Source organism: Vibrio sp. CJQ_6, from assembly GCF_043106745.1.
Taxonomy (GTDB): domain Bacteria; phylum Pseudomonadota; class Gammaproteobacteria; order Enterobacterales; family Vibrionaceae; genus Vibrio; species Vibrio furnissii.
The window spans coordinates 287437-345107 of record NZ_JBICMV010000035.1 but is presented as its reverse complement, the minus strand read 5'-3'; the positions used below and the strand labels follow the sequence as shown (position 1 = coordinate 345107).

At 51.5% G+C, this 57671-nt stretch carries 55 protein-coding genes (2 of these 55 only partly in view); 38 read left to right on the top strand and 17 right to left on the bottom strand.

Translation table 11 applies throughout. The annotated features are described in order from the left end of the window. Window positions 1-1048 carry the 3' portion of an exodeoxyribonuclease V subunit alpha gene (gene recD, locus ACF8PK_RS19570; RefSeq protein WP_392443159.1) on the top strand. It extends 1109 nt beyond the left edge of the window, so the window shows 1048 of its 2157 coding nt (coding positions 1110-2157); its start codon lies beyond the left edge, outside the window; its stop codon occupies window positions 1046-1048. Window positions 1049-1190: 142 nt separating this feature from the next. Here recD and ACF8PK_RS19565 read toward each other — a convergent pair whose 3' ends face one another. Beyond that, window positions 1191-1370: a hypothetical protein gene (locus tag ACF8PK_RS19565; RefSeq protein ID WP_004729500.1), complete on the bottom strand. Its 180-nt coding sequence runs from the start codon at window positions 1368-1370 to the stop codon at window positions 1191-1193. 264 nt (window positions 1371-1634) lie between these two features. Further along, window positions 1635-2972 carry an amino-acid N-acetyltransferase gene (gene argA, locus ACF8PK_RS19560; RefSeq protein WP_038152805.1) on the bottom strand — a complete coding sequence of 446 codons (1338 nt, stop codon included), beginning with the start codon at window positions 2970-2972 and terminating at the stop codon, window positions 1635-1637. 115 nt (window positions 2973-3087) lie between these two features. Here argA and ACF8PK_RS19555 point away from each other — a divergent pair, with 115 nt between their 5' ends. The 4 genes from ACF8PK_RS19555 (at window position 3088) to csdE (ending at window position 6152) form a co-directional block, all read left to right on the top strand. After that, window positions 3088-3603 (top strand): DUF2850 domain-containing protein, encoded by a 516-nt coding sequence (locus ACF8PK_RS19555; protein WP_232658481.1) that lies wholly within the window; start codon window positions 3088-3090, stop codon window positions 3601-3603. Between the two features lie 70 nt (window positions 3604-3673). Further along, window positions 3674-4789: a murein transglycosylase A gene (gene mltA / locus ACF8PK_RS19550; RefSeq protein WP_014205679.1), complete on the top strand. Its 1116-nt coding sequence runs from the start codon at window positions 3674-3676 to the stop codon at window positions 4787-4789. A 106-nt stretch (window positions 4790-4895) separates the two neighbouring features. After that, on the top strand, window positions 4896-5705 hold the full coding sequence (tcdA, locus tag ACF8PK_RS19545; RefSeq protein WP_038152825.1) for a tRNA cyclic N6-threonylcarbamoyladenosine(37) synthase TcdA: 810 nt from the start codon (window positions 4896-4898) through the stop codon (window positions 5703-5705). Between the two features lie 15 nt (window positions 5706-5720). Further along, window positions 5721-6152 (top strand): cysteine desulfurase sulfur acceptor subunit CsdE, encoded by a 432-nt coding sequence (gene csdE, locus ACF8PK_RS19540; RefSeq protein ID WP_004729490.1) that lies wholly within the window; start codon window positions 5721-5723, stop codon window positions 6150-6152. 142 nt (window positions 6153-6294) lie between these two features. On the opposite strand, the gene csdA is transcribed toward csdE, so the two are convergent. From csdA to ACF8PK_RS19520, 4 genes are all read right to left on the bottom strand, one after another. Beyond that, entirely contained in the window at window positions 6295-7506 is a 1212-nt protein-coding gene (gene csdA / locus ACF8PK_RS19535) for a cysteine desulfurase CsdA (RefSeq protein WP_392443155.1), read from the bottom strand. Between the two features lies 1 nt (window position 7507). Beyond that, complete coding sequence (locus ACF8PK_RS19530; protein WP_014205675.1) at window positions 7508-8107, bottom strand: DJ-1 family glyoxalase III; 600 nt, start codon at window positions 8105-8107, stop codon at window positions 7508-7510. Further along, window positions 8104-8994, bottom strand: a complete 891-nt coding sequence (panE, locus tag ACF8PK_RS19525; protein ID WP_392443151.1) for a 2-dehydropantoate 2-reductase — start codon at window positions 8992-8994, stop codon at window positions 8104-8106. Before panE ends, ACF8PK_RS19530 begins: the two co-directional genes overlap by 4 nt. Window positions 8995-9100: 106 nt before the next feature. Continuing rightward, window positions 9101-9916 carry an outer membrane protein OmpK gene (locus ACF8PK_RS19520; RefSeq protein ID WP_158141079.1) on the bottom strand — a complete coding sequence of 272 codons (816 nt, stop codon included), beginning with the start codon at window positions 9914-9916 and terminating at the stop codon, window positions 9101-9103. Between the two features lie 328 nt (window positions 9917-10244). On the opposite strand from ACF8PK_RS19520, the gene ACF8PK_RS19515 reads away from it, so the two are divergent. The 4 genes from ACF8PK_RS19515 to ACF8PK_RS19500 all read left to right on the top strand — a co-directional run bounded on the left by ACF8PK_RS19515 (window position 10245) and on the right by ACF8PK_RS19500 (window position 13815). After that, a complete protein-coding gene (locus ACF8PK_RS19515; RefSeq protein ID WP_038152803.1) occupies window positions 10245-10823 on the top strand; it encodes an LON peptidase substrate-binding domain-containing protein in 579 nt (192 codons plus the stop codon). A gap of 176 nt (window positions 10824-10999) precedes the next feature. Beyond that, window positions 11000-11584 carry an RNA polymerase sigma factor gene (locus tag ACF8PK_RS19510; protein WP_041942619.1) on the top strand — a complete coding sequence of 195 codons (585 nt, stop codon included), beginning with the start codon at window positions 11000-11002 and terminating at the stop codon, window positions 11582-11584. Next, window positions 11581-12249 carry a ChrR family anti-sigma-E factor gene (locus tag ACF8PK_RS19505; protein ID WP_208549419.1) on the top strand — a complete coding sequence of 223 codons (669 nt, stop codon included), beginning with the start codon at window positions 11581-11583 and terminating at the stop codon, window positions 12247-12249. The genes ACF8PK_RS19510 and ACF8PK_RS19505 overlap by 4 nt, the downstream gene beginning before the upstream one ends. Window positions 12250-12393: 144 nt before the next feature. Then, window positions 12394-13815: an MDR family MFS transporter gene (locus tag ACF8PK_RS19500; protein WP_392443146.1), complete on the top strand. Its 1422-nt coding sequence runs from the start codon at window positions 12394-12396 to the stop codon at window positions 13813-13815. Window positions 13816-13980: 165 nt separating this feature from the next. Here the strand turns inward: ACF8PK_RS19500 and ACF8PK_RS19495 are convergent, their stop codons facing one another. The 3 genes from ACF8PK_RS19495 to rdgC all read right to left on the bottom strand — a co-directional run bounded on the left by ACF8PK_RS19495 (window position 13981) and on the right by rdgC (window position 16709). Further along, complete coding sequence (locus tag ACF8PK_RS19495; RefSeq protein ID WP_014205669.1) at window positions 13981-14235, bottom strand: YfhL family 4Fe-4S dicluster ferredoxin; 255 nt, start codon at window positions 14233-14235, stop codon at window positions 13981-13983. A gap of 2 nt (window positions 14236-14237) precedes the next feature. Then, complete coding sequence (gene yegQ, locus ACF8PK_RS19490; RefSeq protein WP_004729469.1) at window positions 14238-15638, bottom strand: tRNA 5-hydroxyuridine modification protein YegQ; 1401 nt, start codon at window positions 15636-15638, stop codon at window positions 14238-14240. A gap of 156 nt (window positions 15639-15794) precedes the next feature. Beyond that, window positions 15795-16709, bottom strand: coding sequence for a recombination-associated protein RdgC (gene rdgC, locus ACF8PK_RS19485; RefSeq protein WP_014205668.1), 915 nt, complete (start codon window positions 16707-16709; stop codon window positions 15795-15797). 215 nt (window positions 16710-16924) lie between these two features. Between rdgC and phoB the strand changes: the two genes are divergently transcribed. The 3 genes from phoB to ACF8PK_RS19470 are packed head-to-tail and all read left to right on the top strand — an operon-like array spanning window position 16925 to window position 19884. Further along, window positions 16925-17614 carry a phosphate regulon transcriptional regulator PhoB gene (gene phoB / locus ACF8PK_RS19480; RefSeq protein WP_004729465.1) on the top strand — a complete coding sequence of 230 codons (690 nt, stop codon included), beginning with the start codon at window positions 16925-16927 and terminating at the stop codon, window positions 17612-17614. Window positions 17615-17635: 21 nt separating this feature from the next. Then, on the top strand, window positions 17636-18934 hold the full coding sequence (phoR, locus tag ACF8PK_RS19475; RefSeq protein ID WP_014205666.1) for a phosphate regulon sensor histidine kinase PhoR: 1299 nt from the start codon (window positions 17636-17638) through the stop codon (window positions 18932-18934). Further along, window positions 18931-19884 (top strand): PstS family phosphate ABC transporter substrate-binding protein, encoded by a 954-nt coding sequence (locus ACF8PK_RS19470; RefSeq protein WP_392443141.1) that lies wholly within the window; start codon window positions 18931-18933, stop codon window positions 19882-19884. Before phoR ends, ACF8PK_RS19470 begins: the two co-directional genes overlap by 4 nt. Window positions 19885-19951: 67 nt before the next feature. Here the strand turns inward: ACF8PK_RS19470 and ppx are convergent, their stop codons facing one another. Both ppx and ppk1 read right to left on the bottom strand, forming a co-directional pair. Beyond that, window positions 19952-21466, bottom strand: coding sequence for an exopolyphosphatase (gene ppx, locus ACF8PK_RS19465; protein WP_014205664.1), 1515 nt, complete (start codon window positions 21464-21466; stop codon window positions 19952-19954). After that, window positions 21441-23555 carry a polyphosphate kinase 1 gene (gene ppk1 / locus ACF8PK_RS19460; RefSeq protein ID WP_014205663.1) on the bottom strand — a complete coding sequence of 705 codons (2115 nt, stop codon included), beginning with the start codon at window positions 23553-23555 and terminating at the stop codon, window positions 21441-21443. Before ppk1 ends, ppx begins: the two co-directional genes overlap by 26 nt. 191 nt (window positions 23556-23746) lie before the next feature. On the opposite strand from ppk1, the gene ACF8PK_RS19455 reads away from it, so the two are divergent. Genes ACF8PK_RS19455 through phoU form a run of 4 tightly spaced genes read left to right on the top strand, consistent with a single transcriptional unit; the run spans window position 23747 to window position 29157 of the window. Further along, entirely contained in the window at window positions 23747-25948 is a 2202-nt protein-coding gene (locus tag ACF8PK_RS19455; protein ID WP_392443139.1) for an ABC transporter permease subunit, read from the top strand. Between the two features lie 13 nt (window positions 25949-25961). Then, window positions 25962-27614, top strand: coding sequence for a phosphate ABC transporter permease PstA (gene pstA / locus ACF8PK_RS19450; protein ID WP_392443137.1), 1653 nt, complete (start codon window positions 25962-25964; stop codon window positions 27612-27614). 2 nt (window positions 27615-27616) lie between these two features. Then, window positions 27617-28435: a phosphate ABC transporter ATP-binding protein PstB gene (gene pstB / locus ACF8PK_RS19445; protein WP_004729454.1), complete on the top strand. Its 819-nt coding sequence runs from the start codon at window positions 27617-27619 to the stop codon at window positions 28433-28435. A 23-nt stretch (window positions 28436-28458) separates the two neighbouring features. Further along, entirely contained in the window at window positions 28459-29157 is a 699-nt protein-coding gene (phoU, locus tag ACF8PK_RS19440) for a phosphate signaling complex protein PhoU (RefSeq protein WP_004729452.1), read from the top strand. 16 nt (window positions 29158-29173) lie between these two features. Here phoU and ppk2 read toward each other — a convergent pair whose 3' ends face one another. From ppk2 to ACF8PK_RS19425, 3 genes are all read right to left on the bottom strand, one after another. Further along, window positions 29174-29950: a polyphosphate kinase 2 gene (gene ppk2 / locus ACF8PK_RS19435; protein WP_004729450.1), complete on the bottom strand. Its 777-nt coding sequence runs from the start codon at window positions 29948-29950 to the stop codon at window positions 29174-29176. 53 nt (window positions 29951-30003) lie between these two features. Beyond that, entirely contained in the window at window positions 30004-30756 is a 753-nt protein-coding gene (locus ACF8PK_RS19430) for a copper homeostasis protein CutC (protein ID WP_143680143.1), read from the bottom strand. A 254-nt stretch (window positions 30757-31010) separates the two neighbouring features. Further along, window positions 31011-31622, bottom strand: a complete 612-nt coding sequence (locus tag ACF8PK_RS19425; RefSeq protein ID WP_055465959.1) for a peroxiredoxin C — start codon at window positions 31620-31622, stop codon at window positions 31011-31013. 195 nt (window positions 31623-31817) lie between these two features. Here ACF8PK_RS19425 and ACF8PK_RS19420 point away from each other — a divergent pair, with 195 nt between their 5' ends. The 3 genes from ACF8PK_RS19420 (at window position 31818) to aceA (ending at window position 36387) form a co-directional block, all read left to right on the top strand. Further along, on the top strand, window positions 31818-32723 hold the full coding sequence (locus ACF8PK_RS19420; protein WP_392443133.1) for a hydrogen peroxide-inducible genes activator: 906 nt from the start codon (window positions 31818-31820) through the stop codon (window positions 32721-32723). 595 nt (window positions 32724-33318) lie between these two features. Continuing rightward, window positions 33319-34956, top strand: a complete 1638-nt coding sequence (gene aceB / locus ACF8PK_RS19415) for a malate synthase A (RefSeq protein ID WP_158164991.1) — start codon at window positions 33319-33321, stop codon at window positions 34954-34956. A 120-nt stretch (window positions 34957-35076) separates the two neighbouring features. Then, window positions 35077-36387, top strand: coding sequence for an isocitrate lyase (gene aceA, locus ACF8PK_RS19410; RefSeq protein WP_004729438.1), 1311 nt, complete (start codon window positions 35077-35079; stop codon window positions 36385-36387). 177 nt (window positions 36388-36564) lie between these two features. Here the strand turns inward: aceA and ACF8PK_RS19405 are convergent, their stop codons facing one another. Beyond that, on the bottom strand, window positions 36565-38427 hold the full coding sequence (locus tag ACF8PK_RS19405; RefSeq protein WP_014205656.1) for a methyl-accepting chemotaxis protein: 1863 nt from the start codon (window positions 38425-38427) through the stop codon (window positions 36565-36567). Between the two features lie 254 nt (window positions 38428-38681). Then, window positions 38682-39152 carry a CBS domain-containing protein gene (locus ACF8PK_RS19400; RefSeq protein WP_014205655.1) on the bottom strand — a complete coding sequence of 157 codons (471 nt, stop codon included), beginning with the start codon at window positions 39150-39152 and terminating at the stop codon, window positions 38682-38684. A 336-nt stretch (window positions 39153-39488) separates the two neighbouring features. Here ACF8PK_RS19400 and queA point away from each other — a divergent pair, with 336 nt between their 5' ends. From queA to ACF8PK_RS19370, 6 genes are all read left to right on the top strand, one after another. Then, window positions 39489-40547, top strand: coding sequence for a tRNA preQ1(34) S-adenosylmethionine ribosyltransferase-isomerase QueA (gene queA, locus ACF8PK_RS19395; RefSeq protein ID WP_055465961.1), 1059 nt, complete (start codon window positions 39489-39491; stop codon window positions 40545-40547). A 139-nt stretch (window positions 40548-40686) separates the two neighbouring features. Further along, entirely contained in the window at window positions 40687-41826 is a 1140-nt protein-coding gene (gene tgt / locus ACF8PK_RS19390; protein ID WP_392443129.1) for a tRNA guanosine(34) transglycosylase Tgt, read from the top strand. 105 nt (window positions 41827-41931) lie between these two features. Continuing rightward, complete coding sequence (yajC, locus tag ACF8PK_RS19385) at window positions 41932-42264, top strand: preprotein translocase subunit YajC (protein ID WP_004729429.1); 333 nt, start codon at window positions 41932-41934, stop codon at window positions 42262-42264. 22 nt (window positions 42265-42286) lie between these two features. After that, window positions 42287-44140: a protein translocase subunit SecD gene (gene secD, locus ACF8PK_RS19380; protein WP_004729427.1), complete on the top strand. Its 1854-nt coding sequence runs from the start codon at window positions 42287-42289 to the stop codon at window positions 44138-44140. Between the two features lie 14 nt (window positions 44141-44154). Next, a complete protein-coding gene (gene secF, locus ACF8PK_RS19375; protein ID WP_004729425.1) occupies window positions 44155-45102 on the top strand; it encodes a protein translocase subunit SecF in 948 nt (315 codons plus the stop codon). 82 nt (window positions 45103-45184) lie between these two features. Next, window positions 45185-45742 carry an isochorismatase family protein gene (locus ACF8PK_RS19370; protein WP_392443125.1) on the top strand — a complete coding sequence of 186 codons (558 nt, stop codon included), beginning with the start codon at window positions 45185-45187 and terminating at the stop codon, window positions 45740-45742. An 83-nt stretch (window positions 45743-45825) separates the two neighbouring features. Here the strand turns inward: ACF8PK_RS19370 and suhB are convergent, their stop codons facing one another. Beyond that, the gene (gene suhB / locus ACF8PK_RS19365; RefSeq protein WP_004729422.1) at window positions 45826-46629 is read right to left on the bottom strand and encodes an inositol-1-monophosphatase; all 804 of its coding nucleotides are present in this window, start codon (window positions 46627-46629) and stop codon (window positions 45826-45828) included. A 178-nt stretch (window positions 46630-46807) separates the two neighbouring features. Here suhB and trmJ point away from each other — a divergent pair, with 178 nt between their 5' ends. The 13 genes from trmJ to ACF8PK_RS19300 all read left to right on the top strand — a co-directional run. Continuing rightward, window positions 46808-47539: a tRNA (cytosine(32)/uridine(32)-2'-O)-methyltransferase TrmJ gene (trmJ, locus tag ACF8PK_RS19360; RefSeq protein WP_238795650.1), complete on the top strand. Its 732-nt coding sequence runs from the start codon at window positions 46808-46810 to the stop codon at window positions 47537-47539. Between the two features lie 113 nt (window positions 47540-47652). Then, on the top strand, window positions 47653-48174 hold the full coding sequence (gene iscR / locus ACF8PK_RS19355; RefSeq protein ID WP_081454205.1) for a Fe-S cluster assembly transcriptional regulator IscR: 522 nt from the start codon (window positions 47653-47655) through the stop codon (window positions 48172-48174). A gap of 26 nt (window positions 48175-48200) precedes the next feature. Then, a complete protein-coding gene (locus ACF8PK_RS19350) occupies window positions 48201-49415 on the top strand; it encodes an IscS subfamily cysteine desulfurase (protein WP_004729418.1) in 1215 nt (404 codons plus the stop codon). Between the two features lie 36 nt (window positions 49416-49451). Next, the gene (iscU, locus tag ACF8PK_RS19345) at window positions 49452-49835 is read left to right on the top strand and encodes a Fe-S cluster assembly scaffold IscU (RefSeq protein WP_004729416.1); all 384 of its coding nucleotides are present in this window, start codon (window positions 49452-49454) and stop codon (window positions 49833-49835) included. A gap of 59 nt (window positions 49836-49894) precedes the next feature. After that, a complete protein-coding gene (gene iscA, locus ACF8PK_RS19340; protein WP_004729414.1) occupies window positions 49895-50218 on the top strand; it encodes an iron-sulfur cluster assembly protein IscA in 324 nt (107 codons plus the stop codon). Between the two features lie 66 nt (window positions 50219-50284). Continuing rightward, a complete protein-coding gene (hscB, locus tag ACF8PK_RS19335; RefSeq protein ID WP_014205651.1) occupies window positions 50285-50800 on the top strand; it encodes a co-chaperone HscB in 516 nt (171 codons plus the stop codon). Window positions 50801-50821: 21 nt separating this feature from the next. Further along, window positions 50822-52675 carry a Fe-S protein assembly chaperone HscA gene (gene hscA, locus ACF8PK_RS19330; protein WP_143680138.1) on the top strand — a complete coding sequence of 618 codons (1854 nt, stop codon included), beginning with the start codon at window positions 50822-50824 and terminating at the stop codon, window positions 52673-52675. Between the two features lie 13 nt (window positions 52676-52688). Further along, window positions 52689-53027, top strand: coding sequence for an ISC system 2Fe-2S type ferredoxin (gene fdx, locus ACF8PK_RS19325; RefSeq protein WP_004729409.1), 339 nt, complete (start codon window positions 52689-52691; stop codon window positions 53025-53027). Between the two features lie 55 nt (window positions 53028-53082). Continuing rightward, window positions 53083-53277: a Fe-S cluster assembly protein IscX gene (gene iscX / locus ACF8PK_RS19320; RefSeq protein ID WP_004729407.1), complete on the top strand. Its 195-nt coding sequence runs from the start codon at window positions 53083-53085 to the stop codon at window positions 53275-53277. A gap of 176 nt (window positions 53278-53453) precedes the next feature. Further along, window positions 53454-54746, top strand: coding sequence for an aminopeptidase PepB (gene pepB, locus ACF8PK_RS19315; RefSeq protein ID WP_004729404.1), 1293 nt, complete (start codon window positions 53454-53456; stop codon window positions 54744-54746). Window positions 54747-54812: 66 nt separating this feature from the next. Next, window positions 54813-55244, top strand: coding sequence for a nucleoside-diphosphate kinase (gene ndk / locus ACF8PK_RS19310; RefSeq protein ID WP_004729403.1), 432 nt, complete (start codon window positions 54813-54815; stop codon window positions 55242-55244). A gap of 205 nt (window positions 55245-55449) precedes the next feature. After that, window positions 55450-56571, top strand: a complete 1122-nt coding sequence (locus ACF8PK_RS19305) for a bifunctional tRNA (adenosine(37)-C2)-methyltransferase TrmG/ribosomal RNA large subunit methyltransferase RlmN (protein ID WP_004729401.1) — start codon at window positions 55450-55452, stop codon at window positions 56569-56571. Between the two features lie 317 nt (window positions 56572-56888). After that, window positions 56889-57671: the 5' portion of a RodZ domain-containing protein gene (locus tag ACF8PK_RS19300; RefSeq protein ID WP_004729399.1), read on the top strand. 123 nt of this gene lie beyond the right edge of the window; the window shows 783 of its 906 coding nt (coding positions 1-783); it begins with the start codon at window positions 56889-56891; the stop codon falls past the right edge of the window.

Sequence of the window (57671 nt, the reverse complement as noted above, 5' to 3'; positions counted from 1 at the left end):
TTTGCCCATGATAGTCAAATTGGTCGATGCGCTGCCGGACAGTGCGCGGCTGATTCTACTTGGCGATAAAGATCAGTTGGCGTCGGTGGAAGCGGGCGCCGTGCTGGGCGATATCTGCTCGTTTCTTTATCAAGGGTACAGCAAAGAACAGAGCCGTGTGTTGTCTGAGTTGACTGGCTTTCAGCCTGCGGCGCTCAGCCCGCGTCACGCCGATCATCGCATTGCCGATAGCTTGTGCATGCTGCAAAAGAGTTACCGGTTTGATGCGCGCTCCGGCATTGGTCAGTTGGCGAAAGCGGTCAACAGCGGTCAGGCGGTGTGGGTAGATAAAGTATGGCAGGACGCATTTAGCGACATTCAACACTTTGCGCTCAGCAGCGAGCACTACAATCAGATGTTGCAATCTCTGGTGGGCGCCTATTCGCCGTATTTGGCGTTGATGGCAACGCCGCTCACGCCGTCGCAAAGCATGGCGGAAAAAGCGCGCGATGCGTTGCAGGCCTTTGGCCGCGCGCGTTTATTGTGCGCGGTGCGAGAAGGGGATTTTGGTGTCAGCGGCCTCAACTATCGCATGGAACGGGCGCTGGCGGCGCGCAAGAAAATCAAAGTGCAGGATGAAATCTGGTATGCCGGACGCCCGGTGATGGTGACGCGCAACGATCATGGCCTTGGCTTGTATAACGGCGATATCGGAATTTGTCTGCGCGATGAACAAGATGAGCAGCAGCGACTGAAAGTTTACTTTGAACTGCCCGATGGTAGCGTCAAAGCGGTGTTGCCAAGCCGAGTACCGCAACATGAAACCGCCTATGCGATGACGATTCACAAATCGCAGGGCAGTGAATTTGAGTTCACTGTGATGATTCTGCCGCCAGAATTCAGCCCGATTCTCACCCGAGAGCTGATTTACACTGGCATCACCCGCGCCAAAAACCAACTTGCGCTGTATTGCGATATGGGCGTGCTCAAACGTGGCATTAAGCTCAAAACGCAGCGGGCGAGTGGCTTGGTGGAACGATTGCGTGATGCGGACGAACCGGTTGCGTGATGCTCTGAGTCTGTGATGCTCCGAGTCAGTGATGTGATGGAGTGCGTGATGTGATCAGTTCGTGATGCCATCGGGGCGCGATATGAAGATTGAGTGTGTTGATATTCATCTGGCAGCCAAGAGGCTGCCAGAAGTAATGAGGTCAGATAAACGCTTTCGTGAACGTGATGCGACGAATGCGGTAGCGCTCTTGTGAGCCAAGGATAAACGCCTTGAGATTTTCACTGACGGGAAACACGCAATGTACATCCAATCCTTCAAGAAACTGGTTGTCGGCCATGTCCCAAAAGCTTTGCAGAGAGTTACAAATAACGGTTTTCATAGAGAATTTGCTCTTAAGTACTTGTTTTAGTAATAAAAGCAATCCATGCGATGTCTAAGCCAGCCACAGCTTAGGATGCGTCCTGTTGCCAGTGACTCAAAAAAGCGATCTAAGTCACAAGTGGGCGAATTTTACACAGATCATGGGGTGTTGCAAAGTGGTTATTTTGTAATCATTTTAATGAAAAGGATTGCACAGTTCTGAGTGGCTTAATTTTAGTGATTCATGCTGCTTGTTGGCTAAAAACAAGCAGCATGACAGAACTTAGAGGTTCAAAGTAAGAATTTTTGAGCGGCGTTGGTAGTTGTACAAGCTCTGCTTGGCGATCGGCAGTTTGTCGACGCCCACTTCGGTAAAGCCTTGCTCTCGAAACCAGTGCAAACTGTGGGTGGTGAGCACAAACAGGCGTTGAATCCCCATTTGCTTGGCTTGATGTTTCATGTGATTGAGCAGCAGCAAGCCGCGGTTGCCGTCGCGGTATTCTGGATGAATCGCCACACATGCCATTTCGGCCATGCTTTCATCTTGATACGGGTACAAGGCGGCGCAGCCAATCAGCAAGCCATCTTTGTCAATGATGGTGAACTTGTGGATCTCTTGTTCGAGTTGTTCGCGTGAGCGGCGTACCAGAATGCCTTGCTCTTCCAGCGGGCGAATCAGATCGAAGATGCCGCCGATGTCATCGATTTGGGCTTGGCGCACTTGTTCGGCACTCGCCATGACGATTTGCGTGCCGATGCCGTCAAACGAGAACAGCTCTTGGATCAGCGCGCCATCTTCTTTGTAGCTGACTAAATGGCTACGCGGCACGCCCGCGCGGCAGGCAGCAATCGCGGCGCGTAAAAAGCGCAACGTCCCTGTGGTGTCGTCGGCCGTCGGGCTGCTTTCCGATTCCAAGCGGTGAACGATTTTCTCGACCTCGGCGGGGAAGAGTTCTGCGATGGAGTTGCCGTTTTCATCGATGATGCCTTGTGCGGAACAAAAGCCGATCAGCTTATCGGCTTTTAATCTTATCGCCACTTGGGTCGCCACTTCTTCTGAGAGCAGATTAAAACATTCTCCTGTGACTGAACTTGCGATAGGGCCAAGCACCACAATGGAGCCTTGATCGAGCGTGCGGTTGATGCCATCGATGTCAATGCGGCGAATGCGTCCGCTATGGCAATAATCAATGCCGTCATCTATACCTAGAGGTTGAGAGATAACAAAGTTACCACTGACGACGTTAAGCTGAGTCCCCGCCATGGGCGTGTTATTGAGACTCATCGACAGGCGGGCCGTAATTGCGAGTTGCAACTGGCCGGCGGCCTGCATGACTAAACTTAACGCCTCTTCATCCGTCACGCGAATGCCTTTGTGGTAGGGCGTGGAACGGTTGTGTGTAGCTAGAATCTGATTGATCTGTGGGCGAGCACCGTGAACCAGCACTATTTTGACGCCAAGGCTGTGTAGCAAAGCGAGGTCGCTGATAATGTTTGCGAAATTTTTATCAGCAATTGCCTCACCGCCAACCATCACCACCATGATCTTGCCGCGGTGAGCGTTAACATAGGGCGCTGATTGTCGAAATCCTTTGACGAGGGCGGTACTACGAATTTTCACGGCCTGATATCCAACTTGTTTGTTTAAATATGTCCAAATAATGACTTTTTATTCATCTAGAGACAAGCGGTTTTTTCGGGTTTGATGTAAATTATCGTCCTGACGTTTCAGCGGTATGACCGCGTTGATTTCGATGATGAGTGATGGGATGGCCACGGGGCCACAAACCGACCATTCAGATGAACAGACCATGCAAAAAAGAGGGGCGATCGTGCCTGTGAATGATGAACTTCGTCAGCGTAAACGCAAAGCCGTCGAACGGATTCTGTTAGCCATTGCGGTCATCGGGACGGCACTCGCCATCATGATGTACAGCAATTTATTCAGCCGCATTGCGGATAGGTTACTGCCGCCCAAAAGCGATGTGTACGGGCTTTGGGTGGAGCAGCACGTTGCGCCTTATGCAGCAAAAAAAATTCGTTTGGACGCCAAAGGGGTGGTGATTGAAGGGCGCGTGGTGGCCACGTCGTTTGATTTTAATGGCCGCACGCTTGAATACACCATTGGCACGCGTGAGTTTCAATACAGAATGCTCAACGAAGAGAACACCGAAATGCAGCGCGTGAAACCTGCGTCGCATTACAACCCGACCTTCCAATTGTCAGGAAAACATCAAAAAAACCTCCGTTAACAATTCGACAATTGCGCTTCGCACTGGAGTTTGTCATCCTTTTCGCAAATTAGACAACGGATCAACTCCAGTGATGAAACGCCTTTTCCCCTTCGCCACCGTGGCGCTGCCTTTGACAGTCCTGTTTGGTTGTGCGCAGCCGACTGACCGAGCGCAACAATACCTCGACCATGAATTTCCGCAGACGCTCAATCAAGTGACACAAGTGGCCTCCAACACACCACGCGATTTCACCGCATTTGCCAAGCAGAGTGAGCAAGTGGTCGAGAAGTCGCCATCGATGGCTGCGATTTACGGCCCGCTGTATGAGCAACTCAACGAATGGGTGATGCAAAGTGGAGATCCGGCTGAACTGGCGCAGTTTGGCGTTCAGGCGGCACAGTTGGGCGGCGGTGATAAAAAAGGCAACGTGCTGTTTACCGGTTACTTTTCGCCCGTGATTGAATTGCGCCATACGCCAGACCCAGAATTCCATTTCCCGGTGTATGGTATGCCCGCGTGTGATGTGGATTGCCCGACGCGCGCGCAGATTTATGACGGCGCATTGTATGGTGAAGGACTGGAGCTGGGATATGCGGCCAATCGCATTGACCCATTTATTATGGAAGTGCAGGGCAGTGGCTTTGTTCATTTTGGCGATGATGACACGCTGGAATACTTTGCCTACGCTGGGAAGAACAACAAGGCTTATGTCAGCATCGGCCGCATTCTGATTGAACGCGGGTTGGTGGCACGTGAACAGATGTCGCTGAAAGCGATCAAAGACTGGGTGCTGGCCAACGATGACGAGACAGTGCGAGAGCTGCTGGAACAAAATCCGTCGTACGTGTTTTTCCAACCGCGCGCCGCAGCACCTGTGACGGGCAGCGCCGGTATTCCGCTATTGCCAATGGCTTCGGTCGCTGGCGACCGTTCGCTGTTCCCGATGGGGACGCCGATTCTGGCCGAAGTGCCGCTGCTCAACGCTGATGGCACGTGGTCGGGCGCGCATCAGCTGCGTCTGCTGATTGTGCTCGATACCGGCGGCGCGGTGAAACAGAACCATCTTGATTTGTACCACGGCATGGGGCCGCGTGCGGGCACTGAAGCGGGTCACTACAAGCATTTCGGCCGCGTGTGGAAACTGGGGCTGGAAAACTCTCCGACACAAGCGCCTTGGGCTCTGCCGCCAGAGAAGTTACAATAGCCCGCGGTCAGCTAGACTTTTTCGAAAAGAGTGCGTATAAATCGCACTCTTTCTTTTTGTGAACCTTATCATTGCGGATTAATGATCCCGATTTTGGATGATGAACATGCGTGAACTCGATACTCCAGCCTCAGACAGTTACAACCAGCGTTTTGGTGGTACCCGCCGTTTATACGGCCATTCTGAAGTCGATATTTTGCGAGCGGCGCATGTGTGTGTCATCGGCATCGGCGGGGTCGGGTCTTGGGCGGTGGAAGCACTGGCGCGTACCGGCATTGGCGAACTGACGCTGATTGATATGGACGATGTGTGTGTGACCAACATCAATCGCCAGATCCATGCGCTGAGCGGCAACGTCGGCAAGAGCAAGATTGAAGTGATGGCAGAACGGGTGAAACTGATTAACCCAGAATGCAAAGTCAATTTGATTGACGATTTCATCACGCCAGACAATCAGCATGAATACCTGAGCAAAGGGTTCGATTACGTGCTGGATGCCATTGACAGCGTGAAAGCCAAAGCGTCGTTGCTGGCGTACTGTCGCAGCAATAAAATCAAAGTGATCACCACCGGTGGTGCGGGCGGTCAGACCGATCCCACTCAAATCATGGTCGCGGATTTGACCAAAACCATTCAGGATCCGCTGGCGAAGAAAATCAAAGATCGCTTGCGTCGTTTCCACAACTTTCCGACCAATCCGGCGCGCAAGTTTGGGATCGACTGCGTCTTTTCAACTGAGCAGCTTAAATACCCGCAAGCAGATGGCAGCGTGTGCGCGGTGAAATCGACCGCAGAAGGTCCGAAACGTATGGATTGTGCCAGCGGTTTTGGCGCAGCCACTGTCGTGACGGCAACCTTTGGCTTTGTGGCGGTCTCACGCATTGTTGAAAAACTGATTCAGAAACACAGAAAATAAATAGGCAGGGTTGTTATGTCTCGCTATCCCACATCTCCGTTTGGTTGTGAAATCACCAGTGAACAGATCGCCGCAACCATGCAGTCGCTGCATGGCTGGGAAGATCGCTATCGTCAGGTGGTGCAGTGGGGGAAAAAACTGCCTCAGATGCCTGATGAGCTGAAAAGTGAACAGGTGACGGTCTCGGGCTGCGAGAGTCTGGTGTGGCTGGTGGGGGAGCCGCGCGAGGGCGTCTGGCATTTCTGCGCAGATTCGGACGCGCGCATCGTGCGCGGTTTGATTGCGATTGTCATGGCGGCGTTTGATGGAAAAACAGCGGCTGAGATTCAGGCGTTCGACATCAATGATTATTTTGACCGACTGGGGTTAATTGCCCATTTGAGCCCATCACGCGGCAACGGTCTGCGCGCCATCGTCGAGCAGATTCAAACCATGACGCACGCATAACCGATGTTGCGCCTCAGTGCGTTCAAAGCACCTTTTATCGCTTGAACTCGCTTTCCTCACGTCATGTTTTCTCAATCGATCCCATCAAAATAGCCGCATTGAGATGCGGCTATTTTGAACCGTGAGGCCATGTCTTCACGACTTACAGAATATCGACCGCTTTTTCGATGGCGGCTATCAAGCGTTCAACGTCCTGCGCTGAATTATAAATACCAAACGAAATTCGCACGGTCCCCGAGACACCAAACGCATCCATTAATGGGTGCGCACAATGATGCCCTGCGCGCACGGCGATACCTTGTTGATCGAGCAAGGTGGCCAAATCCTGATGGTGCACGCCATCCATCACCAGACTCAGAATGCTCGCCTGAGGCTGATAACCCAACACGCGAATGTCGTCCATTTGGCTCAGGGCTTGATAGGTAAGCGTCTGCAAGTGATGTAGATGCGCTTCCACGTCTTGACGCGCAAATTGGCTGTACCAATCAATCGCGGCTTTGAGTGCAATCGCGCCAGCCACGTTGGGGGTGCCCGCTTCAAATTTCCCTGGTAAGCCCGCGTACGTGGTGCCGCTGAACGACACTTTCTCGACCATTTTGCCGCCACCGTGCCACGGTGGCATCGCCTCCAGTAATGCTGGCTTGCCGTACAACACGCCAATGCCGGCGGGCGCATACAGTTTGTGACCGGAGAAAACATAAAAGTCGGCATCCAGCGCGGTGACGTCCACCGCTTCATGCACAATGCCTTGCGCGCCATCGACCACCACAATGGCGCCCACTTGATGCGCGGCGGCGATCACCGCTTCAATCGGCTGACGGGTACCCGTGACATTGGTGATGTGGGCCAGCGCAACTATTTTACAGCGTGGTGAGAGCAATGCATGGAATGCGTCGAGGCCAAATTCACCATGGTCGGTCATCGGTACTTTGACCACGCGGGCGCCGGTTTGCTCGGCGACCATTTGCCACGGCACGATGTTGGCGTGGTGCTCGGTTTCACTGACCAAAATCTCATCGCCTGCTTGAAGCGTGCTGCGCGCGTAGGTTTGTGCGATCAAGTTCAGCGCTTCAGTCGCGCCGCGTGTCCAGACAATACTGTGACTGCTCTGCGCGCCAATGAACTGCGCCACTCGGTCGCGCGCCGCTTCAAACTGGCTGGTGGCTTGCGCCGTCAGGCTGTGACTGCCGCGGTGTACGTTGGCATTGTGCGCGCTGTAGTAATGGGCGATCGCATCAATCACGACTTGCGGTTTTTGCGTGGTCGCGGCGCTGTCGAGATAGACCAGCGGCTGCTCATTGACCGATTGATCGAGGGCGGGAAATTGCGCGCGAATGGCGGCGATATCTAACATGTTACTCTTCACCCAGCTTTTCGTAATTGAGCTGCGGCAGCGCCACTAATGGCAGCGCCACTTCGCGGGCCAGGGCTTTGCCGGACAATTGCACGATGATTTCGACGGCAAACTCCAACGCGGTGCCCGGCCCTTGGCTGGTGAGCAGGTTGTTGTTGACGTCAAAGGTCACACGACGGTTGCGCCACAGGTCTTGCGGAATATGACTTTGAAAATTGGGGTGACACGTCATCAGTGCGCCCGGGTAGATATCGTGGTGTTGTAGCACCACGGCCGGAGAAGCGCAGATCGCGGCCACCAAGCGACCATCGTATTTTTGCTGTTTGATTACTTCCATCAACAGGGGGCTGTCGCGAAAGTTTTCTGCGCCGCCCACGCCGCCGGCTAAAACCACGGCGTCGAATTCGTCGTCGGCGACATCCACCAGCTTGTGTGCTGCGGTTAAGATGACGCCGCGTGACGCAGTCATGCTCAATTGGCCGTCGAAATCAGCGCTGGCGACAACCACCTGATAGCCCGCGCGGACCAGAATATCAATAATGGTCACGGCTTCCATCTCTTCAGTGCCCGGTGCGATCGGGACCAGAATTCGTTTTGTCATGATTGTGTCCAACTTTGTTCGATTGATTGAATGTGTTGATAAAGTGCCTGATTGGCTGGAACGGCAATGCCGTGGTGCTGCGCTTTGCGCACCACGTAGCCGGTAATAAAGTCTATCTCGGTTCGCCGCTGATGAACAATGTCCTGATGCATCGAGGAGCGATTGGCGGCGGTTGCATGGATCACGCGATCGACCGTCGCTTTGAGCACGGCGCCTTCCACCGGGATCTGTTCGGCCTGCATCACGCACACCACTTCGGCGATGATTGCGTCTAAGGTGTGACGAAATTCAGGCTGCGCCAGTTCACCATTGGTGATGTGATGAATCGCGGTGAGCGGATTGATGGCGCAGTTGACCGCCAATTTTTGCCACAGTGCGTGTTCAATGTGTGGGTGCCAGACGGCAGACGGCAGTGCGTGATGGAGCACATCGGCCATAAAGCGGCACTGCGCGCCGAGCGGATTCAAAGCGCCGAGTTGCGTTTGCCCCGCACCGGTGTGTTTCACCGTGTGAGCGGAAGTCTTCAGCGCGCCGTGTGTGGTGGTGGCCAGCAGGACAGGGAACGTGCTCAAGTGCTCAGCAAGCTCATCCAAGGCGCCCATGCCATTGTGCATAAACAGCAGTAGCGTTTCGGGGGCGATGTGTGCCCAGATGGGTTGCAGCGCAGCGGCCACTTGCCATGCTTTGACGGTGACCAGTAACACATCGGCGTCGCGCAAAGCGCTGACTTGGTTGTAGGCAAACTCGATACAAGGCGACTCATCGAGCTGCATTTTCCAGTGAGCGCTGTTGCCTGTGCCCCACAGGGACACCTGATGTCCGGCTTGGTGCAAAGCGCAAGCCCATAAGCTGCCGATAGCACCCGGGCCGACGACCACGATATTCATTGAATCTGCTTTGGTTGAGGGTTTGCGCTAAGGATAATGCGCAGCTTGCTGAAAGCAATAAAAAAGGCGCCCATCGGCGCCTTTTCTGCGTAACTGCAAGTCAGAATTAGAACTTGTAAGTTACAGAAATGTAGTGACCAAAGCCTGATGATTCAGCTTTCAGGTTTGCATTCCATGGCACGCCTTCGTTATCAGCAAAGCCGTAGATGTCGTGGTAAGCTTTCAGGCCGTAACCCACTGCGAAGCGGTCTGAGTGCCAGTAGATACCGTTGAACATCGCGCCGCCGTTGCTTGCACTTGCATATTCATCTTTCATACCGAATTGGTAATCGATGTAACCTTGGTAAGAGATGAATGAACCGTTTTCAAAGAAGTAGAAAGGTTTGAACCAGTTGGTTGCAAAGTGGAAACCGTTCCAGTCTTTATCGTTACCAAGGTAAGTTGCGTACAGGTTCACGCCTACTTTACCCAACCAAGGAACCATCACGTCTGAACCCAGACCGATTTTTTGGTTGTTCACACCGCCATTTGCGCCATCCCATTCGATCAGAGACGCAATGTACAGCTCTTGTACTGGACCGAAAGACAGGTCTTTACCAGTCAGTGCGTCCAGAGACATGCGAGGTGCAAACTTCATGAAGATTTTGCTGTCTGCTTTAGACTTATCGCTGCCTTTGTCTGAAGTCAGGTTGAAAATGTCAACGTAACCGTACAGGTCGAAAATACCCGAGCGACCACCAAACTCCATCTCCAGGTAGTCATGGCTTGATTCAGTAACGCCTTTTTCGTTGAACGCACCCATCAAGTTGAATTGCATCCACTTGTAATCGTTTTTGTGGATATCGCCATCTGAATAGTCTGCTGCCATTACTGGCGCTGAAGTAGCCGCTAGAAGGCTAAGAGCTAAAAGTGATTTACGCATTAGGGGACTCTCTATGGTTGTATTAATTCAGAAGAGCAATGATTCCTTGCCGCTTCCAATTGGCCGGAATAATAGCGACTAAATTCTCAATTAAAAGTGATAAAGGGTGCAAAAATAATCAAACTTGGTGATCTAGTTCACATGTTCAAATAAATATTACGGAACTTTTTTGTCTTTCATTTTGTTGCATTTTTATTGTGATTTAGATCGTTAATTTTCAGTCTGTGTCAGAATTTTAAGCCGATCGATTAACCAACAAAATTAGTAAGTGATCGCAGAAAACGCCAATTTCGTAGACAGAAAAAACACTTGGAGACAGGTATTTGGCATGGAAGAGATTATGTTATTCCCGCTTAGTTCGATTGTTTTGCCCGAAGGGAAGATGAAACTGCGCATTTTTGAGCCCAGATACAAACGCATGGTGGCAGAGTGCAGTAAAGCAAACAGCGGATTTGGCATGTGTTTGTTTGATAGCAAAGTGAAAGGAAATGCAAATCCACTTTCTGAATTTGGTACGTGGGTAAAAATTGTTGATTTTGAAACACTTGGTGATGGCTTGCTGGGGGTTACGGTGGTGGGCATTAAGCGCTTCTCAATTCATAAGGTGCGCGTCGAGTACGACGGCTTGCGCCGCGCGAAGGTGGAGTGGCAGCCAAGCTGGCCAACACAGGCGCTGGACGAAGACGACCTGTTCCTCAGCCATCATCTGCAAAAATTGTATCAGGAGTTTCCGCAGATTGGCGAACTGTATCCCCATTGTTTTTTTGATGATGCCAGTTGGGTGGCGCAGCGCTGGCTGGAACTGCTGCCGCTGTCGAATCAGCAGTTTGATTCACTGGCTCAATTTGCCGATTGTCGTCATGCGTTGTCGTTTTTAACGCAGACCATTGAGGCCTATGACGAATAAGTGAGGACGCTTGAACCATCACGGGGAACTTGAACTCCCGATGGGGCGTTTGGCGTACGATCGATTGGAGCGCACTATCTATACTGATAACAGTGATCGAATCTGCTGCACGCCCGTACAAGGTGACGTGAGGTGACAGACGGCTCAATATTGGGTCGCGAAGGACAGGACATCCTATGACGAGTGTGAATCCACAAACTTTCAGCCGGCAGGACTGGACTGTGTGTATGGACAAAGTGAAGCAGCATGACAAAGAGGCGTTTGCGCTCGTGTTTCACTTTTTCTCGCCGCGCCTGAAACAATTTGTTTATAAGCATCTGGGTAATGAGCAAGTGGCGTTGGAATTGGTGCAAGAGACGATGGCCACGGTATGGCAAAAGTCGCATCTATTTGACGGTCACAAAAGTTCGTTATCAACTTGGATCTACACGATTGCGCGCAATTTGTGTTTTGACCTGCTGCGCAAGCAGAAAGGCAAAGAGCCTCATGTACTGGCGGAGGACATCTGGCCCAGTGATTTTTGTCCGCCGGATCTGGTGGAACATTACGCACCGGAGCATGAAATGCTGAAAGAACAGGTGCTGAAATTTTTGGATACGCTACCGGAAGCGCAGCAGAAAGTGGTGCGAGCGGTGTATTTGGAGGAGCTACCTCATCAGCAGGTGGCGGAGATGTTTAACATTCCTTTGGGTACGGTGAAATCTCGCCTGCGTTTAGCGGTAGAAAAACTTAGAACTTCAATCGATGCGGAGCGGTTATGAGCTACCATCCTGATCTTCAATTGATCGAAGCCTATGCGGAAGGCTCAATTGACGCAACCCACGGCTTGGCTGTGGCCACTCATTTGGAAATGTGCCCCCATTGTCGCCATCAGGCAAGGCAGTTGGAGGAACAACATGGCGAGGCGCTACTGAGCACCGAAGCGATACCGAGTGACGAATCGAATTGGCAGCACATGCTGAGCCAGATCACGGCAAGCGACGTCCATCCAGCCGCCAAGCCGCTGCGCAGCAAACCGGTGGTGGTGTCGGTGAATGGCCGCCGCATTCCGGTGCCGCGTTCGCTCAAGCGACTGGTGTCGCCACACGCCAAATGGCGCAGTTATGGCGGAAAGGTGTTTAGTTTGCCCCTGCATCATGATGACGATGTTCACATGAACCTGATGTACATCAGCGCTGGTGTCAGTATTCCTCAGCACACCCATCGCGGGTTGGAATCCACATTGGTGCTGCACGGGGCGTTCAGTGATGAAGATGGTCATTATGATGCAGGCGATTTCTTGCAGCGTGATGCCTCGATTCGTCATTCACCGCAAACCGCGTTGCAGCAAGATTGTTTGTGTTTGACGGTGCTGACGCAGCCGATGGTATTTACTCAAGGGGTGGCGCGCATCTTCAATCTGTTCGGTAAGGGGCTGTATCCCTAATCGAACGCTCAATGGTTCTACCTTACTGAGTGCTTTCTTTCGGCCACCTTCGGTGGCCTTTTTTTACACAGGACAACACTTTTCTGGCATGGGGAGGCGGCGTTCAGTGTATGATGGCGACGTTTTCACCACTTAGATGCCGTTATGTCACAGCCCGTTGATAAAAAAACCTTTCTGACGATTTTTACCACCGTCTTTTTGCCGATGTTTTTGGCTGCGGTGGATCAAACGCTGCTCGCCACCGCGACGCCTGCGATGGTGCGCGATCTGGGCGATATGCAGCTCTCTTCTTGGATTGCGGTCGGCTACATGTTGGCGGGTGCCGCGTCTGTGCCGGTGTATGGTTGGCTCGGTGACCAATATGGGCGCAAAAAAATGCTGGCCATTGCGCTGAGTATTTTTGGCATCGGCTCCATCGTGTGTGCGTTGGCGGTCAATATGCCGCTGTTGGTCGCAGGCCGCATTGTGCAGGGCTTGGGCAGCGGCGGGTTGATGAGTCTGTCGCAAGCCTTGATAGGTGAGCTGGTACCGCCGCGTCAACGAGCACGCTTCCAAGGCTATTTTTCAGCGCTGTTTGCTCTGGCGAGCATCGGCGGGCCGGTGCTTGGCGGGGTCATCGTGACCTATTTGACATGGCATTGGTTGTTCTGGATTAACTTGCCGCTGGTCGGCTTTGCGCTCTATCGCTTATCGAAACTGCAATCGACGCAAGAGCACGCCAGCAAAACGCGCATTGATATTTTCGGGCTGGTGCTATTTCCGAGCCTGATGACGGTGATCATCTACTGGTTGTCGGCCGGTGGGCATTACTTTGCTTGGGATTCTCGCATGAGCTTTGGATTGCTTGGGCTTTTTGCCGTCTTGGTGGTGCTGTTTTTGATTCAGCAGCAACGGGTGAAGCAGTCGTTTCTGCCGTTGGCGTTGCTGGCAAAACGAGAAATCCATATTCCGCTCATCTCCACGTTTTTGTTTGCGTCGTGTCTGTTTGCGCTGGTGTTTTTCTTGCCGATTTTCTTGCAGGTGGGGTTGGGCGTTAGCGTGGCGCAATCGGGCATGTTGATGATTCCGCTCTCGGCTGGGGTGATTTGTGGCTCGTTTATCACCGGTAAAGTGATTGCCCGCACTGGTGTGCCGAAGTGGGTGCCGGTGTGCGGAATGTCGATCAGTTCAAGTGCTTTTTTTGCCTTGGCGATGTTGGATTTAAGCCCATCGATTGTCAGCGCCATCGGCTTTTTCTGCTGTTTGGGGCTTGGCAGTATCATGCCTTCGACACAAATTACGATTCAAACCATTGCTGGCAAAGCGAGTTTGGGGCGCATTACGTCAATGGCCGGGTTGTCGCGTTCGTTGGGAGCGTCGGTGGGGACGGCGGTGTTTGGCACGCTGATCTATTCGCAGATCCCGGGATTCAATGCGCAAAGCTCGCTGACGGCCCTGCTCGACACGCCACGCGATGTGATTATTGATGCGTTCCAAACCGGCTATTTGCTGGCGGCAGGATTGGCGTTCTTGTGTCTGCTCAATGCCCTGCGTGCGCCACGGATTCAGTTGGATGACTACAGCTAAGCGCTGGTGGTGAATACGGCGCTCATCTAGCCATAAACTTAAACTGAGTGCTGCCATCAACAGTGCCGTCATCAACAACGCAGTCATCAACAATGCAACCATGAAAAATGCAGCTATATAAAAATAGAGCAATAAAAAAACGGCCCGGTGAGGCCGTTTTTTGTCTCAGGCGAGTCCCTGAATGATGACGAACTTTTCTAACAGCTGTTCGTCCGTTTCAATGTGCGCTGGATCGGTGATGATACAGTTGGTGATCGGGCACACTGACTCGCATGTGGGCTTGTCGTAGTGGCCTTTACACTCGGTACACAAATCCGGGTTGATCTCGTAGATGCTGTCACCCATCGAGATCGCGCCGTTCGGGCACTCCGGCTCGCACATGTCACAGTTGGTGCATTTACCTGTGATTAGCAGTGCCATAATTATTTGCCTGTTGGGTTACGGGTATCCTGACCAGCATTAAGGTTGCGCATCAGCAGGCCGTATTCCAGATCCATGTCCTGAGGAACGGGGATGAACACGAAGTGGCCGTTGCCTTTCGCGTCGTCGGTTGCTTCGCCTTTGCGGTTTTCCATCGCTTCTAGCGTGAACACCACGTTGCCTTTTGGCGTCATCAGCTCGAGGCTATCGCCAATGATGAACTTGTTCTTCACTTCGACTTCGACCATGTCGCCACGGCGTTTGCCCGTGAATTCACCCACGAACTGCTGCGCGTCAGAGACGGAGTAGCCGTAATCGTAGTTTTGGTATGCGTCGTGCGTGTGACGACGAAGGAAACCTTCGGTGTAACCACGGTGCGCCAAGCTTTCCAGCGTACCCATCAGCGTGTCATCAAATGGTTTGCCAGCGACAGCGTCATCAATCGCTTTACGGTAAACCTGCGCGGTACGTGCACAGTAGTAGAACGATTTAGTTCGACCTTCGATTTTCAGCGAGTGCACACCCATCTTCGTCAGACGTTCCACGTGTTGAACCGCACGCAGGTCTTTTGAGTTCATGATGTAAGTGCCGTGCTCATCTTCAAACGCGGCCATTTTTTCTTCTGGACGATGGCTTTCAGACAATAGCACCACGTCGTCGATTGGCTTGCCACGACCGATGGTGGTTTCAGGGCGCTCTTCCTGCACTTCAATCGCTTGTGGCGCATTTGGATCGAACTCTTCCACGATCTGACCTGCGTCGTCTTCTTTGCCTTTCTCAACTTTGTATTCCCAACGGCAAGCGTTGGTGCATGTGCCTTGGTTCGGGTCACGTTTGTTGATGTAGCCAGACAGCAGGCAACGACCTGAGTACGCCATGCACAGTGCGCCGTGCACAAACACTTCCAGTTCCGTTTCTGGGCAGTGCTCGCGGATCTCTTCGATCTCTTCCAATGACAGCTCACGAGACACGATCACGCGCTCTACGCCGTTTGCTGCCCAGAATTTGACGGTCGCCCAGTTCACTGCGTTCGCCTGTACTGACAGGTGAATCGCCATATCCGGGAAGGCTTCGCGCACCATCATGATGAGGCCAGGGTCAGACATGATCAGCGCATCTGGGCCCATGTCGACCACAGGTTTCAGATCGCGAATGAAGGTTTTCAGTTTTGAGTTGTGCGGTTGAATGTTGCACACCACGTAAAACTTTTTGCCCAGGGCATGCGCTTCGTTAATACCGATTTGCAGGTTTTCGTGGTTGAATTCGTTGTTACGCACGCGAAGGCTGTAACGTGGCTGGCCAGCGTAAACGGCATCGGCACCGTATGCGAACGCGTAACGCATGTTTTTCAGGCTGCCTGCTGGTGACAGCAGTTCAGGGACGAAAGTTTTTTCAGTAGACATTGCTTGTATTCTCAATCTGATCTCAAGTCAGGCCAATACCACCTGATGGTATTGGAAGGGGCGCAAATTTTACGCCAAAAGAGGGCGCATGACCAGTTGAGATTGCAAGCAAACATCAGGCTTGGTCGTGAGACGCAAGCCTGATGAGGGAAGGGGTTACGCGTCAGCGTGTGGCAGGCCACCAAGCGCGTTGAACAGATCTGGTAGGAACACCGCAAATTCACCACACATCAGTGAGAAATCGGCATCGAAACGCGCAGCTTGATCTTCACGAGGAATGTCTTCGTTTTGATCTTTGAGTTCATCGCTGAATGCCAGACGTTTCAGGCTGCAATCTTCCGCGAGAATAAAGCTGATGCGATCTTGCCAGTTGATGGACAGCTTGGTCACCACCTTGTTGGCGGCGATGTGGCTCAGAATCTCATCGCTCGACAGCTCTTGCTTCTTGCAACGTACGGTGGCGCCATCATCGAGAATCGATTTCAGTTCCGCTTCGTCCAGCAAGTTAAAGCCTTGTGGCAGATTGCCTTCTTTGACCCACTCGGTCAGCGTGGTTTCGACTGCGACTTCCGGAATCGCAGGGACAACAGGCAGGCTACCCATGGTTTTACGCAGTAGCGCCAGGACGTCTTCGGCTTTTTTGTAGCTGCTGGCATCGACCAGAATCAGGCCTTGTTTGGGCATGATCAGCACCGGGGTCAGGTGGCTGCGGCTAAATGCACGTGGCAGCAGATCGACAATGATGTCTTCTTTGATGTTGTCTTTTTCTTTCTTTTTCAGCGGGCGACCTTCTTCGGCTTCCATCGCTTCCACTTTGGCGTTCAGTGAGTCTTTGATCACCGACGCTGGCAACATTTTTTCTTCTTTCTTGGCACAGATGAGAATGCGGTCTTCGCTGACGTGAGTCATCATATCGCCATGTCTGCCCATCGCATGCACCCAGCCAAACTTCTGTTTATCTTGGCTGCCACATGGCGTGAAACGGAACTCAGCCAGTTGTGTTTCCAGCTGATCGGCATTGAAGTCAATCTCGCGGTTCACGCGATAAACCATACAGTTTTTAAACCACATATCTATTTCTTTTCCTTGTTCGAAAGCCCCACATCATAGGGGATTTCAGCGCTAAAGTCTTACCTCAAATTCAAAATTCCGTGATTGATACAACTGAGATAGAACGATGAATTTGATAAGAAAGTTATATTAAAAATTGTTTTCAATGGTCACAAAAGTGTCATAATCATTTCTCATAATGCGTAGCGTTGATTAAAAATAAAGGTTATTCAATTATGTCTAGAAGGATTCTGGTTGTTGAAGACGAAGCACCGATTCGTGAAATGCTGTGTTTCGTGCTTGAGCAAAAAGGTTACCAGGCCGTGGAAGCAGAGGATTATGACACTGCCGTCAACAAACTGGCTGAACCCTTCCCTGATCTCGTTCTGTTAGATTGGATGTTACCTGGCGGTAGCGGCATCAACTTCATCAAACACATGAAACGCGAAGAGCTGACACGTAACATTCCGGTGGTGATGCTCACGGCGCGTGGTGAAGAAGAAGACAAAGTCCGCGGCCTTGAAGTGGGTGCAGACGACTACATTACCAAACCTTTCTCGCCTAAAGAGCTGGTGGCTCGCCTCAAAGCGGTGATTCGCCGCGTGACCCCCACGGCACTCGAAGATGTCATTGATGTGCAAGGTCTGAAACTGGATCCCGTGTCGCACCGTGTCACGGCCAACGACGCACCACTCGATATGGGCCCAACCGAATTTAAAATGCTGCACTTCTTTATGACCCACCAAGAGCGTGTGTACAGCCGCGAACAACTGCTGAACAACGTATGGGGCACCAATGTGTATGTGGAAGACCGCACGGTCGATGTGCACATTCGTCGCCTGCGTAAAGCCCTCGAAGAAGCGGGTCACGACAAGCTGATTCAGACCGTGCGCGGCGCGGGCTATCGTTTCTCAACCAAAGCGTAAGAGGATCCACTGCGAAGTATTATGGTTGAACGGTTAACTTGGAAAAAGCTGGCCTGGGAGCTGGCTTTTTTTTACCTGCCATGGATTGTGGTCGGGTGGATATTTGGATACATGCCGTGGTTGCTGTTGGCGGCCACGGCGTTGCAGCTTGTGTGGCATCTGCACAACCAAATGCGCCTCTCGGCGTGGTTGTGGGATGAAAAACGACTGACACCGCCGTCGGGTTCCGGCAACTGGGAATACCTGTTTAACGGCATTTACCGTTTGCAGCAGCGTCAGCGCAAAAAGCGCAAAGAGTTAACCAACCTGATTCGCCGCTTTCGCAATGGGGCGGAATCGCTGCCCGATGCGGTGGTGGTGTTTCGCGGTGAAGGCAATATCGTGTGGTGCAACCGCTTGGCGCAGCATCTGCTAGGGTTTCGTTGGCCGGACGATGCCGGACAGCCGATTTCCAACTTGATCCGCACACCGGATTTCATCAAATACCTGCAAAAAGATGACTTCACTGAGCCGTTGGAGATGCGTTCTCCGCTCAACGTGGAGCGCTCCCTTGAATTGCGTATTGTGCCGTACACCGAAGGCGAACACCTGATGGTGGTGCGCGACGTGACCCAACTGAAACAACTGGAAGGCATGCGCCGCAACTTCTTTGCTAACGTGTCGCACGAGCTGCGCACACCGATGACGGTGCTGCAAGGTTATCTGGAAATGACCGAAGATCCGGACATGCTGGTGGGCCCGATGTGGGGCAAAGCGCACGGCGTGATGACCGAGCAGCTCAACCGCATGAACAGCTTGGTCAATCAACTGCTCACGCTGTCGAAGATTGAAGCGGCGCCGATGCATGAATTGGAAGATGTGGTCGATGTGCCGGCTATGCTCGAAGTGTTGGAAAAAGAGGCGGTGAGCCTTAGCGGTGACGATCAGCATCAGCTCAAGTTTGACATCGATAAGCAGCTGCGCGTGCTGGCCGATGAAGATCAACTGCGCAGTGCAATTTCCAACTTGGTCTATAACGCGGTCAAATACACGCCGCCGGGCGCAGAAATTAACGTGCGCTGGTTCCAAACGCCGCAGGGTGCCTGTTTGGAAGTGGAAGACAAAGGGGATGGCATTGAGCCGCAGCACCTGCATCGCCTTACCGAACGTTTTTATCGCGTCGATAAAGCGCGTTCGCGCGATACCGGCGGCAGTGGTTTGGGGCTGGCGATTGTGAAACACGCCTTGTCCCACCATGATTCGCATCTCGAGATTAACAGTACCGTGGGCGTGGGGAGCCGCTTTTCGTTTGTGCTGCCTAAGCGTCTGGTGGTGAAATGATGTGGCGTGTCACCCTCGTACTTGCCGCGTGGCTGGGTTGGGTTTCGCAAGCGCAGGCCGATGAGCTACCGGAATATCACAAACACACCGGTGTGGCGGGCAGTTTGCTCTCGGTGGGTTCCGACACACTGGCGGGCATGACGACGCTGTGGGTCGAAGAATTTAAATCGATTTATCCGAACGTCAACGGCCAAGTGCAAGCGTCCGGTTCGGCCACCGCTCCGCCCGCGCTGGCCGAAGGCACCGCACAGTTTGGGCCGATGAGCCGCCCGATGCGCACGCGAGAAATTGAAGCGTTTGAACGCACGCATGGCTACAAACCAACCGCGCTGCGCGTCGCGATTGATGCGATTGGCATTTTTGTCCATCGCGACAACCCGATTGAGGGGCTGAACTTTACTCAGCTCGACAGCATTTTTTCTTCCACGCTGCGCTGTGGCGCGAACCACTCTGTGACCACGTGGGCGGAACTTGGTTTGCCCTATGAATGGGCGCGGCGGGGCATTCAACTCTTTGGGCGCAACTCGGTGTCTGGGACTTACGGTTACTTTAAACAAAATGCGCTGTGTGGCGGCGATTTCAAACGCAACGTCAACGAGCAACCGGGATCAGCTTCGGTGGTGCAGTCGGTGGCGTCATCTATCACCACGCTAGGCTATTCCGGCGTGGGGTATCGCGTTTCGGGCGTGAAATTGATCCCGATTGCGCGCCGAGGCACCGACTATGTCGAACCGAGTCATGCCAATATTCTGTCGGGCAAGTACCCGCTGTCGCGTTATTTGTATGTCTACGTCAACAAACACCCGACACGGCCGCTGACACCCATTGAGCGCGAATTCATTCGCTTTATCTTCTCCCAACAGGGGCAAGCGCTGGTGGCCAAAGATGGTTATCTCCCGATCTCGCCCGAGTTTGCTCGCGAAGAGCTTGCCAAGGTGGGGATTGAATGACATGAAAAAGCCAGCATCGCGCTGGCTTTTTCATGTTGAACAGATTGGCTGATTTGAACGGATGACATTAAAAATCCAGTTGCCAGCCCACACTGCGCCAATATTCTTGCTCAGTCAGCAAATCGGCATGCAGCAGCTTGTTGTTGTCCAGCCACTCGTGATCGGCGCATTTGAGTTTCCATTCATCATCGTGCGCGGTAAGGCTCAGCTCCGGTAGCGGATCATCATTGCGCTGGCTATTGAGCAGAATCGACAAGCGCAGCACACGAATCAGGCCGATAATGTGCTTTTTCTTAAACAGCGAAAAATCGGCCATTTCATTGAGCTTAAGTGATTTGCGCTGAAAACGCGCCAGCGTGGACAATACCAGTTGCTGTTCGCTGTTAAAGCCGGGCATGTTGGTGTGGCGCAGAATGTAGGCCGAGTGACGATGAAACGCCTGCAAGCTGATGCTCAGGCCCACTTCATGTAGCAGCGCGCTCCATTCCAGCAGATCAAACAACTCGCTGTTCTTCTTCAGCCCCAGCTCATCGGCGACCTGATCGAGAAACTCACGCGCATGGCCTTTCACTTTGGCCGCATGTTCGAGATCGACCAGATGTTTACTGGCGAGATTTTCCGTGGTGCGCAGACGAATATCGGAATACTTGAAACGTTCTTCCATTTCGTACAGCAAGCCTTCACGCAGGGCGCCGTCGGAAAAGAACATCTCTTTGATTTTGAAATCTTTGAAGATAGCAGCCAAAATCGCCACGCCAGCGGCAAACACGGGTTTGCGATCGTCGGTGAGTCCGGCAAGCTGAATGTCGTCAATCGAATCCCATTCGCACAGTTTGTCGATGAGTTTCTGCAGCCGTTCGGCATTGATGATGCCATCGTCATGACCCAGGCCAACCAACACTTCGTGAATTGCCTTCACGGTGCCGGATGAGCCAAACGCGGTTTGCCAGCCCAGTTTGCGGTATTTGCTGGCGATGGATTCCAGCTTTTGTTCGGCGGCGAGAATGGCATGAGCAAAATTCTTTTTCGACAGTTTGCCGTTGGCGAAGTAGCGGTCGGTGTAGCTCACGCAGCCCATCTGTTTGCTGTTGACCAACTCCGCTTCAAACCCTTTGCCGATGATCATTTCCGTGCTGCCACCGCCAATATCGACCACCAGCATCGATTCTGCTTGGGGCTGCGTATGCGCCACGCCCAAGTAGATCAAGCGCGCTTCTTCAGTGCCGGGAATGATTTCGATCGGAAACGGCATCACCTCTCGGGCGCGTTGAATGAAAATATGCGCGTTGTTGGCCTGACGCAGTGTGTGCGTGGCCGCGATACGCACGTTCTCGGGTTCAAACCCTTGCAGGCGTTCGGCAAACATGGCCAAACACTCCAACCCCCGTTCAATGGCTGCGTGATCGAGGTTCTTTTGTGCATCGAGTCCTGAGGCCATGCGCACGCGCTGTTTATGGCGACTGATCAGTTGTAAATCCTGATCCACCACCTTGGCCACCACCATGTGAAAACTGTTGGACCCTAAATCGATGGCCGCAATTTCACGCGCAACATTGTCACGAGTTATGTTGGGTTGGTTCATGGATGTCTGTTTGCCCCTTAATCCGAGTTCGCGTTTGTTTTTCTACGTTTTTAAGATAGTCATAAATGGCGAGTTGCGAACGGACTTTCTTGCGGTTCCCGCGTTTGACGTAGCGGTTACTCATCTCTTTGTCGATCACGCGCGCTTTGACCGTATCGGTAAACTGCAGATTGATGATGTCTATCATACGCTGTTTCAGACGTTCGTCACGCACGGGCGCGGTGACTTCAATGCGGTGATCGATGTTTCGCGTCATCCAGTCGGCCGAGGAGATGTAGACCTGCGGATTGCCGTCGTTGTGGGTGATGAGAACGCGCGGGTGCTCCAGAAAGCGGTCGACGATGCTGATGATGCGAATGTTGTCGCTCAACCCTTCAATGCCCGGCACCAGCGAACACATGCCGCGAATGATCATTTTGATTTGCACGCCAGCGGTGCTGGCGCCGTAGAGTTTATTCACCAAGCCGCGGTCGACGAGGTTATTCACTTTGAGGGTGATGGCGCCTTTTTTGCCCGCTTTGGCATTGGCGATTTCGGTGTCGATTAAGCGATAAAGTTGGGTGCGCGAGTTGCGTGGCGACACAATCAAGTGATTGAATTTGACCGGGCGGAACGGGTTCTCAATGTAGCCAAACACATTGCGCACTTCGGTGGTCAGTTCGCGGTCTGCGGTCAGCAGAGAAAAGTCGGTATAAATGCGCGCCGTTTTTTCGTGGAAGTTGCCGGTGCCAATATGCGCGTAGCGGATAAATTCGCCCGCTTCACGGCGAGTGATCAGCAGCAGTTTGGCGTGAATCTTCATGCCGGGTGTCCCAAAGACCACGTGCACGCCCGCTTCGGTAAGCACGCGCGACCATTCGATGTTGGCTTCCTCGTCAAAGCGTGCTTGCAACTCCACCACCACCACCACGCGTTTGCCGTTGTGCACTGCATCGACCAACGAATTCATCAGACGTGAATCTTTCGCCACGCGGTAGATGTTGATTTTGATGCTGACCACTTTGGGATCGAATGCGGCTTGGCGTACCAGTTCGGTGATGTGCTCAAAGCTGTGGTACGGGTAGTGCAGCAAAATGTCTTGGGCGCGAATCGCATCAAAAGCGTTGGGAAAGCCTTCAAAATCGGCACATTTCATCGGCGGCAAGGGGCGGTTTTCGAGATATTCACGTCCGACGTTGGGAAAACCGATGAAGTCTTTGAAATTGTGGTAACGACCGCCCGGCAGCAAGCTGTCGTAGTGGGAGATTTTGAGTTTCTCGCACAAGAATTGCAGCATCTCTTGTGGCATGTCGTGTTCATAGACAAAGCGCACCGGCATCGCCGTCAGGCGCTGGCTCAAGCCTTCCGACATCTGTTCCAGCAAGCTGTACTCGACTTCGTGGCTGAGGTCATATTCCGCGTCACGGGTCATCTTCATCGCGTATCCAGCCAGCGTGTCATAGTCGAAAAAGCCGCGGAAAATGTCATCTAGGCAGTGGCGAATGATGTTGTCGAGCAGAATAATGGTTTTGCGTCGTTTGCCTTTTTGCTCAGGCACCATCACAAAGCGTGGCAGGTGATCGGTGGGGATCTCAATCAGCGCGTAATGGGAATCGTCGCCTTTTTTCAAATCAACCGCGATGTAAGCGTATTCGTCTTTGAGAAATTGCAGTACGTCGATGTCATCTTTCATCAACAATGGGGTGATGTGCGGCAGCACTTCCTTATGAAAATATTTGACGATCCAGCGTTGCTGCGCTTCATCCAATTGGGTTTCGTTGACCAGAAAAATGCGGCGGCGCGCCATCTCGAGGATGATCTCCCCGTAGAGGTTGTCAAAGTCCTGATTGAGCTTGAACGCTTTGCTCTGCATACGGGTGAGCAAATGTTTAGAGCTGTCGTTGCCGCCACGCTCGCGGTTAATCAAAATGCGTCGTTTGACATCCGAAAAGCGGACTTTGTAAAACTCATCGAGGTTGTTGGAAAAAATCCCCAGAAATCGAATTCGTTCGACTAGTGGCACGGTCTTATCGGCGGCTTCTTGTAAAACCCGCTCATTGAACGAAAGCCAACTCAATTCCTTATCGATGTACAACTTTTCCGCGCTCATGGCTACCTTCCGACGTTTAGTGACATTTTAATTATGAACCACTGCAAACTAGGGTTTTAATGTGACACTTTTATTGCAAAACAGATTAGTATGCAGAGTTGTTTTATTTTCAGTTGTTTAATGTGACTTGTAATATAATTGTCACCTATTCGAAATATTATGTTATTTGGACTAAAAAGGTAGAGTGATTCATGGCACAGGCCGAGTTTTCATTGAAAGAACGAGATCGCAAGCGACTAATCAAAGATCGCCTTGTTCGTTTTGCAGTGACTGCCGGTGGCGTGAGTGTGCTTGGCGCTTTGATCCTCATTTTTGTCTACTTGGCGATGGTGGTTTTTCCACTGTTTTCCGATGCCAAATTAGAGACCGGTTTTGCCAGCCAGCCGATCACCACGATCGCGCCACAAATGCTGGCGATTGATGAATATGGCGAAAATGCTTTTGTGGTGGGCGAACACGGCAAAGCCGAGTTTTGGGCGCTGAATCATGAGCGCAGCCTGCCGCGTTGGAGCCAGCAGTTGCCGTTTGATCCGGTGCACATCGCCACAACCCCGCCTGACAGCGGTTGGTTTGCGGCGACCGATGCCGACAATCATGTCTATGTGGCTCGCCCACAATTTACCTACTCGGTGACCGCAAAAGGGCGCGCCTTTACGCCAGAATTAGAGATCTTACCGCTGCCCGTCCAATGGGCATTGATTTCACGTCCGCTGACCATTTCGCGCTTGAGTGTCGCGGTTGGCGATACGCACGCATTTTTCGCCGTGTATCAATCAGACAAACAGGTGTCGGTGCATTGGGTCAGCTTAGATGCGCCGCACGTGACGCAGCAATTTACTTTTCCCTCACCGTTTGAACAGCTCGACCAGATCCTGCTGACGCCGGACGGTCAAACCTTGTATCTGCGCAGTGGCTCTGAACTGGTGATTTCGCAACGAGTGCATGATCGCTATCAGGTGCGCGAGATTGTCGATCTCAGCCAAGGTCAGCAAAAGCACGCGGTGCAGAACATCAATTTGCTGTCGGGCGCCTATTCACTGTTGGTGACACATCGTGATGGCTTGGTGACGCAATGGTTTGATGTGCTCAAACAGGGCGAGCGCCATTTGACGCTGATTCGTGACTTTAAACTCGCTTCCGAAGTGCAATTTTTGTTGCCTGATACCTATCGCAAAGGCTTTTTCAGTTTCTATCGCAACGGCACAGTACAAAGTCATTACACCACCAGTGAAAAGTTGGTGATCTTTGAGCGTGCGTATCAACAAGCACCTGTGCTGGCGGCGATGTCCAAAAATGAGCGCTATTTGGCAAGCTACGATCGCGGCACCATCAGTGTGGCGAAAGTGGATAGCGGCTATCCGGAAGTGTCGTTTTCATCGTTGTGGCAAAAGGTGTGGTACGAGAGTTACCCTGAGCCGCAGTACGTGTGGCAATCCACATCGGCCAGTGACGAGTTTGAAGCCAAGTTCAGCTTGGTGCCGATCGCCTTTGGCACGCTGAAAGCGGCCTTCTACGCCATGCTCTTTGCGGTGCCGGTGGCGGTGTTTGGCGCGATTTATACGGCCTATTTTATGGCGCCGAAAATGCGCCGCGTGGTGAAACCCAGCATTGAATTGATGGAAGCATTGCCGACGGTGATCATTGGCTTTTTGGCGGGCTTGTGGTTTGCGCCGCTGGTGGAAAATCATCTGACCTCGATTGTCGCGCTGATGGTGTGTTTGCCCTTGTCGACCATGGTCGTTGGCCTGCTGTGGTCGCAGCTGCCCAAGGCGTGGCTACGTAAAATGGCAGGCGGCTGGCATGCGCTGATTTTAATCCCGGTGCTGCTGATGCTGTCAGTGACCATTTTGTCCTACAGCGCTGAGATTGAGCAGTGGCTCTTTCATGGCGATGTGCGTGTGTATCTGGCGCAGCACGGCATCGATTTTGATCAGCGCAATGCGTTGGTGGTCGGCTTTGCGATGGGCTTTGCGGTGATCCCCACCATTTTTACCATTGCCGAAGATGCGATTTTCTCGGTACCCAAACACCTGTCGGATGGGTCGTTGGCGCTGGGCGCCACGCCGTGGCAGACCTTGACGCATGTGGTGCTCCTCACCGCAAGTCCGGGCATATTTTCGGCGGTGATGATGGGACTGGGCCGCGCGGTTGGGGAAACCATGATCGTGCTGATGGCGACTGGGAACACCCCGATTCTCGATTGGAACATTTTGGAAGGCATGCGCACGCTCTCGGCGACCATTGCGGTGGAATTGCCGGAATCTGAAGTGGGCAGCTCGCATTTCCGTCTGCTTTTCTTGGCAGCTTTGCTGCTGTTTATTTTCACATTTGCCGTGAACTCCTTGGCTGAATGGGTGCGTCAGCGCCTGCGAGCCAAGTACCGGGCGTTGTAGTGGGGCGTCTGCGATGAAAACAATGAATTGGGTTCGCTCCGGAGCCCCTTGGATATGGTTAACCGGCGGCGCGGTCAGTATCAGTTTGATCTCCGTGCTTGGTCTGCTGCTGCTGATTGGTTGGAAAGGGCTGACCTATTTTTGGCCGGGGCCATTGTATCAATGGCAAGACAATCATGGCCAACGCTTGGTGGGGCGATTGTATGCGACCGAGTCGGTTCCCGTGAGTCACCTCATCGAAATGGGCGTGGATTTACCTGATGCGGTGGAAGCGAAAGGCAGTGCAAAGCGCTTGAGCATCAAAGTTGCCAACCGGGAATTGTATGGCGCGGATTTTGTCTCGATGCTCAGTCTCGAGTTGTCGGAGCCGACCAAACCCCAGGGTTGGATGGTCATTGAACGCGCGCGCGATGGTCAGTTCTATGGCAAACCGATTGGCTATGAACAAGTGAACGGTCATGTCAGTGAACACGTGGACATTTTGCTCGCGCAAGGGATTGAACAAGCCAATGCGCTGCGTGAGCAGATCGATCGGGTGGTCAATGAACAGATTCGAGTGATCGGCAGCAGTATTGAAAAACTGCGGCTGGAGAAGCGCCGCCGTGAATTGAATCATCGTTTGGATAATGCGTATCTGGCCTTGTACCAAACGCGCAAAGGTCAGTTGGAACAGCAATTGGCCAAAGCGGAAGAACATCTCGATTTGCTGCGCACTCAGATGGAACGTCAGGCGCTGATTGCGCAAGATATGAAAGGCGATAGGGTGCGCATTCCGCTCAGCCAGATCTTGGATTACTGGTTTCCGAACGACATGAGTGTGCTGCAGAAAATTGGCCAGTGGGGCAAACAAGCATGGGCGTTTTTGTCGGAGGACCCGCGCGAGTCGAACTCCGAAGGGGGCGTGTTCCCCGCCATTTTTGGCACCGTGTTTTTGGTGCTGATCATGTCGATTATTGTCATGCCGCTGGGCGTTGTGGCGGCTGTGTATTTGCATGAATACGCCAAAGATAACGCGTTGACTCGCATCATTCGGGTGGCGGTGATCAACCTCGCTGGGGTGCCGTCGATTGTGTACGGTGTGTTTGGTTTGGGCTTTTTTGTCTATACCATCGGCGCCTCCATCGATAGCCTGTTTTATGCCGAGCGTTTGCCTGCTCCAACGTTTGGGACGCCGGGCCTGTTGTGGTCGGCATTAACGCTGGCGGTGTTGACGTTGCCGGTGGTGATTGTGGCGACCGAAGAGGGGTTAACCCGCATTCCGCTATCCGTCCGTCATGGGTCATTGGCGCTCGGAGCGACCCAATTTGAAACCATCTGGCGCATTGTTCTGCCGATGGCGAGTCCTGCTATGATTACAGGATTAATTCTGGCGATTGCACGCGCTGCTGGTGAAGTGGCGCCGCTGATGCTGGTGGGCGCGGTGAAACTGGCGTCGAGCTTGCCAGTGGATGGTGAGTTTCCGTTTGTGCACCTAGAGCGCAAGTTCATGCACTTGGGATTTCACATCTATGACGTCGGGTTTCAAACCACCAACATTGAGGCCGCGCGGCCGTTGGTGTACGCCACCTCTTTCTTACTGGTGACGGTGATTGTGGCATTGAACCTCACCGCTATCAGCATTCGTAATAACTTACGAGAGAAATATCGAACCTTAGGACAAGATTAAACATGTTTTCTGTCAACCAAACACTGGGGTACCAATCGCCTCTGGACGTCAACAATTTAACCGATAAACAGACCGCCATTGCGATCGAAGGGTTAAATCTGTACTACAACCAGACCCGTGCGCTAAACGATATTTCGATGCGAATTCCCAAAGGTCAGGTGACCGCTTTTATCGGTCCGTCGGGCTGTGGTAAATCGACCCTGCTGCGCTGCATCAATCGGATGAACGATCTGGTGGAAGGCTGCCGTGTGGAAGGTGAGGTGAAGCTACATGGCAAGAATGTTTACCTGCCGGAGGTGGATGTACCGACGCTGCGTCGCCGTGTCGGCATGGTGTTTCAGCGCCCGAACCCGTTTCCGAAATCCATTTATGAAAACGTGGTGTATGGATTGCGCTTGCAAGGGATCAAAAACAGTCGCACGCTAGACGATGCCGTGGAGCATTCACTGCGCGCGGCGGCCTTGTGGGATGAGGTCAAAAACCGCTTGCATGAAAATGCGTTTGGCTTGTCGGGCGGTCAGCAGCAGCGACTGGTGATTGCGCGCGCGATCGCGATTGAGCCGGAAGTGTTGTTGCTCGATGAACCGACATCGGCACTGGATCCGATTTCAACCCTCACGATTGAAGAGCTGATTCACGATCTGAAAACCAAGTACACTGTGGTGATCGTGACGCATAATATGCAACAGGCAGCGCGGGTCAGCGACCACACCGCTTTCATCCACATGGGAAAATTGATCGAGTACTCAGATACCGATTCTATTTTCACCTCCCCATTGAAAAAACAGACCGAAGACTACATTACTGGGCGATACGGTTAACCGGCAACAGCAAAGGATTCATCATGCAATTAGGACGACATATCTCAGGGCAGTTTAACGTTGAGCTGGAGTCTATTCGAACTCATGTCTTAACCATGGGGGGATTGGTGGAGCAGCAGTTGTCGTTTGCCATGCAGGCACTCAATAAAGATGACATTGAACTGGCCCGCAAAGTGGTGCGCGATGATCACAAAGTCAATGCGATGGAAGTGTCGATCGATGAAGCCTGCACACGCATCATTGCCAAGCGTCAGCCCACGGCCAAAGATCTGCGCCTGATCATGGCGATCATCAAAACCATTACGGATCTTGAACGCATCGGTGATGTGGCGACCAAAATGGCGTATGTGGCGATTGAAAGCCCGTCGACCAAAGAGAGCAAGTTTCAGGTGTCATTGGAGCCGTTGTGCCGTCAGGCGATTGCGATGCTGCATCAAGTGCTGGACGCGTTTGCGCGCATGGATGTGGAATCGGCGGCGGAAGTGTACAAGCTTGATGACAAGCTGGATAAAGAGTACGAAGCGGTGATCCGTCAGTTGATGACCTACATGATGGAAGACCCGAAAAATATTCCGCACATTCTGCAAGTCATGTGGTCAGCACGCTCGATTGAACGAGTGGGGGATCGCTGCCAGAACATCTGCGAATACATCATCTATTTTGTCAAAGGCAAAGACGTGCGTCATTTAGGCGATCAGGGCATCAACGACGCCCTGCGCTAATCGAATACTTCTTTCATCAGTACGTGAATGGCACAAACGTCTGTTCATCGACGGGGGCGCGAACGTAGCCCTCTTGATTCAACGCTGGCAGCGTGACTGGCGGATATTCAACATTGCGGTAGTCAATCTGGCTCAGCAGGTGGCTGATGCAGTTGAGGCGTGCGCGGCGTTTATCGTCCGATGGTACCACCCACCACGGGCAATGTTTGGTGTCAGTGTAGGCGAACATCTTGTCTTTGGCTTTGGAGTAATCGACCCAGCGATGGCGGGATTCCAAATCCATTGGGCTGAACTTCCAGCGTTTGATTGGGGTTTTGATCCGTTCCAGAAAGCGTTTTTCTTGCTCTTCATCGGAGACGGAAAACCAGTATTTGAGCAGAATAATGCCGGAACGTTGCAGCATACGTTCAAATTCCGGACACGCTCGCAGAAACTCTTCGTATTCCTCATCGGTGCAAAAGCCCATCACCTTCTCAACCCCAGCGCGGTTGTACCAGCTGCGGTCAAATAGCACCATTTCACCGCCCGCCGGCAAATGCGCGACGTAGCGCTGAAAATACCATTGGGTTTTCTCTTTCTCGGTGGGGGCTGGCAAGGCTGCCACGCGACACACCCGCGGGTTGAGTTTTTCGGTGATGCGCTTGATGACGCCACCTTTGCCAGCCGCATCACGGCCTTCGAAAATGACGACGACTTTGAGCTTTTCGTGCTTGACCCACTCTTGCAGTTTCACCAGCTCAACTTGCAGGCGTTCGAGCTCGTGTTCATAAAATTTGCGTTTTAATTTAGCCATGGTTCCCTCCGTTGATAGCAAAATCATAGCACCAAGGGAGGGGACAAACTGCGCTAGCGGATGGATTTGAGTGCGAATGCCGTGCGGCGAATCGCCTCGGTGTCGGTGATCGGCACGATGAAATCGTCTTGGTCGCTGGCGCCCATTTTACTTTCGTGCGCCACAAACTGCATGTGGCTGGCCCGAGTGGTTTTGCCCGACATGTGCAGTTCGGTCACGTCCGTTGCTTGCGCCAGTTGGCTGACGTTTTCGGCGTTGACACCGGCACCTGCCATGATGGCAATGCGTCCGGCGCTGCGTTGAACCAGCGCAGCCAGCATCTCGGTGCCAAGCGGTGCAGTGCGCGCCAAGCCGGAGGTGAGAATGCGTTCGCACCCCAGAGAAATGACCGTTTCCAGCGCGGCAAAGGCATCGCTGCACTGATCAAACGCGCGGTGAAAGGTAACGCCCAACCCCAACGATTGCGCCAATGACACCAACGTTTGGCTGCGACCTGCATCAATGCTGCCATCTTGATTGAGGAGTCCCAACACCACACCTTGCAGCCTCGCTTGGTGCGCCGCGTGAATGTCTGAGGTCATGATCGCCACCTCTTCATCGCTGTAAAAGAAATCGCCCTGACGAGGACGAATCATGGCGTACACCGGAATAGTGGCGGCCTTCGCGGCTTGCTGCATCAAGCCAACGCTGGGGGTTAACCCGCCGAGGGCCAAAGCCGAACATAGCTCGATGCGCGTGGCGCCGCCCGCGATCGCGTTGTGCAATGATTCAATGTTGTCGATACACACTTCAAGTTGATAAGTCATGTCAGATCACCGATGAGAAACAGTGCGCGAAGTGTAGCAAGCCTGAGCGGCTTCGTCTGTCTGCTGGGCGTGAGAAATAGGGGTAAACTTTGCGGGGCGGATTTCCTCAAATGGGCGGCTTTGCGCACAAAAAAAGCCCCGGACAGTGTCCGGGGCTTGATGATGACTTTACTTAAACTGATTGGCGTTGCGTTTTTCGCTTATAAGATTCCAACCACAAACCCGAATTGAGCGCGGGTGTTTAAGTTTTTCAATTACTTTTTACCAAGGTCTGCAGTGTGCTCAGACAGGTAAGCCGCAACGCCTGCTGGCGAATCTTTCATACCGGCTTTACCTTCTTCCCACTGTGCTGGACATACTTCACCGTGAGTTTGGTGGAAGTTCAGCGCGTCAACCATGCGTAGCATTTCGTCAATGTTACGGCCAAGTGGCAGGTCGTTCACAACTTGGTGACGGACAACGCCTTCTTCGTCGATCAGGAATGAACCACGGAAAGCAACGCCCGCTTCTGGGTGCTCTACATCGTATGCTTTAACGATTTCGTGTTTCACGTCAGCAACCAGTGGGTATTGCACTTCACCGATACCGCCATTTTCAACGGCAGTGTTACGCCATGCGTTGTGAGAGAACTGTGAATCGATCGATACGCCGATCACTTCAACGCCTTTCGCTTTGAAGTCTTCGAAGCGTTTGTCGAATGCGATCAGTTCAGATGGGCAAACGAAAGTGAAATCTAGTGGGTAGAAGAAAACAACCGCTTTCTTACCTTTAGTGAATTCTGCGAAGTTGAAGTTATCAACGATTTCACCGTTACCTAGAACAGCTGCAGCTGTAAAATCAGGGGCTTGACGACCTACTAGTACCATTTTTTTGCTCCTAAGATTAATGGTTTGTTCCGAGTTGACATAGAATTTGCAACTTGGTCCGTGTAATAACGAGACGAACTATAGTACAGTTTTGGTTTTGAAAAAAAGCGAAATAAATAGATTAAGTTAATCGAAAAAAGCGATGATAAAAACCGTCGGCCAGACTCGAAAAACTGCACAAAGAATAACCGAATTATGAATAAATGGCCAAGTTTAAAGCAACTGCATTATTTGGTGACGCTCAATGAAACGCGTCACTTTAGTGAAGCCGCGGAACGTTGCTATGTGAGTCAGTCAACCTTAAGTAAAGGCATTCAAAATTTAGAAGAGCTGATTGGCTGCCCGCTGTATGAGAAGAAAGACAAAAAGAGCCCGCTGGTCTTTACCTATGCTGGCGAGCAAGTGGTCAAGCGTGGTCGTGAGCTGCTGGCGCGTGGTCAGGATCTGATTGAATTGGGGAAACAGTGCCAGGGCGGCGAAATGGAGGGTCAGTTGAAACTGGGCTGCATTCCCACCATCGCGCCTTTTTTATTGTGCGATTTGGTGCAGGAAGTGAACGTCCGTTACCCCAATTTGCATCTTTTATTACGGGAAGATACCACCGCCAATCTGCTTGCGGCGCTGCGCACGGGAGAGTTGGACGTGTTGATTCTGGCGCTGCCGATGGAGATTGGCAATCTGGAACGTCGCATTGTCGGGCAGGATCCGTTTTGCATGGTGATGAGCCGTCATCAGGCCGATGGTATTCGTGTGCCGATCAAATATGACGACTTGCCGGACGAGTCCGTGTTTCTGTTGGAGAAGGAACACTGCCTGACGGAGCACGCGGTGTCTGCATGCAAACTCACGGATAAAGAGAAGATTAACCCGTTCACGGCAACCAGTTTACATACTCTGGTGCAAATGGTGGCCAATGGTCTCGGCACCACCTTTATCCCGCAAATGGCGATTGAACATGGCCTGATCGATAACCAAAATCTGGTGGTGATCGACCCACCCGGGCAGAAGGCTTATCGTGAAATTGGCTTGGTATGGCGACCCAGTTCGTCGCGCAGTCACACTTTTGAACGCTTGGCGGATGTGGTTTCTGAACTGCTTTAGCGAATAGTCGTACCGGAGAGCTGAAAAAATACTAGTGAAAACACGCTGACTTTGGCGTGTTTTCTGGTTTATTCCTCTGTTGGTTACTTTTTAATTGTAAAATTTTACAGAAACTAATTTTTGAACCTTTCATAAAATCGTAAAAATTCACAAAGTAAATTTTACAGATTCTACCGCAAGCCCTGTTTCAAAAATCGGTGCGGCTTTGACGCGCTGCCTTGTTTCATCAACCGTTCCTTCCCTTGTCTGTGGCTTCACACACCGTTTTAAATCGTTTTTGCACGGTTTTGTCTGTGTAATTAAATTACGTAATTACTTACACTTTAGCCTGTCATTTCAAGCGCGAGTTTGAAACGGAATAAAACTTCGAATTTCACCATGGGTTAACTTTTGGTCTTTTCGCTTAATGCCTTATCAGGTAAGGTTTAATTAAGTGTTGTAAGACTTATGTCTAGCTTCGAAAGTCTTGAACTTATCCCCGGAATTGGGGAATGTATGGACACCGGATGACGAAATTAGCCCGATCAACACACGATGAATTTTGTAGTCTGAAAATTACAAATGAGATATGGACACGATTCTAAGGAAGGACGTTATGCTTGCTCAAACGCCAGACAAAGATTTAGCACACCCCCAATCGACCCGTCGCGAAGGCCTGCTTGAGGTGACCGGAGCACTTGCTTCGGCACATCAGGCGATTTTCCCTGTTGAAGCCCAAACCTTTTTATCTGAGTTGTGTGCTCAGTTTGCTCCGCGAGTCGACACGCTGCTGGCAGCGCGAGAAGAAAAACAGAGTCAAATCGACCACGGTCAACTGCCAGACTTCCTTCCCGAGACGCAAGATATTCGTGAGGGCAGTTGGAAAATCTTGGGGATTCCGCAAGATCTGCAAGACCGCCGCGTGGAAATTACCGGCCCAACTGATCGCAAAATGGTGATTAATGCCCTGAATGCGAACGTGAAAGTGTTTATGGCGGACTTCGAAGACTCGATGGCGCCTGCGTGGGACAAAGTGTTAGACGGCCAAATCAACTTGCGCGATGCGGTGAATGGCACCATCAGTTACACCAATCCGGACAACGGCAAACGTTACGAGTTGGCTGATGACCCTGCCGTGCTGATCTGCCGCGTACGAGGTTTGCACCTTAAAGAAAAACACGTCACTTTTGGTGGTCAGATCATTCCCGGCGCGTTGTTCGATTTCGCACTTTATTTCTTCAACAACTACAAAGCATTGCTGAAAAAGGGCAGTGGTCCGTATTTCTACCTGCCTAAACTGCAAGCATACCAAGAAGCGCAGTGGTGGAGCGATGTGTTCCATTTCACCGAAGATTACTTTGGTTTGGAAACGGGCACCATCAAGGCCACGGTGCTGATTGAAACTTTGCCCGCCGTGTTCCAGATGGATGAGATTCTGTTCTCCCTCAAAGAGCATATCGTCGGCCTGAACTGCGGCCGCTGGGATTACATCTTTAGCTACATCAAAACCTTGAAAAAACACAGCGACCGCGTGCTGCCGGATCGCCAAGTCGTGACGATGGACAAGCCGTTCCTCAACGCATACTCACGTCTGCTGATCTACACCTGCCACAAGCGCGGCGCGTTTGCGATGGGCGGCATGGCGGCGTTCATTCCGGCCAAAGATCCGGCGGAGAACGCCAAGGTGCTAGAAAAAATTCGCAACGACAAAATGTTGGAAGCGACCAATGGTCACGATGGCACTTGGGTGGCGCACCCGGGTTTAGCCAGCACCGCGATGGACGTGTTCAACCACGTATTGGGCGAGCGTAGTAACCAATTGGACGTGAGCCGCATGTCGGATGCGCCGATTTACGCTGATGAGCTGCTGGCGCCGTGTGACGGCCCGCGCACGGAAGCGGGCATGCGCCACAACATTCGCGTTGCGCTGCAATACATCGAAGCTTGGATCTCCGGCAATGGGTGTGTGCCGATTTATGGCCTGATGGAAGATGCCGCCACGGCAGAAATTTCTCGCGCCTCGATTTGGCAATGGATTCAACATGGCAAATCGCTCGACAACGGCCAGCAAGTCACGAAACAACTGTTCCGCGATTATCTGGCGGAGGAAATCGAGGTGGTGAAAGCGGAAGTCGGTGAGCCACGCTTCAACGCAGGCCGCTTTGAAGAAGCCGCACAACTGATGGAAACGCTGACCACCAGCGATGAACTGACCAATTTCTTAACCATACCGGGTTACGACTACTTAGCGTAATACCACTGATAACAACAGTAACGTGAAACTAACGATTCAATATCAGCGCCTGTTGTACTGATAGCGAAAAGGACGACCATGCGCATGCCGAGCGCTGCGTATTACAAGAAGGGATAGATTATGACACTGACTCGCCGCCAACAAATTGAAGCGCTGGAAAAAGATTGGGCAACCAACCCACGCTGGAAAAACGTAAAACGTACCTATACTGCCGAAGAAGTGGTGAACCTGCGTGGTTCGGTCACGCCGGCCAATACAATCGCCCAGCGCGGTGCTGACAAACTGTGGTCGCTGGTGAATGGCGACGCGAAAAAAGGTTACGTGAACTGTCTGGGCGCGCTGACGGGCGGTCAGGCAGTGCAGCAGGCGAAAGCCGGTATCGAAGCGATTTACCTGTCGGGCTGGCAGGTGGCGGCGGACAACAATACCGCAGGCACCATGTACCCAGACCAATCGCTTTACCCAGTGGACTCCGTGCCAAGCGTGGTGAAGCGCATCAACAATGCATTCCGTCGTGCCGACCAAATTCAGTGGTCAGGCGGCAAATCACCAGAAGATGAAGGTGGAATTGATTACTACCTGCCGATCGTGGCGGATGCGGAAGCGGGCTTTGGCGGGGTGTTGAATGCCTATGAGCTGATGAAATCGATGATCGATGCAGGCGCTGCGGGCGTGCACTTTGAAGACCAATTGGCCTCCGTGAAAAAATGTGGCCACATGGGCGGGAAAGTACTGGTTCCGACACAAGAAGCGGTGCAAAAATTGGTGGCGGCGCGATTGGCGGCTGACGTTTCTGGCACCACCACGTTGGTGATTGCGCGTACCGATGCCAACGCGGCTGACCTACTGACGTCGGATTGTGACCCATACGATGCGGATTTCATCGTCGGTGAGCGTACGTCGGAAGGCTTCTACCGTGTGCGTGCTGGCATTGACCAAGCGATAGCGCGTGGTCTGGCATATTCACCTTACGCGGACTTGGTGTGGTGTGAAACGGCAAAACCGGATCTGGAAGAGGCGCGTAAGTTCGCAGAAGCGATTCACGCTCAGTACCCCGATCAACTGCTGGCGTACAACTGCTCGCCATCGTTCAACTGGGAGAAAAACCTAGACGCGGAAACCATTGCGAAATTCCAGCAAGAGCTGGCCGACATGGGCTACAAATACCAGTTCATTACGCTGGCGGGCATTCACAACATGTGGTTCAACATGTTCGAACTGGCACACGCGTACGCTCAGGGCGAAGGCATGCGTCACTACGTGGAAATGGTTCAGCGCCGTGAATTCCAAGCGGCAGAAAAAGGCTACACCTTCGTGGCTCACCAACAAGAAGTGGGCACCGGCTACTTTGACAAGATGACCAACACCATTCAAGGTGGTCAGTCATCAGTCACTGCCCTGACTGGTTCGACCGAAGAAGACCAGTTTTAACTGAGTTCCCTTACCTCAATACGTTACAACGATAATCTGTGCAACACCTTTTGAGCGGCTTCGGTCGCTCTTTTTTTGTGGGGCTTTGAGTGACTACAGAGCGCATCAAGCTCCCCTTTTTTTTCAAAAAAAAAGAGGCGGCACATTGGCCGCCTGCATAGCGTTTATGTATTGATTTTATGCATTCAATTTGAAGAAGCTCAGTTGTTCGTTCAAGGTCACAGACATTTGCGCCAATTCATTGGTCGCTTGGTGACAATGTTCAATCATGTCTGACGTTTCATCAACATGTGAGCGCATGGTACTCAAACTTTGGTTGATCAACTCTGCGGTGTAGTTTTGCTCTTCCGTGGCGGTGGCGATGTGAGCGTTCAAATCATTGCTCTCACGCACGCGTTCGCTGATGTTGGTAAAGGCGAGCTGTGCATGTTTTGCTTGCGACACGGTCTCTTCCAGCATCACTTGGCTGTGATCAATCGATTTCACCACGGTGGTGGTATTGCGTTGCAGGGAGACGATTTGATGTTCAATGGTCTCGATGGCATTTTGAGTCTGCTGAGCAAGTTGACGCACTTCGTCGGCAACCACTGCAAAGCCGCGACCTTGTTCACCAGCGCGCGCGGCTTCAATGGCGGCGTTCAGTGCCAACAAGTTGGTTTGCTCGGCAATTTTCTGAATCACGTTCATCACGTCACTGACTTCTTCTGTGCCCGTTTTGAGTTCAGAAATGTCGTGGCTCAGTTGCCCCATGGTGTTGGCCAGTTCGCTGACTTTATCCATGGTCGTGCCAATCAATTGTTGGCCTTCTTTGGCTTCTGCACTGGTGGCGATCGATTTACTCGATGCTTCGCTGGCGTTGGTCGACACCTCGGTGATCGCGGCAGCCATTTGATGAATCGCAGTGGCCACTTGATCGGTTTCTACTTTCTGCTGCTTTGAACCACGTAAAATGTCTTGGTTGATGACCGACAGCTCTTCCGACGATGCCGAGAGCAAACTGCTGCACGTTGCAATTTCGGTCAGCGTGTTATGGAACTTGTGTTCCATGTCGCGCAGCGATGACTGCATTTGCGAAATTTCATCGTTGCCGCTGATCTCATACCACGCTTTGATGTCGCCGTTAGCCAAACGCTCAGCTTGTTCTTTTGCTTGCTGAACCGGCGTTGTAATGCTGCGTGCCACCACGATCGACAGCAAAATCACCAGCGGTGTTGAGATGAGAAACGTGGTCAGAACCACGATGACGGATTCATCAATTTGCTCGCGAATACTTTCCCGTGACTCGATTTGGGCTTGCAAGGCATCGCTACGCACCTGATTGATGGTGTTGACGATGTCGTTGCCTTGGTTGGCCATTTGGGTATCCCACAAGTGGTTGCGATGAACGATGATGCGTTCGATTTCTTGCAAAATTCCCCGTTGTCCTTGAATCAATTCGATCAGTGGCGCAGAGAAATTGGCGTCGGATTGATCGATCAAGGTTTCCACTTGGCTGTAAGTCTCATCGGCTTCTTCATAATCTTTGAGTGCATTCGTCAGCAGAAAACGCAGCGTGATGTTGTGCGCCAGCGTGTAACGTTCGTTCAACTGGCGGACTTGCGCGAATCGAGAATTGTGTTGAGAGAAGTAAGTTCGAATCTGTTCATGTCGGCGGTTAAAGTTTTGAATGACATCGTCACGCTGTTGCATCACGTTGCTTACTTCGGTGAGCGCATTGCGATACTCCTGAACCTCTCTGAGCGTTCGATTCATTGCCGTTTGGGTCCGGCTGTCGGGATAGTCGCGCAGCTGGTTTTGAATCAGTTGCTCAGACTTATCCAAATGCAGCATGGCCTCGCGCAGATCTTGGCTGTTTTGTGTGGTGCGATATGTGAGTACGCCGATGCGCGTCATCAACATCTCTTCTTGCATGAGGGAAGCGTTGTTGTTGGCCAAATTGTTGGCAGTAAAGTACTCGAAGTTGTGGCTGATGCCGGAAATAGACAGGTAGCTGGAGGCAGCAAGGATGAGCGCTGATAAGCTACTGACCGTGATGATCATGAATATCTTGTGCGATATTTTCCGAAGTCGGTGAAACATTGTTTGTTCGCTTTTGCATGAGTTGATTTGCGCGCGATATTAGACGCAATACGGCGTTTGAACAAAAATGCCTCAGTAGCTTATATTTTCTAATTTATTGTTATTTAAGTGAAATTTTCAGTGTCAGTTATTTCTTACGCCAAGTTTAGTCATTACTGACTCGGATGGTTTGGCGAATGTATTTTTGGCTTCTTTCGATTCATCGCACGGATGAATCACAGTTCCGTGGTATCTAAATCGGCGTCTTGCTCCACTTCATCGGGTTCACTCTCTTCGGCCAATTCCAGCAAATTGATGGCGATGGAGACAAAATCACTGTCCGTGATGATGCCGACAAGTTCCCCTTTGGCCACTACAGGTAAGCAACCCACTTTGTGTTTTTGCATGTACAGCGCACTCTCTTTGAGCCCAGCTTGCGGCGCCACGCTCATCACTTCGGTGTGCATCATTTCGTACAGCGGTGTGTCGGCGGTGTAGGAGTGCTCGGCAGAGAGTTTTTGCAAGCTTGATTCCTGTGCGGCGAGAATGTCGCGCTGGGTCACAATGCCAAGCAATTTGCGATTGGCATCGACAATCGGAATATGGCGAATGTCCAGCGCCTCCATCATATGACGGGCATCAGCCAAGGTATGCGAACGCAATAAAGTGTGCGGACTGCGAGTCATCATGTCTTCGACCTTGATCATAACCAACTCCTGTTTGTTGATATCGAGTTTTGTATCAGAAACGCTGAGGCGTTGAAGCGAGTCACGCCGTGGGGTCAGCCCTTCAGACCTTGTGTCTATCACTATAGTTTTTTTGTGGGTAAATATCTGAGAGTTCAGTCAGTTTTTGTTGTAAGTGCGCGTGTAACAAGTCAAGGAAGTGTCACTTTTCATTACAATCCTTTGCTTTTCAATCCCGCCTTGCAACGTGCACAATCCTGTATCTTGTGATGACTTGGGTATATACTATCGCGCCGCGAAATAAACCGTCGCACCTATCCTGAGAAAGGCGAAAGCCAAGAGAATCAAGAAAGAGTCATGCAAGTTTCAGATTTTCATTTTGAACTCCCGGACGAGCTGATTGCTCGCTATCCGATGGCGGAACGAACCGCCAGCCGTCTGCTGCAGCTAGACGGCAACACCGGTGAGCTGGTTGATGGCACCTTTAAGGATGTTCTCAACTGTGTTGAACCGGGTGATTTACTGGTGTTTAACAACACACGAGTGATTCCAGCACGTATGTTTGGCCGTAAAGCCTCTGGCGGTAAGCTGGAAGTGCTGGTGGAACGTATGCTGGATGAGCATTCGATTTTGGCGCACGTGCGTTGCTCGAAGCCACCCAAGCCAGGCACCGAACTGTTTTTAGGCGAAAACGATGAATTTCATGCCGTCATGGACGCGCGCCACGATGCGCTGTTTGAGATTCGTTTTACGGCTGAAACCGTTGTGCTGGACATTCTGAACCAGATTGGTCACATGCCGCTGCCCCCGTACATCGATCGTCCTGACGAGGATGCGGACAAAGAGCGGTATCAGACCGTCTACAACCAGAAGCCAGGTGCTGTGGCTGCGCCAACGGCCGGCCTGCATTTTGATCAAGCGTTGCTTGAACAAATCAAGGCGAAAGGGGTCGAATTTGCTTACGTGACGCTTCACGTGGGCGCCGGCACATTCCAGCCTGTGCGCGTGGACAACATCAACGATCACCACATGCATGCGGAATACGTTGAAGTGCCGCAAGAGGTGGTGGACGCGATTGCCGCGACCAAAGCCCGTGGTGGCCGCATTATTGCGGTGGGTACCACGTCTGTGCGTTCGCTGGAAAGCGCAGCACAAGATGCGCTGAAAAAGGGCACTGAACTGGTCCCGTTCTTTGGCGATACCGAAATCTTCATCTACCCGGGGTATGAATACCAACTGGTGGATTGTTTGATCACCAATTTCCATTTGCCGGAATCGACCCTCATCATGTTGGTGAGCGCCTTTGCCGGTTATGCACACACCATGGCCGCATACGATCATGCGGTGAAGCAGCAATATCGCTTCTTTAGCTATGGTGATGCGATGTTTATTCGTAAACGAACCGTTGACGCATAAGTCGACAGGCGTTTCGTCATAAACACCATGAACAATGACTCGTCAGGACACTTCTCCGGGCGATGTGGTATTAACGCCAGCGTGACGCGGCGAAAATACATAATCCGTCAGACTGTTTCTCTGACATTTGGAGGCTTTAGTGAAACTTAAGTTCGAACTGAAAAAGAAAAACGGCACCGCTCGTCGTGGTCAATTGACCTTTGAGCGTGGCACAGTACAAACGCCGGCATTTATGCCAGTGGGCACTTACGGTACGGTAAAAGGCATGACGCCGGAAGAAGTGGCCGCGACGGGCGCGCAAATTCTGCTGGGCAACACGTTCCACCTGTGGCTTCGCCCGGGTCAAGAAGTGATGAAAATGCACGGCGACTTGCATGACTTTATGAACTGGCAAGGCCCAATTCTGACCGACTCAGGCGGTTTTCAGGTCTTCAGTTTAGGCGACATTCGCAAAATCACCGAAGAAGGGGTGCATTTCCGCAACCCGGTGAACGGTGACAAAATTTTCATGGACGCAGAAAAGTCGATGGAAATTCAAAAAGACCTTGGCTCGGACATCGTGATGATCTTCGACGAATGTACGCCTTACCCGGCGACACACGACGAAGCGAAGAAATCAATGGAGATGTCACTGCGCTGGGCTCGTCGTTCACGCGATCACTTCGACAAGCTAGAAAACCCGAACAACCTGTTTGGTATCGTTCAGGGCGGCGTGTATGAAGATTTGCGTGATGTGTCGGTCAAAGGCCTGACTGAAATTGGTTTTGACGGTTACGCGGTCGGTGGTTTGGCCGTGGGTGAACCGAAAGAAGATATGCACCGCATTCTGGAACACACCTGTCCACAACTGCCGGAAGATAAACCCCGTTACCTGATGGGCGTGGGTAAACCGGAAGACCTGGTGGAAGGTGTTCGCCGCGGTATCGACATGTTTGACTGCGTGATGCCAACGCGTAACGCACGTAACGGCCACCTGTTTGTGACTGGCGGTGTGATCAAGATCCGTAATGCAACACATAAAACGGATACATCACCTCTGGATCCACAGTGTGACTGTTACACTTGCAAAAATTATTCTAAATCGTACCTGCACCACTTGGATCGCTGTAACGAAATCCTGGGTGCACGCTTGAATACGATCCACAACCTGCGCTACTACCAGCGTTTGATGGAGAGCATTCGTTGCGCGATTGATGAAGACCGCTTTGACGAATTTGTAACGGAATTCTACGCGCGCCGCGACCGCGACGTGCCACCGCTGCAAAAAGAAAAGGCGTGATTTCGTGCGCCAGGTTGGATTTGTGCACCGCGGTGCTTGAATTTAACCTGGCGTAGCCCAATAGAATCGAAAATTACACAACAATAACTTAGAGGACGTTTCTCAATGAGTCTAATTTCTGTAGCACATGCAGCAGGTGAAGGTGCCCCACAAGGTGGTGGTTTTGAAATGCTGATCATGCTGGGCATGTTCGCGGTGATCTTCTACTTCATGATCTACCGCCCACAGTCAAAGCGTGTGAAAGAGCACAAGAGCCTGATGGCTTCCATGGGCAAAGGCGACGAAGTTCTGACGAGCGGTGGTCTGGTTGGCAAAATCACGAAGATTGCTGAAGACAACGACTACATCTCCATCGAATTGAACACAAACAATGAAGTTGTGATCAAAAAAGACTTCGTCACTGCAGTGCTGCCAAAAGGTACACTGAAATCTCTATAAAAACAGCTAGAGGATCCTCGCTGTGTTAAACCGTTATCCATTGTGGAAGTACCTGATGGTGGTGTTCGCCATTGCCATCTCTGCCTTGTATGCACTTCCAAATATCTACGGTGAAGATCCGGCTATTCAAGTTACAGGGGCGCGTGGCGCCTCTGTAGATATGTCAACGCTGGATGCTGTCACCAAAGCGCTCGATACGGCGCACCTTTCTCATAAATCCATTGCTCTCGAAGATGGATCCATTCTTGTTCGATTTAACGACACCGATACGCAAATCAGTGCCCGCGACGTGATCAGCGAAGCGTTAGGCAGTGACAAGATTGTGGCGTTAAACCTTGCTGCTTCAACACCAAGTTGGTTGGAATCGATTGGCGCTGCGCCGATGAAACTCGGTCTCGACTTGCGAGGTGGTGTGCACTTCCTGATGGAAGTGGACATGGACGCGGCGATGGAAAAGCTGATTGGCCAACAAGAAGAAGCTTTCCGCAGTGAACTGCGTGAAGAAAAAATCCGTTACCGTGCGATTCGCCCGCTGGCGAACTCTGTGGAAATTACGCTGCGCGATGCCGAACAGGTTGAGCAAGCGCGTAAAGCCCTGGAATCGAAGCACCGTGACATGACGTTTGTTCCTTCAGGCACCGAAGGTCGTTTCACTCTGACTGCCACCTTTACTGAGGCTCGCCTGCAAGAGATTCGCAATTACGCTGTTGAGCAGAACATTACCATTCTGCGTAACCGTGTGAACGAATTGGGTGTGGCGGAGCCACTGGTTCAACGTCAAGGCGCAACCCGTATTGTGGTTGAACTGCCGGGGGTTCAAGATACGGCGCGTGCCAAAGAAATCTTAGGCGCAACGGCGACGCTTGAATTCCGTGAAGTGGATGATCAAGCAGATTTAGCCGCAGCAGCAGCCGGTCGCGTACCTGCGGGCAGCGAAATCAAACTGGATCGCTCTGGCCGTCCGGTTGTGCTGAAAAAACGTGTGATTCTGGGCGGTTCAAGCATCACAGATGCAAGTTCAAGCACGGATGAATATGGTCGTCCGCAGGTGAATATCTCACTGGACAGCGAAGGTGGCAGCAAAATGTCAGCGTTCTCGAAAAAGAACATTGGCAAGTTGATGGCGACCGTGTTTGCTGAGTACAAAGACAGTGGCGAGAAAACCGCAGAAGGCAAAGTGATTCTGGCCAAGCATGAAGAAGTGATCAACCAAGCGACGATTCAATCGGCGTTGGGTCGTAACTTCCGCATCACGGGGATTAACTCGGTTGCCGAAGCGCACAACTTGGCATTGCTACTGCGTGCTGGTGCGTTGATTGCACCGATCTCGATTGTCGAAGAGCGCACCATTGGTCCATCAATGGGTCAGCAAAACATCGACATGGGGATTCAAGCGTGTATCTGGGGCTTGCTGGCGGTGATGATCTTCACGGCATTGTATTACCGTAAGTTTGGTCTGATCGCCAACGTGGCGCTTGCCGCCAACTTGGTGCTGATCATCGGTGTGATGTCGATGATTCCAGGCGCGACCATGACGCTACCGGGTATTGCGGGTATCGTGCTGACGGTGGGGATGGCGGTCGACGCCAACGTCCTGATCTTCGAGCGTATTCGTGAAGAACTCCGTGAAGGACGCAACCCACAACAAGCGATTCACCAAGGATATGCCAACGCGTTCAGCACCATCGCCGACGCCAATATCACCACGCTCATCACCGCAATCATTCTGTTTGCTGTGGGGACGGGGGCGATTAAAGGCTTCGCGGTCACGCTGTCGATCGGTATTTTGACCTCCATGTTTACTGCGATTATCGGTACGCGTTGCATCGTCAACCTGCTGTACGGCGGTAAACGTATCAACAAATTGTCGATCTAAGGCCAGGAATTATTATGTTTCAAATTCTGAAAGCAGAGAAAACGATCGACTTCATGCGTTGGTCGAAGGTCACCTTCATGCTGTCGCTACTGATGATCGGTGCATCGATCTTTACGCTGTCGACCAAATGGTTGAACTGGGGCTTAGACTTCACCGGCGGTACGCTGATTGAAGTTGGCTTTGAACAGCCAGCGAACCTAGAAGAGATTCGTTCATCCCTTGAAGCCAAGGGTTTTGGTGATGCAACGGTGCAAAACTTTGGTTCTGCGCGTGAAGTGATGGTGCGCCTGCGTCCTCGTGACGACATGGCCGGTCAGGTGCTGGGTAACCAGATTCTGGAAGCCATCAAAGACGGCACGGGCAAAGCGGTTGAAATGCGCCGAATTGAATTCGTGGGTCCAAACGTGGGTGACGAACTGACAGAAGCAGGCGGTCTGGCGATCATTGCGTCCCTGATCTGTATTCTGATTTACGTCTCCGTGCGTTTTGAATGGCGTTTGGCTGCTGGTGCTGTGATGTCTTTGGCGCACGACGTCATCATTACGCTTGGCGTGTTCTCGCTGATGCAAATCGAAGTGGACTTGACCATTGTGGCAGCGCTGCTGACGGTGGTCGGTTACTCGCTCAACGATACCATCGTGGTGTTTGACCGGATTCGTGAAAACTTCCGCAAACTGCGTAAGGGTGAATCGACAGAGATCATCAACAGCTCAATCACGCAAACGCTGAGCCGTACGTTGATCACCTCTGGGACCACCTTGTTCGTGGTGATTGCTCTGTTTGTTCAGGGCGGCGCGAACATTCATGGTTTTGCGACGGCTTTGTTGTTGGGGATTACTGTCGGTACTTACTCCTCCATCTACGTTGCATCGGCGTTGGCGCTGAAACTCGGCATTACTCGAGAACACCTACTTCCACAACAAGTGGAAAAAGAAGGTGCAGACCTCGACCAACTGCCTTAACGACGCGAAAGCCACTGATGATTCAGTGGCTTTTTTCTTATCTCGGTGTCTGCTGGACTCCCGCAACTCACAGGATGCTTTTATGGCGATTACTCAACTCGATTCTCACACCGCTTTGATTGTGATTGATTTGCAATGCGGTATCGTGGCGTTGCCGCCTCAACAGACCGTGCCGGGGGTGATTGAGCAGGCCAATCGTTTGATTGATGCCTTTCATCAACAGGCGCGGCCGGTGGTGTTGGTGAATGTGGCTGGCAGCGCGCCGGGGCGGACTGACCAGCAATTGGGATCGCATGCATTGCCCGACAACTGGGCGATGTTGGTGAAGGAACTGCATGACCAAGACGATGACATTCGAATCACCAAACGTACGTGGGGCGCGTTCATGCACACCGACTTGCATCAGCAGTTGCAAGCGTTGGGCGTAACGCAAGTGGTCATCGTGGGTATCGCAACCAGTATTGGCGTGGAATCGACTGCGCGTCAGGCGTTTGAACTCGGCTACCATGTCACGCTCTGCACCGATGCGATGACGGATTTGAACCTCGAGAATCACCAGCATGCGATTCGCGCGATTTTTCCCCGCTTGGCGGAAAACGGCAGTACGCAAGATGTGTTGGCGCTGTTGACATCAAGGTGAGTGCCAACCTTCAGGTATAAAAAAAGCCCCGCGGATGCGGGGCTTTTTATCAGCTGTGACGGGCTGGCATTGTCAGGGCGTTCTTATTTCAGAATCGCGCTGTTGCCGTTTTCACGGATGTGTTTCAGAATGGCTTTCACACCGCGTGGGCTTGAGCCAACGATGTTGCCAGATTTCATGTAATCAGTGCCGCCAGCGAAGTCTGTCAGGATAGCGCCAGCTTCACGAGCAATCAGTTCACCTGCAGCCATGTCCCAAGGTTTCAGACCCAACTCAAAGTAACCGTCAACACGGTTAGACGCGAGGTAGCACAGGTCCAGCGCGGCAGAGCCAGTGCGACGGAAGTCTGCACACTCAATGAACAGCGCAGAGATGATCTTCATGAAAGATTCAGAATGCTGCTTCTGTTTGAATGGGAAACCTGTTGCGAGAACGGCGCCTTGCAGATCTTTAATCGGTTGAACACGAATACGCGCGTTGTTCAGCTGTGCGCCAGAACCACGTTGTGCGGTAAACAGTTCATTGAGCATTGGATCGTAAACACAGGCAACTTCAGTTTTGCCTTTGAAGCGAACCGCGATAGAAACCGCGAAGTGAGGAAGACCTTTCACAAAGTTAGTGGTGCCATCCAGAGGGTCGATGATCCATTGTACGTCCTTATCTTTTCCTTCGATAAGACCGCCTTCTTCAGCAACGATGCAGTGCTCTGGGTATGAGCTTTTGATCGTTGAAATAATGATAGCTTCTGCTTCTTTGTCGACGTTGGTGACAAAGTCGTTCGTGCCTTTCTGAGTTGATTCAATTTTCTCAGCGTTTTCTAGAGATTTGGCAATATGGTTGCCTGCTTTTCGCGCTGCGCGAATAGCAATGTTTAGCATTGGATGCATACGAATTTCCCAAAGGATGTTAAAGAACGAAAAAGCGGCGGGCAGTATATCAAAATTTTTGCAAAAGGGAAGTGGTTATTTTTTGCTCACTTAAGAATGATGCGAACAAAGGGTCGACCATTTTACTCAGGTTTATGTTAAGATTCTGCGGCTATAAATTGAGTGGTGCAATAAGTCAATGTTAGACAATGTTAAAGTCGTTTTAGTCGGAACTTCACATTCAGGAAATATCGGTTCTGCCGCCCGTGCGATGAAAGTCATGGGGCTCAAGCAGATGGTATTGGTGGACCCACAATGTGAAGTGGACGCCCAAGCGATTGCACTGGCAGCGGGCGCGAGCGATATTGCGCTCAACGCGCAGATTGTTGACACGTTGGACAGTGCCATTGCCGATTGTGGCTTAGTGGTGGGGACCAGTGCGCGTTCTCGTACGCTGGAATGGCCAATGCTCGATCCTCGCGAATGCGGTGAAAAGTTCGCCGTCGAAGGCGAGCAGCATCCTGTGGCAATTGTGTTTGGTCGCGAACGAACCGGCCTCACCAACGATGAGCTGCAAAAGTGCCATTACCACGTGAGTATTCCAGCCAACCCGGAATACAGTTCCTTGAATCTGGCGATGGCCGTGCAGACGCTGTGCTATGAAATTCGCGTGGCGCATCTGAATCGACAGCAATCTCAGTTTCCAACAATGTCCGAAGCGGCGTATCCCCGTCACAACGAATTGGAATTATTCTACACCCACCTTGAAAAAGTGTTGGTGCAGACCCAGTTTATCTCTGAAGAGAAGCCTGGCCAGGTGATGAATAAATTGCGTCGCCTGTTTAGCCGTGCGCGTCCGGAAGAGCAGGAATTAAATATTCTGCGCGGTGTGCTCACCGCCGTAGAAAAACAAGCGCTGCATAAAAAATGACCACATTTCGTTCGGGGTTAAATACCCGACTAAATTAGTCAAATAAATACTTGACCAATTTTGTCAGGTATGAAAAACTTCTATCCACAGAAACAATGTGGATACGGTGTGATATGAGACTTACATCTAAAGGAAGATATGCAGTGACAGCCATGTTAGATGTGGCTCTGCATTCGCAACAAACCCCGGTACCCCTGGCGGACATTTCAGAGCGCCAAGGTATTTCGCTTTCATATTTAGAGCAGCTGTTTTCTAAGCTGCGTAAAGCTGGCCTAGTGGCGAGCGTACGCGGACCTGGGGGCGGTTACCGTCTGGGTTCTGACGCGAATACGATTTCAATCGGTACGGTCATTGCTGCAGTTGACGAATCTGTTGATGCAACCAAGTGCAATGGCAAGGGCGATTGTCAGGGTGGCACGCGTTGTTTAACGCACACTCTGTGGCGTGATCTCAGTTCACGCATCAGCGACTTCCTGAACAACATCACCTTAGGTGAGTTGATGATTGACAACGAAGTCTTAGAAATTTCAGACCGCCAAGATATTGATCTCGCGGTTAGCCAAGGGCTTGCACACAAAAATTCAAACACAGTCACCGTTGGTGCGGCACCCGTTGGTATTAACGTTCGCTCGTAGCGGCAATGTTTACATTGGAGTAAAAAATGAAACTGCCAATTTATTTAGACTATTCAGCAACTTGTCCAGTCGATCCGCGTGTTGCTGAAAAGATGGTTCAGTGTATGACGATGGACGGTAACTTCGGTAACCCGGCCTCGCGCTCCCACCGTTATGGCTGGCAGGCAGAAGAAGCGGTAGACACCGCGCGTGAGCAAATTGCGGATCTTCTCAATGCAGACCCACGTGAAATTGTCTTCACTTCGGGTGCCACAGAGTCAGACAACCTGGCGATCAAAGGTGCTGCGCACTTCTACCAAAAACAAGGCAAGCACGTTATTACTTGCAAAACCGAACACAAAGCGGTGCTGGATACCATGCGCCAGCTGGAGCGTGAAGGGTTTGAAGTGACTTACCTTGAGCCAGAAACTAACGGCCTGATTGACCTGAACAAGCTGGAAGCCGCGATGCGTGATGACACAGTTCTGGTTTCTATCATGCACGTGAACAACGAAATTGGTGTGATTCAAGACATCACGGCGATTGGCGAACTATGCCGCGCACGTAAAATCGTATTCCACGTTGATGCAGCGCAATCTGCGGGTAAGCTACCAATCGACGTTCAGGCCATGAAAGTGGACCTCATCTCTCTATCGGCTCACAAAATTTACGGTCCTAAAGGCATCGGTGCACTGTACGTGCGTCGTAAACCCCGTATTCGTCTGGAAGCTCAGATGCACGGTGGCGGCCATGAGCGCGGTTTCCGTTCTGGTACTCTGGCGACTCACCAAATCGTGGGTATGGGCGAAGCGTTCCGTATCGCGAAAGAAGAGATGCAAAAAGACTACGAGCACGCTGTTGCGTTGCGCGATCGCATGCTGAATGGCATCAGCGATATGGAAGCAGTCACCATCAACGGTGATTTGAAACAACGTCTGCCAAACAACCTCAACATCAGCTTTGCATTTGTTGAAGGTGAATCGCTGCTGATGTCTCTGAAAGACATCGCGGTATCGTCAGGCAGTGCGTGTACATCGGCAAGCTTGGAGCCATCTTACGTTTTGCGTGCACTGGGTCTGAATGACGAACTGGCGCACAGCTCTATTCGTTTCTCTTTCGGTCGTTTCACGACAGAAGAAGAAGTCGACTACGCAATCGAACTGATTCGTGTAGCGGTAAACAAACTACGCGACATGTCTCCTCTATGGGATATGTATAAAGAGGGTGTGGATCTGAGTTCTGTTGAATGGGCTCACCACTAATCGTTCCAGGGATATAGAGGATTTGAGGTAACTATCATGGCATACAGCGAAAAAGTAATTGATCACTACGAGAACCCACGTAACGTTGGTTCTTTCGATAAAGAAGATCCATCCATCGGTAGCGGCATGGTTGGTGCGCCAGCATGTGGTGACGTGATGCGTCTGCAAATCAAGGTGTCTCCAGAAGGCATTATTGAAGATGCGAAGTTCAAAACTTACGGCTGCGGTAGCGCAATCGCATCCAGTTCATTGGTAACCGAGTGGGTGAAAGGCAAATCTATCGATGAAGCCGCATCCATCAAGAACTCTGAAATTGCAGAAGAGCTTGAGTTGCCACCAGTGAAAGTTCACTGTTCAATTCTGGCAGAAGATGCAATCAAAGCGGCTGTTGCTGATTACAAGAAAAAACACGAACTGTAATTCATAAGGGAGCACACGCTGCTCCCCCCTTTAATTAATTGAGAATCAAAGGTTGTAGTATGGCCATTACCTTAACCGAAACCGCAGCAAGCCGAGTCAAATCTTACCTGGATAACCGGGGAAAAGGGGTTGGTTTACGTCTGGGTGTAAAAACCACAGGCTGCTCGGGTATGGCTTACGTGTTGGAATTCGTGGATGAACTCAACGAAGAAGACGAGGTGTTTGAAGATCACGGCGTGAAAGTGATCATCGACAGCAAAAGCCTAGTCTACCTCGACGGCACTCAGCTCGATTACAAGAAAGAAGGGTTAAACGAAGGTTTTGAGTTCAACAACCCAAATGCGAAAAGTGAATGTGGTTGTGGTGAAAGCTTCAACGTTTAACGGTTAAATCTCGGTGTTGCAGGCGGTTGTTGCTGCCTGTCGCCGAATATGAAGGACCGGTTTTACATGAATTACTTTGAATTATTTGGGCTACCAACTCAGTTTGATCTGGATGGTAGCCTTCTTTCTTCTCAGTTCCGTGAGTTGCAAAAGCGTTTCCATCCGGATAATTTTGCCACCGCGTCTGAGCGGGATCGCCTGTTAGCGGTCCAGAAAGCGGCGCAAATTAATGACGCCCACCAAATTTTGAAAAGCCCAATCAATCGCGCAGAATACCTGCTGTCACTCAATGGCGTTGAGCTTCGTGGTGAGCAACAAACGCTGCAGGATCCCATGTTCCTGATGGAACAGATGGAATTGCGTGAAGAACTTGAAGCGGTCGAACGCAGTACTGATCCAGAAAGTACCTTGTTTGATTTTGATGGCAAAGTCAGCAAAATGTACAAACAACATTTGGTTCAGGTTGAACATGAGCTCAATGACGGGCAATGGGAAACCGCTGCTGACACCGTACGTAAACTTAAATTTATTGCCAAATTAAAAACTGAAATAGAACGAGTGGAAGACAAGCTGCTCGGCTAGTTCAAATAAAAGGACCCATCCATGGCATTACTTCAGATTGCAGAGCCTGGTCAAAGCTCGGCGCCCCATGAGCAAAAGCTAGCCGCGGGCATCGATCTAGGCACCACCAACTCACTGGTTGCTTCCGTGCGTAGCGGGAGCGCAGACACTTTGCTAGATGAGCAAGGTCGAAGCATTCTGCCTTCGGTCGTGAACTACTCTGGCGAAGAGAGTGTGGTTGGCTACGATGCACGCGATAAAGCGCAGGCTGATCCTGAAAATACCATCATTTCGGTCAAACGCCTGATCGGTCGTTCCCTGCACGACATCCAAACTCGCTACACCAACTTGCCTTACCGTTTCAAAGCGAGCGACAACGGCCTGCCAATTCTACAAACCGAACAGGGTGACAAAAACCCGATTCAAGTTTCCGCCGATATTCTCAAATCACTGGCCAAACGTGCTGAAAACACGCTGGGCGGTGAACTGGCTGGCGTGGTGATCACGGTACCGGCTTATTTTGATGATGCGCAGCGCGCAGGCACCAAAGATGCCGCGAATCTGGCTGGGCTACATGTGCTGCGTTTGCTGAACGAACCGACGGCGGCCGCAATTGCCTATGGCCTTGATTCCGGCCAAGAAGGTGTGATTGCAGTCTACGATCTCGGCGGCGGTACGTTTGATATTTCGATTCTGCGTCTGTCAAAAGGCGTGTTTGAAGTGCTGGCAACTGGCGGCGATTCTGCGTTGGGTGGTGACGATTTTGACCACCTGATTGCTGACTATTTGCAAGCTCAAATCGGCGTGGAAGGTAAACTCAGTGCCGAGAACTATCGCGCGCTGATCAACGCTGCGACCCAAGCTAAAATTGCGCTAACTGATGCGGATGTTGCCGACGTCAGCGTGCTGGGTTGGCAAGGTTCATTGCGCCGCGAGACGTTGAACGAACTGATTCAACCTCTGGTGAAAAAAACGTTAATGGCGTGTCGTCGTGCCCTGAAAGACGCAGACGTTACTGCAGAAGATGTGCTGGATGTGGTGATGGTCGGTGGTTCAACGCGCACACCATTTGTACGTGAGATGGTTGGCGAGTTCTTTGGACGTACGCCCCTGACCAGCATCAACCCAGACGAAGTGGTTGCGATTGGTGCGGCGATTCAAGCCGACATTCTGGCGGGCAACAAGCCGGATTCCGAAATGCTGCTGTTGGATGTCATTCCGCTGTCGCTGGGCATTGAAACCATGGGTGGTCTGGTGGAGAAAATCATTCCACGCAATACCACGATTCCAGTCGCGCGTGCGCAAGAGTTTACCACCTTCAAAGATGGTCAAACGGCGATGAGCGTGCACGTGGTGCAAGGAGAGCGTGAATTAGTGGACGATTGTCGTTCGCTGGCTCGTTTCTCACTCAAAGGCATTCCGCCAATGGCTGCTGGTGCGGCGCACATTCGTGTGACTTACCAAGTGGACGCAGACGGATTGTTGTCGGTGACGGCGATGGAAAAGAGCACCGGTGTTCAGTCTGAAATTCAGGTCAAACCATCTTATGGTCTGAGCGACGACGAAGTGGCCAACATGCTGAAAGATTCGATGGCATACGCCAAAGATGACATGCAGGCGCGTGCGTTGGTGGAACAGCGTGTTGAAGCGGACCGCGTGATTGAAGGTCTGATTTCTGCGATGCAAGCCGATGGCGATGATTTGCTGACGGAAGAAGAGCGCCAAGCGCTGCTGCAAGCGATTGAAAAACTAATTGAACTGCGCAATGGCGACAACGCTGATGCCATTGAACAGGGCATTAAAGATACCGACAAAGCCAGTCAGGAATTTGCATCGCGTCGTATGGATAAGTCCATTCGTGCTGCACTGGCCGGTCATTCTGTTGACGAGATTTGAAGAGATAACCAACATGCCAAAGATTATTGTTCTGCCTCATGAAACCCTTTGTCCGGAGGGCGCGGTCCTAGAAGCGCAACCCGGGGAAACGATTCTTGATGTGGCATTGAAAAACGGTATCGGTATTGATCATGCGTGTGAGAAATCGTGCGCATGCACCACCTGTCACTGCATCGTTCGCGAAGGTTTTGATTCTCTGGAAGAGAGTGATGAACTGGAAGACGATATGCTCGACAAAGCGTGGGGCCTAGAGCCGGAATCCCGACTGAGCTGTCAGGCTCGTGTGACAGATGAAGACTTAGTGGTTGAAATTCCTAAGTACTCTCTGAACCACGCATCGGAAGATCATTAATTCGTGTGCCTCGCCTACACTGTAGCCGAGGCCACTTTGCATTAGGAACGTTGACATGAAATGGACAGATTCGCGCGATATCGCGATTGAGCTGTGTGACCAATACCCGGATGTTGATCCGCAAAACGTACGTTTTACCGATCTGCACCAGTGGATTCTAGATCTGGAAGAGTTTGACGATGAGCCAAATCGCTCGAACGAAAAGATTTTAGAAGCGATCATCCTGTGTTGGATGGACGAACGCGACTAGTCCGCTGGACGTGCTGCTCCAAAACGGAGCCAAGTTAACAGTTTTTACTAAAAAAAGCGGGCCTGATGGTCCGTTTTTTTATCAAGTTGACATTTTTACCTGACAAAATGCTAACATCCGAACGTTAATTATTCGACGTGGCCAAGATCACGCCACGACAAGGACAAGGAGAAACCATGTCTACACAGATGTCTGTATTGATTAGCCAAGATTCTGCTCAGCCTCAGTGGGGAGAAAAGGCGTTACTTTCGTTTTCTGAACAAGGTGCAGTGATTCACCTTGAGCAATCTCATGATTTAGGCGCGATTCAGCGCGCAGCGCGCAAATTGGATAACCAAGGGTTGCGTTCGCTCATGCTGGATGGCGACGGTTGGACGCTAGAAGCGATTTGGGCGTTTTACCAAGGCTACCGCGATCCGAAGAAACTGAATACGCTGGAATGGAAAGCGTTACCTCAGGCGGAACAAGCGGAGCTGGAAGCTCGCATCAAAGCGACAGATTGGGCACGCGATATTATTAACAAAAGTGCTGAAGAAGTGGCGCCACGCCAACTGGCAACCATGGCCGCGGAATTCATCAAATCGGTGGCACCTGAGCACGTCTCTTACCGCATCGTGAAAGACAAAGATCTGCTCACTGAAGGGTGGGAAGGCATCTTTGCGGTGGGGCGTGGTTCTGAGCGCACGTCAGCCATGCTACAACTGGATTTCAACCCAACCGGCGATGAAAACGCTCCTGTATACGCGTGCTTGGTGGGTAAAGGCATCACGTTTGACTCAGGCGGTTACAGCTTGAAGCCATCTAATTTTATGTCTGCGATGAAATCAGACATGGGCGGTTCGGCCATGGTCACTGGTGCATTGGGGCTGGCTATCCTGCGTGGCCTGAACAAACGCGTGAAGCTGATCCTGTGCTGCGCAGAAAACATGGTGTCTGGCCGTGCGTTGAAATTGGGTGATGTGATCACCTACAAAAACGGGAAGACTGTGGAGATCATGAACACGGATGCGGAAGGTCGTTTGGTCTTGGCGGATGGTTTGATTTACGCTTCAGAGCAAAACCCGGAACTGATTATCGATTGTGCGACCCTGACAGGCGCGGCGAAGAATGCGCTGGGCAACGATTTCCACGCGCTACTGAGTTTTGATAACGCATTGTCGCAAGACGCGCTGAATGCCGCGAAAGAAGAGCACGAAGGCTTGTGGCCGCTGCCGTTGGTGGATTTCCACCGTGAAATGCTGCCATCGAGCTTTGCCGATTTGTCGAACATCAGCTCTGGAGATTACTCACCGGGTGCGAGCACCGCGGCGGCCTTCTTGTCTTACTTTGTCACGGACTACAAAACCGGTTGGCTGCACCTTGACTGTGCCGGCACTTACCGCAAATCGCCCAGTGACAAATGGGCGGCTGGCGCAACCGGCATGGGCGTGAAAACTGTTGCCCGTATCCTGTTGGATCACGCGAAATAATAGCGAAAAATCGCGGGCAGCGTGCTGCTGCCCTTTATAACTACAATAGAAGTAAAAGGACATCTTATGGCTCTTGAAAGAACATTTTCGATTATTAAGCCCGATGCAGTGGAACGTAACTTGATTGGTGAAATTTACCATCGTATCGAAAAAGCTGGGATGCGCATTGTTGCTGCCAAAATGCTGCACCTGACGGAAGCGCAGGCGAGCGGTTTCTATGCTGAACACGAAGGCAAAGAATTCTTCCCAGGACTGAAAGAATTCATGACCTCTGGCCCGATCATGGTTCAGGTGCTGGAAGGGGAAAATGCAATTGCCCGTTACCGCGAACTGATGGGGAAAACCAACCCAGAAGAGGCGGCGTGTGGCACGCTGCGTGCAGATTATGCCATCAGCATGCGTTTGAACTCGGTGCATGGCAGTGACAGCCCGGCGTCAGCAGCCCGTGAAATTGAATTTTTCTTCCCAGAGTCTGAGCTTTGTCCACGTAGTAAATAAGCTCGATTTGGTGTAAAAAAGCCCTCAGCATGAGGGCTTTTTTGTGCCTGAAACGACGCTCAGTCACACTCGTTCTGGGGGGCTATTTTTTAATCACAATGATATTAATGCCTTAGTAAAGTCATGGATTTGCAGCTCTTGTTGTCATTGCGTAAAGGCTGTACAATTCGCGCCCTTAATTCTTGTTCCATCTCTGAGAGGCTACATGACCACAGAAAAAGTCAATCTGCTCGATTTTGATCGCAAAGGCTTACGCGCATATTTCGCTGATGAATTGGGTGAGAAAGCGTTCCGCGCGGATCAAATCATGAAGTGGATCTATCACTTTGGTTGTGATGATTTCGACAAGATGACGAACATCAACAAGAAACTGCGTGAACAACTGAAAGAACGTTGTGAAATTCGTGCGCCGTACGTTTCTGAAGCGCAACATTCCAGTGACGGCACCATCAAATGGGCAATGCGTGTCGGTGATCAAGACGTCGAAACCGTGTACATTCCGGAAGATGACCGTGCCACGCTGTGTGTGTCATCTCAAGTTGGTTGTGCGCTGGAATGTAAATTCTGCTCCACTGCTCAACAAGGCTTTAACCGTAACCTGCGTGTGTCTGAAATCATTGGTCAGGTATGGCGCGCGGCTCGCGAAATTGGTCTGGAAAAAGAGACTGGCCGTCGTCCGATCACCAACGTGGTGATGATGGGAATGGGCGAACCGTTGCTGAACATGAAAAACCTGATCCCAGCCTTGGAAATCATGTTGGATGATCTCGGCTTTGGTTTGTCGAAACGCCGCGTGACGGTATCGACTTCCGGGGTGGTGTCCGGCTTGGATCAGATGACCGGCCAAATTGACGTGGCATTGGCGATCTCATTGCATGCGCCGAACGACACGCTGCGTAGCGAAATCATGCCTATCAACGATCGCTGGGACATTCAAGACTTCCTTGCCTCGGTACGTCGTTATATCGCCTCATCAAACGCCAACCGTGGCAAAGTGACCGTGGAATACGTGCTGCTCGATCATGTGAACGATGGCACCGAGCATGCGCATGAACTGGCGCAGTTGATGAAAGACACACCGTGTAAAATCAACTTGATTCCGTTTAACCCATACCCGGGTTCGCCGTATAAAAAACCAAGCAACTCGCGCATCGACCGTTTCCAAAAAACACTGATGCAATACGATCACACCGTGACCGTGCGTAAAACGCGTGGTGATGATATCGATGCGGCGTGTGGTCAATTGGTCGGTGATGTGATTGACCGCACCAAACGCACCAAGATGAAACAGGCGGACGAAAACGCAATTCCAGTCAAGACGCTGTAATTCATTGATGTTTCAAAAAAGCCAGAGCTTGCTCTGGCTTTTTGCTTTTGGGCGTTTTTTCATCCCTTTGGACCATTTTCAATGTCAATTTAACGAAAAACCTTGACGTGTCTGTAATTTCTTTCCCAAATCCATGTTGTTTACCGCCTAATATCTATTAGAATGATTCTCTGTTATCAAAGTCGATTGGAATTACTGATACAATTGACGCTACCACATTCCTTATGTTGAAGCCGGTGACGAATTCGCTACTAACAATGAAGAATAAAGGCGAGTGGAAACAGGCTTGAGCACAAAACACGAGATTGATATCGCGGATGAATACAGAACAAGACAACATCACAGAAAGCACATCAACAGTACAACCCGGCACGCTTCTTAAAGAAAAACGTGAAGCGTTAGGCCTGACTCAAAAGCAAGTCGCTGACCGACTGAGACTGCGCGTTACCATTATTCAAAATATTGAAGAAAACAATTTTGATTCTGATTTAGTGGCCACGTTTACGCGTGGCTACCTGCGTTCTTACGCCAAAGCTGTTGGGGTACCCGACCACCAAATTTTGGATGCATTTGAAGCAAGCGTCAGCACTGAACCTCAAGAGCAGACCATGCAGAGCTTCTCAAAGAAAACCAAACGCGAGAAGCATGACAGCCGCATCATGACCATTACATGGATCATTTTGTTGGTGATCATTGGGATGTCGTCGCTGTGGTGGTGGCAGAACAATGAACAAGATACGTTAAAACCGGATCACAACGCGCAAGCCGTGTCTGCTGTGGCGGATCAAGCGGCCGCGCCAAGTGCGGATGAACCGCAACCTGAATTCAACACCATTGATGCGCTGCAAAACGAGGCGTCTGGCGCGCAAGCGACCGAAGAGCCAAGCGACGAAGAGATGGTGATGGACGAGCCAGCACCCGCAAACACCGTGACTGAGCCTGAAGTGGTGCCAGTGGCACCCCAAGCGGCAGACGATGCTACGGCAGGGGATCTGCTGACGATGAATTTCAGTTCTGATTGCTGGATTCAGGTGAAAGATGCAGCGGGTAAAACGCTCTCAACAGGCATTAAGAAAGCCGGCCAGACACTAAATTTACGT

Coding starts and splice junctions, on each gene's coding strand:
- ACF8PK_RS19470 (WP_392443141.1), top strand. CDS start 18,931: ATGATGTGGCGTGTCACCCTCGTACTTGCCGCGTGGCTGGGTTGGGTT.
- pstB (WP_004729454.1), top strand. CDS start 27,617: ATGTTTTCTGTCAACCAAACACTGGGGTACCAATCGCCTCTGGACGTC.
- secF (WP_004729425.1), top strand. CDS start 44,155: ATGTTTCAAATTCTGAAAGCAGAGAAAACGATCGACTTCATGCGTTGG.
- rdgC (WP_014205668.1), bottom strand. CDS start 16,709: ATGTGGTTTAAAAACTGTATGGTTTATCGCGTGAACCGCGAGATTGAC.
- yegQ (WP_004729469.1), bottom strand. CDS start 15,638: ATGTCTACTGAAAAAACTTTCGTCCCTGAACTGCTGTCACCAGCAGGC.
- yajC (WP_004729429.1), top strand. CDS start 41,932: ATGAGTCTAATTTCTGTAGCACATGCAGCAGGTGAAGGTGCCCCACAA.
- ACF8PK_RS19305 (WP_004729401.1), top strand. CDS start 55,450: ATGACCACAGAAAAAGTCAATCTGCTCGATTTTGATCGCAAAGGCTTA.
- iscR (WP_081454205.1), top strand. CDS start 47,653: ATGAGACTTACATCTAAAGGAAGATATGCAGTGACAGCCATGTTAGAT.
- iscU (WP_004729416.1), top strand. CDS start 49,452: ATGGCATACAGCGAAAAAGTAATTGATCACTACGAGAACCCACGTAAC.
- csdE (WP_004729490.1), top strand. CDS start 5,721: ATGTCTCGCTATCCCACATCTCCGTTTGGTTGTGAAATCACCAGTGAA.
- hscA (WP_143680138.1), top strand. CDS start 50,822: ATGGCATTACTTCAGATTGCAGAGCCTGGTCAAAGCTCGGCGCCCCAT.
- ACF8PK_RS19505 (WP_208549419.1), top strand. CDS start 11,581: ATGAGCTACCATCCTGATCTTCAATTGATCGAAGCCTATGCGGAAGGC.
- ACF8PK_RS19520 (WP_158141079.1), bottom strand. CDS start 9,916: ATGCGTAAATCACTTTTAGCTCTTAGCCTTCTAGCGGCTACTTCAGCG.
- ppk1 (WP_014205663.1), bottom strand. CDS start 23,555: ATGAGCGCGGAAAAGTTGTACATCGATAAGGAATTGAGTTGGCTTTCG.
- pstA (WP_392443137.1), top strand. CDS start 25,962: ATGAAAACAATGAATTGGGTTCGCTCCGGAGCCCCTTGGATATGGTTA.
- aceB (WP_158164991.1), top strand. CDS start 33,319: ATGCTTGCTCAAACGCCAGACAAAGATTTAGCACACCCCCAATCGACC.
- ppk2 (WP_004729450.1), bottom strand. CDS start 29,950: ATGGCTAAATTAAAACGCAAATTTTATGAACACGAGCTCGAACGCCTG.
- ACF8PK_RS19420 (WP_392443133.1), top strand. CDS start 31,818: ATGAATAAATGGCCAAGTTTAAAGCAACTGCATTATTTGGTGACGCTC.
- panE (WP_392443151.1), bottom strand. CDS start 8,994: ATGAATATCGTGGTCGTCGGCCCGGGTGCTATCGGCAGCTTATGGGCT.
- queA (WP_055465961.1), top strand. CDS start 39,489: ATGCAAGTTTCAGATTTTCATTTTGAACTCCCGGACGAGCTGATTGCT.
- ACF8PK_RS19350 (WP_004729418.1), top strand. CDS start 48,201: ATGAAACTGCCAATTTATTTAGACTATTCAGCAACTTGTCCAGTCGAT.
- ACF8PK_RS19400 (WP_014205655.1), bottom strand. CDS start 39,152: ATGATCAAGGTCGAAGACATGATGACTCGCAGTCCGCACACTTTATTG.
- ACF8PK_RS19555 (WP_232658481.1), top strand. CDS start 3,088: ATGACCGCGTTGATTTCGATGATGAGTGATGGGATGGCCACGGGGCCA.
- ACF8PK_RS19455 (WP_392443139.1), top strand. CDS start 23,747: ATGGCACAGGCCGAGTTTTCATTGAAAGAACGAGATCGCAAGCGACTA.
- ACF8PK_RS19565 (WP_004729500.1), bottom strand. CDS start 1,370: ATGAAAACCGTTATTTGTAACTCTCTGCAAAGCTTTTGGGACATGGCC.
- hscB (WP_014205651.1), top strand. CDS start 50,285: ATGAATTACTTTGAATTATTTGGGCTACCAACTCAGTTTGATCTGGAT.
- pepB (WP_004729404.1), top strand. CDS start 53,454: ATGTCTACACAGATGTCTGTATTGATTAGCCAAGATTCTGCTCAGCCT.
- fdx (WP_004729409.1), top strand. CDS start 52,689: ATGCCAAAGATTATTGTTCTGCCTCATGAAACCCTTTGTCCGGAGGGC.
- aceA (WP_004729438.1), top strand. CDS start 35,077: ATGACACTGACTCGCCGCCAACAAATTGAAGCGCTGGAAAAAGATTGG.
- csdA (WP_392443155.1), bottom strand. CDS start 7,506: ATGTTAGATATCGCCGCCATTCGCGCGCAATTTCCCGCCCTCGATCAA.
- ACF8PK_RS19500 (WP_392443146.1), top strand. CDS start 12,394: ATGTCACAGCCCGTTGATAAAAAAACCTTTCTGACGATTTTTACCACC.
- ACF8PK_RS19510 (WP_041942619.1), top strand. CDS start 11,000: ATGACGAGTGTGAATCCACAAACTTTCAGCCGGCAGGACTGGACTGTG.
- ACF8PK_RS19515 (WP_038152803.1), top strand. CDS start 10,245: ATGGAAGAGATTATGTTATTCCCGCTTAGTTCGATTGTTTTGCCCGAA.
- phoB (WP_004729465.1), top strand. CDS start 16,925: ATGTCTAGAAGGATTCTGGTTGTTGAAGACGAAGCACCGATTCGTGAA.
- ACF8PK_RS19405 (WP_014205656.1), bottom strand. CDS start 38,427: ATGATCATCACGGTCAGTAGCTTATCAGCGCTCATCCTTGCTGCCTCC.
- ndk (WP_004729403.1), top strand. CDS start 54,813: ATGGCTCTTGAAAGAACATTTTCGATTATTAAGCCCGATGCAGTGGAA.
- iscA (WP_004729414.1), top strand. CDS start 49,895: ATGGCCATTACCTTAACCGAAACCGCAGCAAGCCGAGTCAAATCTTAC.
- trmJ (WP_238795650.1), top strand. CDS start 46,808: ATGTTAGACAATGTTAAAGTCGTTTTAGTCGGAACTTCACATTCAGGA.
- ACF8PK_RS19530 (WP_014205675.1), bottom strand. CDS start 8,107: ATGACAAAACGAATTCTGGTCCCGATCGCACCGGGCACTGAAGAGATG.
- ACF8PK_RS19425 (WP_055465959.1), bottom strand. CDS start 31,622: ATGGTACTAGTAGGTCGTCAAGCCCCTGATTTTACAGCTGCAGCTGTT.
- tcdA (WP_038152825.1), top strand. CDS start 4,896: ATGCGTGAACTCGATACTCCAGCCTCAGACAGTTACAACCAGCGTTTT.
- phoR (WP_014205666.1), top strand. CDS start 17,636: ATGGTTGAACGGTTAACTTGGAAAAAGCTGGCCTGGGAGCTGGCTTTT.
- ACF8PK_RS19495 (WP_014205669.1), bottom strand. CDS start 14,235: ATGGCACTGCTAATCACAGGTAAATGCACCAACTGTGACATGTGCGAG.
- ACF8PK_RS19370 (WP_392443125.1), top strand. CDS start 45,185: ATGGCGATTACTCAACTCGATTCTCACACCGCTTTGATTGTGATTGAT.
- ACF8PK_RS19430 (WP_143680143.1), bottom strand. CDS start 30,756: ATGACTTATCAACTTGAAGTGTGTATCGACAACATTGAATCATTGCAC.
- phoU (WP_004729452.1), top strand. CDS start 28,459: ATGCAATTAGGACGACATATCTCAGGGCAGTTTAACGTTGAGCTGGAG.
- suhB (WP_004729422.1), bottom strand. CDS start 46,629: ATGCATCCAATGCTAAACATTGCTATTCGCGCAGCGCGAAAAGCAGGC.
- ppx (WP_014205664.1), bottom strand. CDS start 21,466: ATGAACCAACCCAACATAACTCGTGACAATGTTGCGCGTGAAATTGCG.
- iscX (WP_004729407.1), top strand. CDS start 53,083: ATGAAATGGACAGATTCGCGCGATATCGCGATTGAGCTGTGTGACCAA.